A 53,639-nucleotide genomic window follows, 5' to 3' on the forward strand; every position below is an offset into this window, starting at 1 on the left:
AGCGCGCCATCGAGGGCGAGCTCGCGGCGACCATCGGGGCGATGTCGGGCGTCACCGCGGCCTCCGTGCAACTGGCCATTCCCGAGCAGAGCGTGTTCGTGGCCGACACGCAGCACCCCACGGCATCCGTCTTCGTCAAGACCCAGGGCGGGGCCAACCTCAGCGACGACCAGATCGCCGCGATCGTGCATCTGACCAGCGCTTCGATCCCCGGGATGACCCCCGAGGACGTCGCGGTGACCGATCAGTCGGGTCGGGTGCTCGCGGCCGTGGGGCAGGGGCTCACCGGTTCCGCGAGCACGCAAGCCTCGGAACACGAGGCGAAGGTCGCCGGGGCGGTGACGAAGATGCTCGAGACCATCGTGGGGCCGGGCAACTCCACCGTCAGCGTCAGCGCCGACGTGGCCAACTCGACCTCCGAGCGCATGGACGAGACCTACACCGCTCCCGAGGGCGGCGTGATGATGAACGAGCAGACCCGCACCCAGACCTCGAGCGGCGGTCAAGCGGGGGGGACGGGTGTGCTCGGACCCGACAACATCGCCGTGCCGAACACCGCAGGAGCGGGGTCGTTCGAGTCGGAGGAGTCCACGCGCAACAACGCCGTCAACAAGTCCACCGAGAAGACGACGACGCCGGCCGGAGAGGTCACCCGGCAGACCGTCAGCATCGCCCTCGATCGCGGGTCGGTGCAGGGTGTCACGGCCGAACAGGTGCAGGCGCTGGTGACCAACGCGGCGGGAATCGACGCGGCACGCGGCGATACCGTCACGGTGGAGTTCGTCGACTTCAGCCAGAGCGCCGCCGCCGCCGCCACTGCTGCGCTCGAGGCCGCGGAGGCCGAGAAGGCCGCGCTGGTGCAGTCGGAGCTCATGCGTGCGGCGATCATCGGCGGCTCGATCGTGCTCGCCGCCCTCATCCTCGTGATCGCCCTGCTGGTCCGGCGCCGCCTGAAACGCCGCACGCTCTACACCGACGACGGACCCATCGAGTACTTCGCGACGATGACCGAGACCGAGGAGCAGAAGCTCAAGACCCTCAAGGGCCTGGCCGAGCCCATCGCGCTGCCCGCGGTGCCGCCGACCAAGATCATCCCCACCCTGCTCGACATCGAAGAGGAGCCGGAGTCGCCGCAGGTGCTCGTCGAGCAGCGACGGCGCGAGGTGGACCAGCTCGCCAAGAGCGATCCGCAGAACGCGGCGAAGGCGCTCGCGCACATGATGGATGAGGCGACGGTATGAGCCTGCTGAACACCCGGGCGACGGACGCCGAGGAAGCCCCCGCCACCGCCGTGACCGAGGTGCTCGCCGTGCCGGCGGCTGTGACGTCGGGTCTGCGCAAGGCCGCGATCGTCATGCTCAACATGGACCGCGAGACCAGCGCCGAGGTGCTGCGTCATCTGGGCGAGGACCGGGCCGAGCTCCTGGCGGGCGAGCTCGCGCAACTCGGCAGCATCGACACCGCGGCCACCGCCGCGGCTCTCGCCGACTTCCGCCGCATCGCCTCGGGTCGATCGCTCATGAGCCGCGGGGGAGAGCAGTTCGCGACCGGGCTGCTCGAGACGGCGTTCGGGCGCGAGAAGGCCGTGGGCATGGTCGGGCGCGTGATGTCGCAGGGCGTGGTCTCGTTCGACTTCCTCAACGCCGCGGATCCCACCCAGCTGGCCACGATCCTCGACGGCGAGATGCCGACCACCGTCGCCGTCGTGCTCGCGAACCTCCGCGCGGACCGCGCCGCCGCGGTCCTCGCCGCGCTGCAGGACCCGCTGCGCACCGACGTCGCGCAGGCGATCGCCGAGCTCGGGGTCGCCTCGCAGGAGGCGATCACCGTGGTCGCGGAGTCGTTGCGTGCGCGGACGGGGGTCTTCGGCATCCGCGAGGCGCACGAGGCGATCGGCGGCGTGCAGCCGTTGGTCGACATCATCAATCGGTCCGACACCGCGCTCGAGAAGGCGCTGCTGGCCGGCCTCGAAGACCGCGATCAGGTTCTCGCCGAAGAGGTTCGCAGCCGCATGCTGACCTTCGCCGACATCTCGCGTCTCGAGGACCGCGACGCCCAGCGCGTGCTGCGGGGGATCGACCTGCGCATCCTCGCTCTCGCGCTGAAGGGCGCCGACGATCAGATCGGCGAGGTGATCCGCCGCAACATGACCGAGCGCAACCGCGAGAACCTCGACGAGGAGACGCGCGCTCTCGGCCCCGTGCGCATGCGGCAGGTGGACGACGCGCGCGCCGAGGTGGTGCGCGTCATCCGCGAGCTCGAAGCCGCCGAGGAGATCACGCTCGCGCGCGAGGACGACGACGAACTGATCGAGTGACCACGGTGCCGACCGCCCTCTCGGAGGCGGCCGGTTACGGCGGGGCGCACCCGTCGCGATAGTCCGGGAAGAGCACGGATCGCTCGTCGACTTGGCCACGGATCGGCTTCGCCACAACCGCAGGGTGACCACCGTGTCCGATTCCGTCTTCACGCCGCTGGTGGTGCCGCGCGTGGGAGATGCGCGACCGGACGCGCGGGAGGTCGTCGACAGAGCACGGGCGCGGGGATACGCCGACGGGTTCGCCGCGGGCCGCCGCGATGCCCGGGCCGAACTCGAGCGCGAGCGGATCGCGGTCGAGCGGCGGATCGCCGCGCGCGACGCCGCGGCCGACGCGGCCCACCGGGCAGCCCTCTCGGCTCTCGGCGAGGCGAAGGCCCGGCTCGATGCCGAGGTCGGCGCTCTCGTGGCATCCGATGTGCGACGCCTCGAGGAGCTCGCCGTCGAGATGGCCGCGGAGATCCTCCGAACGGAGATGTCGGATGCCGCCCGCTCGGCCGCGCACGCGATGCGGCGGGCCGCGGCCCAGACGCCCCGCGCGGCATGGGTGCGGGTGCACCTGAACGAACGCGACCTGCGCACACTCCGGGACGCGACCGCCGCGGAACTCGCCGAGGGCGTGGAGGTCGTGGCGGACGCCGACGTGGATCCCGGCGGCGCGATCGTCCGGATCGCGCACGGCAGCGTGGACACGCGGATCGGTGCGGCCTTCGAGCGGGCGCGCGCAGAACTCGCTCTGGACGACGACGGCGAGGCAGGCTCGTGAGCGTCGCCACCCGTCGCTGGGAGCGCGCACTGCGGGCGACCGGTCCGCGCCGCTCGGGGGTCGTGAAGGCCGTGGTGGGTCTCGGCGTCGAGGCGCTCGGCATCCCCGCCGCCGTCGGCGACCGCGTGCGCATCGAAGCGGCCGGCGCCGTCGAGATCGAGGCCGAGGTCGTCGCGGTCGACGGCGAGGCCGTGCGCTGCATGCCGATGGGCCCGATGACCGGTGTGCGCGTCGGTGCGGCGGTGCACCACTCCGGTGCGGCGCTGACGGTGCCGACCGGTCGCGGCCTGCTGGGGCGCGTCCTCGACGGTCTCGGTCGCCCGATCGATGGTCTCGGCCCGCTCACCGGCGCCCCCGTCGTCGCCCTGGGCAACACCGCGCCCAGCGTCATCGGACGCCAGCGGATCGACCGCCAACTGGGGCTGGGTGTGCGCGCGCTCGACACGATGACCCCCGTCGGCGTGGGCCAGCGACTCGGACTGTTCGCGGGCTCGGGGGTCGGAAAGTCGTCGCTGATGTCGATGATCGCGCGCGGCTCGACCGCCGACGTCACCGTGATCGCGCTGGTGGGCGAGCGCGGTCGCGAGGTGCGGGAGTTCCTCGAGGACGACCTCGGTCCCGAGGGCCTCGCGCGCGCGGTGGTCGTGGTCGCCACCTCGGATCAACCGGCGATGGCGCGCCTGCGGTCGGCCTTCGTCGCGACGCGCATCGCCGAGCAGTTCCGCGACGACGGCCTCGACGTGGTGCTGATGATGGACTCGCTCACGCGCGTGGCGATGGCCCAGCGCGAGATCGGACTGTCTGCGGGGGAACCGCCCGCGACCCGCGGCTACCCGCCCTCCACCTTCTCGGTGTTGGCGGGCCTGCTCGAGCGCGCGGGCACCGGGCCCACCGGGTCGATCACGGGGCTGTACACCGTGCTCGTCGACGGCGACGATCACAACGAGCCGGTCGCCGACGCCGCGCGCGGGATCCTCGACGGGCACGTGGTGCTGGACCGCGGTCTCGCCGTGCGCGGCCACTTTCCGGCGATCGACGTGCTCGGGTCGGTCTCGCGCGTGGTGTCGAAGGTGACCTCGCCCGACCAACGCGAGGCGGCGGTGACCCTGCGCCGCGTGCTCGCCGCCCGTCGGCAGGCGAACGACCTCATCGACATCGGCGCGTACAAGGCGGGGGCGAACCCGCTCGTGGATGCCGCGCTCGCCCATCAAGGCGCCATCGACGGGTTCCTCACCCAGCGCATGGACGATCTGACCCCGACCGACGACTCCTGGCGGCGGTTGGCCGCCCTGACGACCACCTTCGGAGGACTCTCATGACGTTCCCCCTCTCCGGGCTGCTGCGCGTGCGCGGCGTGCAGGAGCGCGCCGCGGCCGAGTCGCTGTCGCACGCTCGCGCCGAGGCCGTCGCCGCCGAGACGGCGGTCGAGCACGCGGTGTCGAGCCTGAGCGACATCGCCACCGAGATCGACGACCCCGCGACGCTGCTGGCGATGGCCGCGGCCCGATCCTCGGGGCAGGCGGCGCTGGCCGACCTGCGTGCTCTCGCGGAGCTCCGACAGGATGCCGCGGAGGCCGCGTCTGCCGCCCACGTCGAGGCTCGCCGCGAGCTCAAGGGACTCGAGCGGCTCGAGAGCGCCCATCGCGCGAGCGAGCTCGCGGAGGAACGGCGCGCCGAACAGAGCGCGCTCGACGAGATCGCCGTGGTGCGTGCGGCGCGCGACGCGGGGAGCGCCGCGTGAGCATGCTGCTGCCAACCGCGGGGTCGATGCCCGCTTCGCCCCGGGGTGCGCGCTCGACGGGCGAGGGGTCGGGGCCCGCGGCCACGCGCACGAGCTTCGCGGACGCGCTGGCCCACGCCGCGGTGAGCCGGGATGATGAGGCCGCTCCGGTTCTCGCGGCCGGGCCGGCGCCCGCCGCGCGAGACACCCTCGACGCCCCCGCGGACGGCCGCGATGATCGTCCCGCCGAACCGGGGCCGTCTTCGGGGTCGGATGCCGCGGTCGTCGGGCCCGAAGCCCTCACGGGTATCGCGATACCCGCGTCCGCGGCGGTCCGGGCGGACGCCGTTCCGATGGCCGGGAGCGCCGCGTCGCCCACCGCCGCGACCGAGTCGATCGCGGCAGCCGCAGCGGGGGAGTCGTTCGCGCGGACGCCTGCTCCGGCCGTCGGAGCGCCGGAGGCCGGACCCCTCGGGGGAGTGCCCCTCGCCGGGATCGCCACCGACGCCGCGAGACCCGCGGGCGACGCTCGCCTCGACACGGCGCCCGTCGTGCTCGCCGCGGGAAGCGGTACCGAGATCCCGTCCGATCCGACGACGCCCGCAGCGGTCACCGCCGGTACCCGCGCGGACGCCGCCCTGCCGACATCGGCGCGGCCCGGTGCCGCCGTCGCTTTCCCCCGCGAGGCCGCGGCGGCGGTACCGCCGGCGACCGCGACCGTTTCCGAGGAACCTCCCGGGCCCGAGGTTCCGCGGGCCGTGCCGGCATCCACCGGCGCGCCTGTCCGTGCCCTTCCCCCGGCCGCCGCCGCGGGGCCGGCGGGCACGCCCGAGCCGGCGCACCCCGGCGGCGTCGTCGTCACCGGGCTCGCCCTCGCCGCCGCGCCGGAGGACGCACCGACCCGACACGAGGCGGCACCGTCGGTGGCGGCGACCGCCGGGTCGACCGGCGTCGCGGCAACCGCGCCCCTGTCGGCATCCGTCCCTCTCGCACCCGCCCCGGAGCAGACCGCTGCGCCGACCGCGACCCCGCGCTCGATCGCCGCTCACGTCGCACCCGCGATCATGCACATCGCCCAGCGCCCGGCGGGCGCCCACCAGATCACGCTGACCGTCACCCCCGAAGAGATGGGACCGGTGACCGTGCGCGCCCACCTCGGCGCCGGGGGCGAGGTGCGCATCGACCTGGCGGGAGCCACCGAGGCGGGCCGTGAGGCGTTGCGCGTCATCGTCGCCGACCTCCGCCGCGATCTGGCCGCGGTCATGCCGCACGCCCACCTCAGCCTCGGGTCGTCCCTCACCGCCGACGCCGGAACGGGCGAGCGCGGCGCTCCCGGGGAGAACGGGGCCGACTCGTCCGACCCCGGTCGCGTTCAACGTTCCGACGACACCGCCCCGTCGGCATCCGCCCGTCCCCCCGCCCGTCTCCTGCCCGCGCTCTCGCCCGCCGTCACCGGTCGCGGGCTCGACATTCTCGTCTGAGAGGACTGCCATGCCCGTCACCGCCGTCACCGGCTCGCCCGACCCGATCCCCGCGAACACGACCACCGCGACGACGACCGCCGTCGCGGCGAAGAAGGGGCTCGACAGCGAGGTGTTCATGAGACTGCTCGTCACGCAGCTGACGAACCAGGATCCGTCCACCCCGATGGACACCAACCAGATGATCTCGCAGACCACGCAGCTGGCCATGATGGAGCAGCTGACGGCGATGAGCCGCACCTCCACCGAGGCGTTCGCCCTGGACATGCGCCAGGCCGCCTCGACGCTCATCGGGCAGCAGGCCGGCTACCTCGACGCGAAGGGTCTCGCCGTCACGGGGACCGTGACCAAGGTGAGCTTCGACGGTGCCATCCCGCAGGTCACCATCGGCGACGCGACGGTCCCGCTCGATGAGATCACCTCCCTCGCCACCGCCGCTTCCCGCGCGTCCGCCTGACCACCCACACGAAAGAGACCTCCATGCTCCGTTCCCTCTCGTCCGGCATCTCCGGACTCCGTGCGCACCAGACCATGCTCGACACCACCGGCAACAACATCGCCAACGTCAACACCGCAGGATTCAAGGGCTCCTCGGTGCTCTTCCAGGACACGCTGTCGCAGGCGGTCGGCGGTGCCGCGATCCCCGGCGCCGGCGCCGGCGGTCGCAACCCCGCTCAGGTCGGACTCGGCGTCCAGGTCGCGGGCATCCGCACGAACTTCAGCCAGGGCGCCGCGCAGACCACCGGCCGCGGCGGTGACCTGATGATCCAGGGTGACGGCTTCTTCGCGGTGCGTTCGGGCGGGGAGACCCTCTACACGCGCGCGGGAGGCTTCGGCTTCGACGGAGCCGGAAACATGGTCACCGCCGACGGAGCGTTCGTGCAGGGATGGATCGCCCAGAACGGTGTCCTGGGCACCGGCCAGGCGGTCGGGAACATCTCCCTGCCCCAGGGGGTGGTCTCGCCGGCGCGCGCGACCACGGCGGCGACCGTGACCGGCAACCTGCCTTCGTCCGCCGCCGTCGGTGACCAGCTCGTCCGCGACATCGACGTGCACGACGCCCAGGGCACGACCACCGCCCTCAGCCTGACCTTCACCCGGACCGCGACGGGGTGGGACGTCACCGAACCCGTCAGCGGCGCGACCGGCGCCCTCGCGTTCACCGACGGCCGCCAGAGCGCGGGACTCACCCTCGATGCCGGCGGCGTCGCGGTCGACCTCACCGCGGTCACCGGCTTCGCCGACCTGAGCACGGTCGCGATCACCTCGCAGGACGGGGCCGCGGCCGGCACCCTGCAGTCCTACTCGATCACCGGAGACGGCTCGATCGTGGGCACGTTCTCGAACGGCCGTACCGAGACCCTGGCGAAGGTCGCGATGGTCACCTTCGCCAACGCCGAAGGCCTCGAGAAGGTCGGCGGGACGGCCTATCGCGCCTCCGTCAACAGCGGCGGTGCGCAGGTCGGCGAGGCCGGTCAAGCCGGTTTCGGCAAGCTCGTCTCGGGTTCGCTCGAGATGAGCAACGTCGACCTCTCGCAGGAGTTCACCAACCTCATCGTCGCGCAGCGCGGCTTCCAGGCGAGCGCGCGCATCATCACCACGAGCGACGAGGTGCTGCAGGAGCTCACTAACCTCAAGCGCTGACCCGGCGCCCCTCGATGGCGCGGCCCACCCGAGTTACCCGCGGTGGGCCGCGTCGCGATAGTCGGGGGCGTCCCCTCACCCATCGACCGGAGATCTCCCGATGATCACGCTCACCCGTCTCGACCACACGCGATTCGCGGTGAACCCCGATCTGATCGAACGGGTGCACGAGTCTCCCGACACCACGCTGCACATGGTCGACGGCCGCGTCTACAACGTCGAAGAGAGCCTCGACGAGCTCATCGAGCGCATCATCGCTTACCGCGCGCGCGTGCTCGCCGCGGCATCCGCTCTCTCGGCCCCGTCGGAGCGCTGACATGGACATCGCCTTCGTCGTCGGCGTCGTCGTGGCCTTCGGGGCCCTGTACGCCATGATCACGATGGAGGGCGCCCACCTGAGCGCGCTCCTGCTGCCCGCCCCGATGATCCTCGTGCTCGGCTCGACCATCGGCGTCGGCATCGCCAGCCACACGCTGCGCGACGCGATCGCAGCCTTCGGCTCGCTGGGTCGGATGGCGCGCGGTCCGCGATCCACCCCGGCCGCCGTCATCCCGATCCTCGTCTCCTACGCCGAGAAGGCGCGGACCGAGGGCCTGCTGCGCCTCGAGGACGAGCTCGACTCCGCCCCCGACGACTACACCCGCCGCGCCGTGCAGGCGGTGGCCGACGGCGTCGACGCCGAAGAGCTGCGAACGCTGATGGACGACGAGATCGTCGCCGAGGCCGCGCGCAACCGCGTGGCCGCGCGGTTCTTCTCCGCCCTCGGCGGCTACGCACCCACGATCGGCATCGTCGGGACGGTCGTCTCGCTCACGCACGTGCTCGAGAACCTCGACAAGCCCGACGAGCTCGGCCACATGATCGCGGCCGCCTTCGTCGCCACCCTCTGGGGCCTGTTGTCGGCCAATTTCATCTGGAACCCCATCGCGGGGCGGCTGAATCGCATGGCCGCCGTCGAGCAGGAGCGCATGACGCTCGTGTGCGAGGGGATCCTCGCCATCCAGGCCGGCAGCGCGCCGCGCCTGGTCGAGGAGCGTCTGCTGGCGCTGACCACCTACAAACCGAAGAAGAAGAAAGAGCCCCGGCCGGACAAGGTCGCAGCGACCGGGGATGCCGAGTGAGCAGCAGGCGCCCCGCGCGCGGACGCGGCCACGACGAGGGCGAGCACGACGAGCCCGATGAGCGCTGGGCGGTGTCCTACTCCGACATGGTGACGGTTCTGATGTGCCTGTTCATCGTGCTGTACGCCGTGTCGATCGTCGACGAGACCAAGTACGAACAGCTCAAGAACGGTCTCGCCGAGGCGTTCGGGCAATCCCAGACGCCGGGCGGCGGCGACTTCACCGAGGGGCTCGTGATCCCGCCCGAGCTGCTGGCGGAGGAGGGCGTCGAGGACGTCGCGGTGCGCGCGGCTCGCGAGCGCGACAACCTCGAGCAGATGAAGCAGCAGATCACCTCCGCGCTGGCAGCGCAGGGCCTGGCCGAGACCGTGGACTTCGTCATCGACGAGCGCGGTCTGAAGGTGGGCCTGGTCGGCGCCGAGACGTTCTTCACCGACAACCGCACCGACCTCTCGGCGAAGGCGGATGCCGTCCTCGACGCGGTCGGCGACGTGCTGGCCGCCGCGGGCAACCCCCTCAGTATCGAGGGGCACGCCGACCATCGCGCGGCGGTCGCTCCCTACGAGAGCAACTGGGAGCTGAGCAGCGGACGCGCCACCAAGGTCGCACGGTTCCTCGTCGAGCACGAGGGCATCACCGGGTCCCGTGTGCAGGCGGTCGGTTACTCCGATCAACGCCCCCTCGTCGAGGGCGACACCGCGGAAGACCTGGCGGCGAACCGCCGCGTGGACATCGTCGTGCAATCCACCGAGGAGGAAAAGGTACGTGCTCTCATCCCCGGACTCGTCCAGACCGCTCCGCAGGGCTGACCCCTCGTGACCACCACTCTCAAGGAGACCGCCATGGCGACCACCGCCGTCCGCGACGACCCCCTGCGCCGCTATCCCGCCTATGACTTCAGCCGCCCCGTCCAGCTGGGTCGGGAGCACCGGCGCCGGTTGGAGGCGGCTTTCGAGGCATTCGCGCGACAGTGGGCGTCGCAACTGACCGGCAAGGTCCGCATGCGCACCCACCTGACGCTCGAGGGCGTGGAGTCGATGTCGTACCAGGAGTACGCCGACACCCTCCCGGCGACGACCGCGATGGTCACCGGTGCGACCGCGGGGCGCGACGAGCCAGGAGTGGTGCAGTTCGATCTCGGCGTGGCGCTGACGTGGGTCGTGCAGATGCTCGGCGGCAAGAGCAGCGCGCCGATCGAGCCGCGCACCCTGACCCCCATCGAGTCGGCGCTGATCCGGCAGCTGATGGACCGTACCTTCGAGCTGTTGACGACGAGCCTGGGCATGCTGCTCCCGGCCGAGCTCACCTACGCGGGCCTGCACGACAACCCGCAGTACCTGCAGGTCATCTCGCCCGGTGAGGCCGTCGTCGTCGCGCGGCTCGCGATGCGGATGGGGGAGTCGCATTCGACCGCGACGGTCATGCTGCCCACCGCCGTCGTCGTCGACCAACTCGCCGAGAGCGAGCGCGATGCCGCCTCCGCCCACCGTGCGGGCGCGACGGCCGACCAGGTGCTCGCCACCCCGTTGGAGGTGTCGCTGCGCGTCGCGCCCCGCGTCATCGGCGCCGGAGAGGTCCTCGACCTCGCCCCGGGCGACCTGTTGCGCTTCTCGCACCCCGAGACCAAGCCCTTCGAACTCGTCGTCGGCGACACCCCGGTCGCACGTGCCGTTCCCGGTGCCCAGGGGTCGCGGCTCGCGTGCACGATCACCACCATCCTCGAGGAGACCACCCGATGAGCACCTTCCACGCCGCCGCCATGGCCGCCGCGATCGCGGCGAAACTCCCCTTCGGCTTCCCCGTGCTGCCCACGCCCTCCACCGATCCCGGGGCGACCGGCAGCGCGGTCGTCGTCGCCTTCAGCGGCACCCCGGGCGCGAGGATCGCGATCCAGGTCGCGGATGCCGCGGCCCTCGACGACGGCTCGATCGATCAGCAGCTGTCCGACCGCCTGCACCCCGCCTTCGAGGCGGCCGTGGCCGTGCTCGGAGCCGGCACCCTCGGTGAGGGGGAGGAGATGGATGCCGCGAGCGTCTTCACCGAGGCCGGTGTCCAGGTGTTCGACCTCGTCCGCGAAGACGGCAGCACCGTCGCCCGCGCGGCGATCCGCATCGACGACGCCCGCGTGGCGACGTCAACGACGGGCCCGGCCCGTCTCAGCCGGATCGCCGGGGTCGAGATGGAGCTGGTGGTCGAGATCGGACGCACGCGGCTTCCCGTGCGCGACCTGCTGAGCCTTGAGCCCGGTCACGTCGTCGAATTGGACCGCGCCGCGGGATCCCCCGCCGACATCACCCTCAACGGTCGCCTCATCGGCCACGGCACCGTCGTCGTCGCCGACGGCGACTTCGCGGTGCGCGTCGAGCGCATCATCGACCAGACCGGGACCGACTGATCGTGGACGAACTGCTCCTCGCGGCGCGCACCGTCGTTTCGCTCGCGGCGGTGGTGGGGCTTCTGCTCTTCCTGGCCCAGCGCGTGCAGAAAGGACAGGCCGCGGGTGACGGGCCGTTCTCGGCGCTCGTTCCCCAGAGACTCGGCCGGCTGCGGAACCTCTCCGGCTTTTCCCCGCGGACGCGGACGGCGTCGCCCTCCCGGCCGCGGAGCGAGAAGATCACGGTCGTCGCCCGTACCGGTCTCGGTGGTCGCGCCCAGCTCGTCGTCGCGGAGTTTGGCGGCATCCGGTACGTGCTCGGCGTGAGCGAGAAGGGCATCGACGTCGTCGACACGCAGGAGTCGCCGATCGACGACGCCGAGCGGAGCGAGAACGTCGTGACGCTGACCGATACCGGCAGCCCGCGCGGCGCCGAGACCTCCGGGGCCCACGCGGCCTGAACGGTTACCGCGTGCGGGCGGCGTCGCGATAGTCGGTCGCGAGCACGGATCGCTCGACCCCTGGCTACGGATCGGCCTCGTCACCCACGCACGGAGTGCCGTCTTGCCCGTTCCCTCGCCGCGCATCGCGCCCCGCCGACGTCGGCGCTCCCGCGGGCGTCGGGGTGCCGGCATCCTGGTGCTGTTCGCTGTCGTGGCCGTGCTGTTCGTCGGCGACGTCGTCGCGGGCGGCGTGGCTCAGGCGGCCACCGGAGAGCCGGGCGGCGTCAGCATCAACGGCATCAACGCCACGCCCTCCGACAGCATCACGACACTGCTGGGCATCACCGTCCTCAGCGTCGCGCCGGCTCTGCTGCTGATGATGACGAGCTTCACGAAGATCTTCGTGGTGCTCGCGCTCACCCGTAACGCGCTCTCGCTGCCGTCGATCCCCCCGAACCAGGTGCTCGCGGGGCTCAGTCTCTTCCTGACGCTGTTCATCATGTGGCCGGTGCTGACCGAGATCAACCAGCTCGCCGTCGCGCCCTTCACCGCGGGACAGATCGACTTCGGGCAGGCCTTCGACGCAGCTCAAGCCCCTCTTCGCACGTGGATGCTGCAGTTCACGCGCCAAGAGGACATCGCGCTGATGCATCGCGCCGCGCAGATGGCCAACCCGGACAGCCCCGAGGTCATCCCGCTGTACACTCTCATCCCGGCGTTCATGCTCAGTGAGCTGCGCGCGGCCTTCGTGATCGGGTTCATCGTGTTCATCCCGTTCCTCGTGATCGATCTCGTCGTCTCGAGCGCGCTGATGTCGATGGGCATGATGATGCTGCCGCCGGTCATGATCTCGTTGCCCTTCAAGATCCTGCTGTTCCTGCTCGTCGACGGGTGGGGCCTGGTGATCACCTCGCTGGTGCAGTCCTATCGAGGCGGCGCATGAACCCCGAAGCGGTCATCGACGTCGGCGCGAGCGCCCTGATCCTCGCGGCCAAGCTCAGCGCGCCGCTGCTCATCACCGCCCTCGTGGTCGGTTTCGCCATCTCGCTCCTGCAGTCGATCACGCAGGTGCAGGAGATGACGATGTCGTTCGTGCCGAAGCTGCTGGCGGTCGGGATCGCGCTCATGGTCTGCGGCAACTGGATGATCGCCGAGAGCGTCGCCTTCACGCACGAGCTCTTCGGGCGCCTCCCGTCGCTCCTGAACGGCGGCGGATGAACATCCCCGTCGACTTCCGCTGGCTCGAGGCGACGGCCCTCGCGATCGTGCGCATCACGGCGTTCCTGGTGATCGCGCCGCCCTTCAGCCACGGCTCGATCCCCATGCGGGTGCGCGCGATGCTCGGGGTGGGACTCGGGCTGGCGGTGTCGCCCGTGGTCGTTCCGGGGTACCAGCGTCTGGACACCGCAGGGTTCCTGTTCGCGGCCGCGGGCCAGGTGCTCGTCGGGGCGTTGCTCGGTTTTCTCGTGCTGGTGCTCTTCAGCGCCGTTCAGGGCGCGGGCTTCCTGGTCGACACCTTCGGCGGTTTTCAACTCGCCCAGGCCTACGACCCGGGCATGAACGTCAACGGCGCCCAGTTCACGCGTCTGTTCCAGATGACCGCCATCCTGCTGCTGTTCGCGTCGGACGCGTACCAGCTCGTGCTGGGCGGCCTGTTCCGCTCGTTCGACGCGGTCTCGGTCGCGGGGGCGCTGGACCTGTCGCGCCCCGCCGAGGTGCTGACCTCCGCGGTGGGGCAGATGCTGCTCAGCGCGGTGCAGATCGCAGGTCCGCTTCTGATCGTGCTGTTCTTGGCCGACGTCGGGCTCGGTCTGGTCTCGCGCGTGGCCCCCGCCCTCAACGCCTTCGCGCTGGGCTTTCCCATCAAGATCGCACTCACCTTCCTGCTGGTGGGCTTCGTCTTCGCCGCCCTGCCCTCGATCGTCTCCGCGATCGCGGACGAGGCCGCCCGACTCGTGATCGGGGTCACCCGGTGAGCGGGACGGATGCCGGGGAGCGCACCGAGAAAGCGACTCCGGAGCGACTGAAGAAGGCGATCGCGAAGGGGCGCATCGGGCGCAGCCAGGACTTCACGGCGTGGGTGGGGATCGGTGCTGCCGGCGTGATGATGCCCGCGACGTTGTCCTCGGCCTCGGCGGTGCTCACGGAGCAGACGCTGCGGGTGGGGGCGGCGGCGAAAGACCCGTCGGTGGGCGCCGCCGTCGAGTCGCTGGGCGGCGCGATCGCCTCGGTCGGTCAGGTGCTCCTGCCGCTTCTGATCGTGGTGCTGGGGGCCACGACCCTCACGGCGATCGCGCAGGGCGGCATCCATCTGCGGGGCATTCCCGCGCGGGTCGAGCAGTTCGACGTGGTCGCGGGGCTCAGGCGGACCGTCGGCGTCGCGGCCCTCTGGGAGGGGATCAAGGCACTGCTGAAGACCGCGGCCATCGCAGCGGCGCTGTGGAGCGTGGTCGCCGGTCTTGTGCCGATCCTCATGGGCAGCGGTCGTCACCGCATCGCGTGGCTGCTCGAGGTGGCGGGTCAGGCCGTGGCGACGCTGCTGCAGGTGGCCGTGGTCGTGGGCCTGCTCCTGGCGGCGATCGACGTCTTCGTCGTGATCTCGCGCAACCGCAAGCACACCCGCATGACCAAGCAGGAAGCGCGCGACGAGCACAAGAAGAGCGAGGGCGACCCGCTCATCCGCTCGCAGCGTCGAGCGCGTCAGCTCGCGGTGAGTCGCAATCGCATGATCGCCGCGGTGGCCGACAGTGACGTGGTGCTCGTGAACCCGACGCACGTCGCCGTCGCCCTCCGCTACGAGCCGGGGACATCGGCTCCGCGCGTCGTCGCCAAGGGCGCCGGCGTGATCGCCCAGAAGATCCGCGAGCGCGCCCAGGAGGCCGCCGTGCCGCTCGTGCGCGACGTCCCGCTCGCGCGAGCTCTGCACGCGAGCGTGGAGATCGGTCGCGAGATCCCCGAAGAGCTGTACACCGCCGTGGCGCAGGTCCTCGCCTTCGTCCAACACCTGAAGACGAGGGGCTCGCGCAAGGGGACGTTCGAGATGCCCCCGGCCGCCCTGACCGGACGCGGCCTGTAGCCGCCCGAGAACCATGACACGAAGGAATGGCACCGCATGATCGGTCAACTGCTGTCGAAGGGCGCCGTCCCGGTCGGCGTGGTGGGAATCATCCTGCTGCTCATCGTCCCCATCCCGGTGGGGCTGCTCGACCTGCTCATCGTGACCAACATCGCCTTCGCGCTGCTGATCCTGCTCACGGCGATGTTCGTGAAGAAGCCGCTCGATTTCTCGGTCTTCCCGAGCCTCCTGCTGGTCGCGACGCTGTTCCGGCTCGGCCTGAACGTCGCCTCGACGCGCCTCGTGCTCAGCGAGGCGCACGCGGGACAGGTCATCCAGGCCTTCGGGCAGATCACGATCAGCGGTTCGCTGGTGATCGGCTTCGTCATCTTCCTGATCCTCGCCGTGATCCAGTTCGTCGTGGTCACCAAGGGCGCCGAGCGCGTCGCCGAGGTGGGCGCCCGCTTCACCCTGGATGCGATGCCGGGCAAGCAGATGGCCATCGACGCCGACCTCAACGCCGGACTCATCACCGACGAGCAGGCCCGAGCGCGCCGCGCCGAGGTGGCGGCGGAAGCCGACTTCTACGGGGCGATGGACGGCGCCAGCAAGTTCGTCAAGGGCGACGCCATCGCCGGCATCGTCATCCTCGTCATCAACTTCGTGGGCGGCATCATCATCGGGATGACCATGCACGGCATGGCCATCGACAAGGCCCTCGAGACCTACAGCCTCCTCACCATCGGAGACGGGTTGGTCACCCAGATCCCCGCCCTGCTCATGGCGGTGTCCACGGGCATGATCGTCACGCGCGAGAACGCCGAGGCCGAGCTCGGCCGCGCGGCCGGGCGCCAGCTCCTGCAGTCGCGCACCGCCCTTCTGATCACGGCGATGGCGGCCATCGGGATGGGCCTGATCCCGGGCATGCCCTTCCTCGCGTTCCTGGCGATCGGCGCCGTACTGCTGTTCGCGGCTTCGCGGGTCAAGGCGAACACCGACCGCGCGGCCGCCGACGTGGCCGACGCCGAGGCACGCGAACGGGCGGAGGCCGCCTCCGCCGAGGGCCCCGACGACCTCATGGACACCATGCGCGTTCACGCCCTGGAGATCTCCCTCTCCCCGGATATCGTCGACCTGGCCGCCGGCGGCGCGGGAGACCTGCTGTCCCGGGTGAAGTCGCTGCGGCGAAAGGTGGCCCTCGAGCTGGGAACGCTCATGCCGCCGGTGCGCACCCGCGACAACGTGGGGCTTCCCGCCGAGACGTACGCGATCCTGGTGGCCGGCATCGAGGTGGGCCGCGGCGTCGTTCCCCGCGGGCATGTGCTCGCAATCGGGGCGGGGCTGGAGCACCTGCCGGGCACCGCCGTGGTCGACCCGGTCTTCGGCCTCGACGGAAGATGGGTGCCGACCGAGATGTCGCACGCCGCCGACATGGCGGGGGCCACCGTCATCGACAGGGCCAGTGTCATCATCACGCACCTGTCCGACATCGTCCACGCGCATGCGCACCGCCTGCTCTCCCTGGAAGACGTCCGCCAGCTCACCGACCATCTCAAGCAGACCCAGCCGAGCGTCGTGGAGGAGCTGACCCCCGCGCTGCTCCCGCTGGCTCTCATCCAGCGCGTCCTGGCCAGCCTCCTCGCCGAGCGGGTCTCGATCAACGACCTCGGCCGCATCTACGAAGCGCTCGCCCTGCGCGCGAAGTCGACCACGGAGGTGCCCGCTCTCGTCGAGGCCGCGCGCAGCGCTCTCGGGCCCGCGATCTCCGCGCGCTTCGCCCAGGACGGGCGTCTGCGCGTGGTGATGTTCGACACGCTCCTCGAGCAGCAGATGCTCGAGGGGCTGCGGCACGTGGAGGGTCGTGCGCAGATCGTGCTCGACGCCGACCAGACGATGCAGCTGATCGAGGGCGTCCGCCGCGCGGTGGCCGCCGTCGAACCCGTGGGCGGCGAACCGGTGCTCGTGTGCGCCCCGTCACTGCGCCAGGGCGTGCGTTCGCTCGTGGCCGGACAGGTGGCGGGCATGCCGATCCTGTCCTACGACGAAGCGGCCGCGGGCGGTTTCGCCACCGACGTCGTGGGCGTCGTCCGCCCCGAGCAGATCGCCCTCCCAGCGTCGTAGGGGAGTCGAGAACGCTCGTAACCGAGAAGAAAAGGTAGTCTGGCGGGGGACGGCGCCGCGGGCGCCTCAGCCACGGAAGGCGGCCACACGCACATGCTCGTACTCACCCGACGCCCCGGTGAAAGCATCATGATCGGCGACGACGTGACGGTGACGGTGCTCGGGGTGACGGCGACCGGCGTGCGCATCGGCATCGACGCTCCCCGCGACACCCGCATCCACCGCAGCGAGATCGTCGTGGCGGTCTCGAACGAGAATCAGGATGCCATCTCGGCGTCGCGATCCGCGGACGCCGAGACCAACCTGCTCGACGCCCTGCGCGGGGGAGCGCGCGCCGGGGCATCGGACTGACGGGTTACTCGCGCGTCGCCGCGTCGCGATAGTCGGTCCCGTGGTGGGCGCACCCGCCCCGCCACTCGACCCGAACGAGGTGACTCACGTGTCCGCTACCGACCTGAGCATGCAGCTGCTGCGTCAGCGCGAGGTGCTCGAGCTCATGCTGTTCAAGCTCGAAGAACTCGAGTTGCTCCTGTCGACGGGGAGGACGCGCTGGATCCAGCACGCCACCGTCGAGGTCGACCGCGTGGCCAAGGCCCTCACAGCGGGCACCATCGAGCGTGACGCCCTCTTCGTCGATGTCGCCGCCGAATGGGGCGTCCCCGAGGCGACCTCGTTGCGCGAGCTCGTCGACGTCGCCCCCACCGATGCGTGGCGCGAGGTGCTCGGATCACACCACGACGCCCTGTCGGGTCTCGCCGCGGAGATCGCGGAGAAGAAGGGCTCGGTCAACCAGCACCTGCGCACGGCCCTGCGGGTCACGCAAGAGACCATCGCGGGCCTCGGCGAACCCACGGGCGAGTACGCGGCGAGCGGATCGCGCGTCGCGGGCGCCGGGTCCCGACTGCTCGACGTGCAGGTGTAGACGATGTCGACCTTCGCAGGACTCAACGTGGCCGCTTCCGCTCTCGCCGCCGCGCGAGCCGGGATGACCGTCACCGGTCAGAACATCGCCAACGAGACCACCCCGGGCTACACCCGTCAGCGCCTCGAGCAGTCGTCGGTGAGCGCTCCCGGCACGGCGGGGCTGTGGTCGACGGGACTCTCCGTCGGAGACGGTGTCTCCGTGCAGGGCATCGCCCGCCTCGGCGACGAGGTGCTCGACGCGCGCGTCCGCGATGCCCTCTCGGCATCCGGATTCTGGTCGGCGCGGTCCTCGGCGGCGCAGAAAGCCGAAGCCGCGATGGCGGAGCCGACGAAAGACGGCCTGGCCGCCAACCTGAACCGCTTCTGGTCCGGGTGGTCCGACCTCGCCAACACCCCCGAGCCGGCGGCCGCTCAGGTCGTCCTCACCAACGCCCGCGTGCTCGCCGGCCAGATCGCGGCCGGCTACGACGCCGCCGTCGGGCAGTGGTCCGACCTGCGCGCGCAGATGGATCGCGATGTCGCGGTCGTCAACGTCGCCGCGACCCAGGTCGCCACGCTGAACGGACAGATCCGTTCGGCCCTGCAGTCTGGACGCGGCGCGAACGAGCTCATCGACCAACGAAACGTCCTCGCCCAGCAGTTGTCCACGACCGTCGGGGCGACGGGTCGCGTCGAAGACGACGGCACTCTGACCCTGCGGGTCGATGGCAACGCCCTGGTCAGCGGCGACTCGAGTCGCACCCTGCAGATCGAGGGGCCGCGTGCTCTCGCCGATGCCGGGGGGCTCACTCTCTCCTGGTCGGATCGGCCGGGGGTGCCCGTCGCGGTCACCGGCGGATCCCTGGGAGGGGCGATCGGCGTCCTCGCACCGGCCTCCGACGGGGGCACCCTCGCGCGTGTGGCCGACGCCTACAACGCCACGGCCACCGCGCTCGCGCAGGCGGTCAACGAGATCCACCGGTCGGGGCAGACGTCGACGGGCGCCGCCGGGGGAGACTTCTTCGCGCTCGCGGCGGACGGGCCCGCAGCCCTCGGATTGTCCGTGGTGCCCACCTCGCTCGACCAGCTGGCCTTGGCCGCGCCCGGCGCGGGGGCTCTCGACACCTCCGTGGCCGACCGCATCTCGACCCTCGCCACAGCAGCGACGGGCCCCAGCAAGGGGTGGGCGAGCTTCGTGACCGGGTTCGGAGTCGCCGTCGCCGGCGATGTCCAGCGCGCCGACACGGCCGACCGCAGCGCGATCGCCGCCGTCTCGGGTCAGCAGTCCCACGCTTCGGTCGACGGAGACGAAGAGACCATCAGCCTCCTCACTTATCAGACGGCCTACCAGGCGGCGGCGCGCGTGCTCACCGCCGTCGACGAGGCCCTCGACATCCTCATCAACCGCGTCGGCCTGGTCGGCCGCTGATCCGGGAGTCATCGTGATCGGACGAATCACCAGCAGCACCGTCAATCAGCAGGCTCTGCGCACGCTCCAGGCGGGCCTGGCCGACCGTGCGCGTCTGCAGGACCAGGCGACCTCGCAACTCGCCATCCGCGCACCCAGCGACGACCCGACCGTCGCCGCCGCCATCCTCGGCGTGCACGGGGAGCAGTCGCGCGCGTCCCAGTACGCCCGCAACATCAGCGACGCGCTGACGTGGGTCACCACGGCCGACACGGCACTGGGCGCCAGCATCGACCTGCTCAACCGCGCGCGCGATCTCACCGCCCAGGGAGCCAACTCCGGGGCGCTCAGCCCTGCCGCGCGCGACTCGATCGCGGCCGAACTCGAGAGCGTGAGCCTCGAGCTCCTCTCTCACGCCAACACCACCGTGCTCGGTCGCACCGTGTTCGCCGGCACCGACGACAGCGGTCGCGCCTTCGATCCCGCGACCTTCGCCTTCACCGGCGTGCCGGGGGCGGCGGTCGATCGCCGCATCTCGGAGAACGAGAGGGTGCGCGTCGACCTCGATGGTGCGGACGCGTTCGGGGTGGGCGGGGCCAGCGTCTTCGCCACCCTCCAGAAGGTCGCCGCGGACCTGCGGGCGGGAACGGACGTGGGCTCGCGCCTCACCGAGGTGGACGCCCACCTGAAGCAGCTGGTCACCGCACGGGGAGTCGCGGGCGCGCGCCAGGCGCAGATCGAGCGCGCGCAGGCCACGAACGCGAGCGTCGGCGTGGACATCGAGGCGCGTCGCGCCGAGGTCGAGAACGTCGACACCCTGGAGGTCTACATCAAGCTGAAGTCCGCCGAGCTCGTGTATCAGTCCGCCCTGCAGGTCACCGCCAAGACCCTGCAGACCACTCTCTTGGAGTTCGTGAGATGACGACCGCCCTGCCCCTGTCGAGCGTGGACGTCGAGTTCGCGAAGTCGCTTCCCGGTCTCGCGCCGCGGACGTCCTTCCTCCTGGAACCGATCGAGGGAGCCGAGGGCCTGTACGCCCTTCGCTCCACGACCGACGACGTGCGTCTTTTCCTGCTCGACCCCGCAAGCGGCGGTCTGTCCTACGATCCTCCCCTCGCCGCGGCAGCGCTCGTCGACATCGGCGCGGCGGCCGACGAGGTGCGGATGTTCGTCGTCGCGAACCCCGGGGAGGACGGCGTCTTCGTCAACCTGCGGGCACCGATCCTCGTCAATGCACGGACGGGGGCGGCCGCGCAGGTCATCTTCGACGACACGGTGTATCCGATCCGTGCTCGTCTGACCGCGTGAATCGACGAGCAGGGAGCGAGCCGAGTAACACGACGCTCGCACGTCGACGAAGCGAGTAGGATCGACGCGAATACGAGCAGAAACGACGATTCGCCCCCGCGACCCGAAACGCGGTGGCGTCGCCCGTCCGGCGGCCGGAGCTTCACCGCACCCGTCTGCCCACCCCGGTTTCGTCTACCCGAACGACGATGCCGATGACGTGCGCGTCGCGACCGGCGAGGCAACCCCCTCTGCCCGCGACGTTGTCGACGCATACGTTCGTAACCGAGCACAAGAGCAGGGGATGGTGAGCAATGCCCGTCATGAGAACCGATGAGCCCAAGGTGAGCAAGCGAGAATTCATCCAGCGCGTGTCCCACCGCGCCGGATTGTCTCCGAAGGTCACGCAGTTGGCGTACGAAGCGATCTTCGGGGAGATTCTCGATCTGGTGAATGCCGGCAACCGCGTCACGTTGACGGGTTTCGGCAAGTTCTACGCGCAGTCGCACAAGGGACACAATGTCGTGCTGAACATTCGCGACAATCCCGAGAGCCGGGGCCGGGTCGAGGACTACAGCGTGTTGAAGTTCTCCGCGACCCGCGAGGTCAACAAGAGGGTCACGCAGCCCCGCGACCTCGACGACTGAGGGACTCAGCGCTCGAACGAGTAGCTGGCCTGCCCGACGAGGGTGAGGGTGATGCGCGTCGGGAGCTCCTCCGGGATCTCTTCGTCCTCGTCCAACGCCTCGATCTTGTGGATGGGGACGGTGATGTTGCCGTCGTCCTCGAAGACCACATCCCGGGGAGCGAACGAGAAGAAGAGCACCCGGTGGGTGCCGCGCAGCTCGACGGTGCGGCTCACGTCGCTGCGCTCGTGCAGGTTGAGGACCGATTCGTCCGCGAGGACCGAACCGTCGAGGTAGGTGGCCTCGACGCGGTAGGTGCTCGGCTCGACCGCCTTGATGTTGAGATCCTCGACGATGTCGGTGAACGTGGCGTCGGGGTGGTTCATCTCGAAGGCGATCGCGCGCAGGTGATCGTACGTGAGGTTGACGCGGCGCGAGAACAGCGCGGCGTTCTCGATCTCGCATGCGGCGGCGTGCGGCGCCTGGTCGCGGAGGTACTCGCGCACGTCGTCGGGGCTCGGGTAGTCGAACCGCATGTGGTAGTGGAATCGACCCGGTCGATTGACGATGTAATGACTGACGTCCTGCACGTCGTTCACGGTCAGGCAGTAGATCCGCTTGACCGAGGACGTCCCGTCGAACAGCGTCAGGAACTGGTTCTGACGGTTGGGGCCGTCGAGCGGGGTGCGGCCGGACGAGAACGTCTTCTCGAACTCGTCGAAGATGACGAGGCACTCGTCGAGGGTCTCGAGGAAGTCGACGATGCCCTCGGCATCCTCGCTGACGAGAACGACGGGAATGTCGCTCTCGATCGCGCGAGCGGCCAGCATGCGCAAGAACATCGACTTGCCCTGGCCCTTGTTGCCCGAGAGCATCACGCCGAGGTTGCGTTCGAAGCGGGCGTAGGTGCGGAAGATCTTGTCGACCTTGGCCTCGCGGCGGCCGTAGACCTTCTCCGAACCCACGCCGAGGTTCTCGGTGCGCAGGAGGCTGAAGCCCTCCTTGATGCTGTATCGCACGCGGTAGGTACCGAGGGGGAGGGAATCGTGAGCCTGGACGCCGGAGTCGTAGACCCGAACCTGTCCGCCGGTTTCGATGTAGGTACTGCTCACTGCGTCGGGCTCCTGAGGGGGAAAAGGCGTGCCGGTGGGCCGATCTCTGTCTGAGATTTACATTAGCGTCTTCTCATCTTTGTGTGAGGATTGCCCGAATTTCGGCGCAAGAATGCTGTTGGCGCCCGTTTTCGTGCGCTTTTCTGCCCACCGCCTACCGCATACCACCTTGCATTCCCAGCGCGGAAGATGAGAAGTCCGGGGCACCGTTTCGCTATGGTCGGGAAGAAGCCGAGTGCCTCCCGACACTCCGACAGGCCGTGGGGGCCATATGGCAGAACAGCCCGACCCGGATGCGACCGCGTTCCAGCTCACGCTTCGCACCACCGGCAACGACGTCGATCCCGAAATCTGGCACGCGACGACGGTTCGTACCGGGGGTGTCGCCCTCCTCGCAGGCGAGCCCGGCTCGGCCGAGGCGACCGTGTACCGCGTGCACTACGCGAACCCGCGCTGGGTCGAGCAGCTGCGGGATGCCGGGGCGGACCTCACATCGATCAGTTCCGCGTTCGTCGACCGAGAACTCATCTCCCTGGTCGACGAATCCTCCTTGTTCACCGACAACCTCTGCATCATCTCCTCGGTCCACGTCGAGGACCCTCTCCAGGGACCGTCGCTGAGTCACGAGCTCGTGCGCATCATCGCCCGGGTGTTCGACGGCGACACCATCGCGCTGCTCACCACATGTCGAACGGGGAGCGACGGATCGACCGGGTTCTGGGCCGACCGTGCGCACTGGGCGGCGATCGGGTTCGTCGACATCCCGGGGACGACCTCGATGATCCTCCCGGTTGGTTCGCGCTCGTAGACGGCCTTCCTCGCCGCGCCCCCTAGGGTGAATGCAGACGAGGAGAGGAATCCGCCGTGACGGACGAACGCGAACGCCTGAGCTGGGACGACTTCGGAAGGGCCACCCGCGACATCTCCCGGGCGATCGTGGCCGACGGCTTCCAGCCCGAGGTGGTCGTGGCGATCGCCCGCGGTGGACTGCTGCCGGGAGGGGCCATCGCGTACGGGCTCGGGGCGAAGAACTGCGGAGCCCTGAACGTCGAGTTCTACACGGGCGTGGGCACCGTGCTCGATGCCCCCGAGGTGCTGCCCCCGGCCCTCGACCTCTCGTACCTCACGGGACGACGGGTGCTCCTCGTCGACGACGTCGCCGACAGCGGCCGCACGCTCGATCTCGCCGTGAAACTCCTGAATCGGCAGGGCGCCGACGTGCGCTCCGCGGTGATCTACACGAAGCCCACGACGATCATCGCCCCCGACTACTCGTGGCGAGACACCTCCCTGTGGATCGAGTTCCCCTGGTCGCACCTCGGATCCGTGCAGGAGGAAGACGCCGCGTGAGCGCGATGACGCTCGCCGAACTCGCGGACGCGGGCCTCATCGACCCCTCATGGGTCGAGGCGCTCGAGCCGGTGGCCGCCGACATCGCCTCGGTCGGGAACCGCCTGCGAGCAGAGGACAAGCCGTACCTCCCCGCCGGTGACCTCGTGCTGCGCGCCTTTCGCACCCCGCTCGATGCGGTGCGCGTGCTCGTCGTCGGGCAGGACCCGTATCCGACCCCCGGCCACCCGATCGGCCTGTCGTTCGCGGTCGACCCGCACGTGCGGCCGCTGCCGCGGAGCCTGTCGAACATCTATCGCGAGCTCTCCGACGATCTGGGTGTCGCCCCCGCGCCGCACGGTGATCTCTCGGCGTGGGCCGCTCAGGGCGTGATGCTGCTCAACAGGGTGCTGACCGTGGCGCCGGGGGCTCCGGCATCCCACCGCGGATGGGGGTGGGAACGGGTGACCGAGCACGCCATCCGCTGTCTCGTCGCGCGGGATTCTGCGCTGGTGGCGGTGCTGTGGGGCAAGGACGCCCAGGGCCTGACGCCCCTGCTCGGCGACACGGCGATCGTTGCGTCGCCGCACCCGTCGCCCCTGTCGGCGAGTCGCGGCTTCTTCGGTTCCCGTCCGTTCTCGCGCGTGAACGCGCTGCTCGAAGAACAGGGCGCCGAGCCCGTGGACTGGCGCATCCCCGCCTGAGGTCCTCGACACGGGATGCCACGGGGCGGCGAACCCGCCCCGGGATCGTATCTGTCACACGCGCGAAACCACGACGCCCGTAGAGTTGCGGGGTGCTGGAAGAGGAGTACGAGAAGAGCCGGCGGCGGTTGCCGGCCCACCTGCGCCCGACGCCGAAGCCGGAGCAGCCCTTCTCCTTCGAGATCCGGCCCGCGACCGAGGCCGACATCCCCGACATCCGCGAGATCTACAACTACTACGTCCGCAACTCGGTGGTGACCTTCGACGAGAAGGCCTGGTCGCTCGCCAAGTGGCGCGACAAGTTCGCGACCCTCCACAAGCTCGGCCTGCCGTTCCTCGTCGCCCAGTCGCCCAGTGGACAGATCCTGGGCTACGCGCTCGTCCAGCCCTGGCAGTCGAAGTCCGCGTACCGGTACACCGTCGAGAACTCGATCTATCTCGGCCAGGCGGCCGCGGGCAAGGGCCTCGGTCGCGCGCTGCTCGAAGCCCTGATCGCGGCGTGCCAAGACCTCGGCATCCGCGAGATGGTCGCGGCCATCAGCGACAAGGGGGCCGACGCCTCGATCGCCCTGCACGAGAAGCTCGGCTTCACCGAGGTGGGGCGGATGGGCCGAGTGGGGTTCAAGTTCGGGCGGTGGCTCGGGGTCGTGTATCTGCAGAAGAGCATCCCGTCGAAGAAGAAGCGGCGGAAGCTGTTCGGCTGAGCCGGTTCGAGCGGGCGTGCCGAACTCCGGAGATTTCGCGTCAGGATGCCGTTCGCCGCGCTCGCGACGGGCGACGCGCGGCATTTCTCCGGAGTTCGGCCCGCCCGGCCGGGCTCAGTCCTGGCGGGCGGCGGCGAGGATGACCTCGGCGAGATCGCGCGGACGTGACCACATGGGCCAGTGGCCGGTCGGCAGGTCGATGCTCGCGACGTGCGTCAACATCGCCACCTCGGCGAACATCGGGTGACCCGCGTGCGCGAGCTCACGGACCTGTGCGCGGGGAAGGGAGCAGCACACGAGGGTGGTCGGCACGTCGTGCCGGGCGGGGTTCGTGAGCTGCACCGACTGGCGCAGCACCGGACCGGGCTCGGCGACGGCGTCGCGGCGGAACCGCTCGAGCGCGGCTGGGTTCAGGCCCTCCAGGCTCGCCTGCTGCCCGAGGGCGTCGAAGGGCGGCAGGGGGACAGCGCGAACCTCGGACGACAGGTCGGCGGCGAACGCGACTCCCGGTGCCGAGGGGCCGGAATCGACCCAGACGACCCGGCGGACGAGTTCCGGATGCCGGTCGAGCACCAGGCTCACCGGAGCGTTGGCGCCGCTGTGCGCGACGAGCATCGCGGGTTCGTCGAGGTGCGCGAGCACCTCGAGGACGGCGTCGACCTGCTCGTCGAGCGTGCGGTCGGCCCGGGCCGGATCGCGAGGGTCGAGACCCGGCAGGGTCAGAGCCGTCGCGCGGGCGGGGTGGAGATGGGGGAGGACGTCGTCCCACGCCCAGGCGCCGAGCCAGTGGCCGGGGATGAGGACGAGGGGCGGAAGGACTGCGGTGGTGTTCATCCGCCCAGCATGCAAGCGGCGAGGGGCAACGGTATGTCACCATTACTGGCATGAATTTTGGCATCGAGCGACGATGAAGCGGGCGGAGCGGCTGCACGCCTTGACCGAGATGCTGCGAAGGCGGGGCGTCCACGGCAGTTCGGCCGAGCGGTTGGCCCGTGAGTTCGCCGTCTCGGTGCGGACGATCAAGCGCGACCTGGCCGCACTCGAGCGCAGCGGTGCGCCCATCTGGTCGCGGCCGGGTCCCGGTGGCGGGTACGGTCTCGCGGTCGGTTCGTCGCTTCCGCCGGTGACGCTCTCTCCGGCGCAGGCGGTCGCCCTCATGGCGGCCGTCGCCGCGAATCCCGACGCCCCCTACAACGATCTGGCGCGCGCGGGTGTGGCGAAGATCCTCGACGTCGTCGACCCGCGGACGCGCGCACGGGCAGACGAGCTGGCCGCTCGTGTGTGGGTCGACGCCCCCGCCGCGCCGTCGCGGGCGGTGCGATCCGCGCTCGAGGAAGCGCTCACCGAGCAGCGGGTGGTGCGCGTCAGGTACACCGCGGAGACGGGGACGGTGACCACCCGCGACGTCGAGCCCGTCCTCTTCGCAGCGCGGGAGGGACGATGGTTCCTCGTGGGCTGGTGCCGCCTGCGCGAGGCGATGAGGTGGTTCGCCGTCGCGCGGATCGATCGGGCGACAGCGCTTTCGATCGCGTGCAGTGGTCACACCGTCGCCGAGGTGGGCCGGCCGCCCGCGACGTCACGCCCGGTCGGCGGCCAGGACGCGTGATCCGCGGTCGACTGTCCCGCTGCGTTCGACGCGGCCTCAGCGCCCGCGCGGCGGCGACGGAGCGGCCTGCCGCACCTCGTCGACCAGCGTGCGCCACGGCCCCTCGAGCTGCCCGTCGCCCAGCCGCGCCTGGTGGACGGCGGTGTCGCCCCGGTGCACCTCGATGCGCCACTGGTAGCGGTCGGCGCCGGGGGAGCCGGGGGAAGGGGCGTCCCAGGGGCAGCTCTCGACGAGCTGCCGCCACCGGGGGAGCCGGTCGCGATCGGGCTCGGCCCGCCACTGCTTCGAAAGCCCCGCGATACCTCCCGAGCGCACGACGAGTACGCTCCAGCGCTCTTCGTCGTCAGGCTCGGGCATCCTCCTCGACGCCGACCCCGGCCCACGCGGCACGGACGGCGGCGACCTCCTCCGACTTCTCACCGTACTCGCTGGCCGCGGCCGACAGGGTGGCGGCCGCGAACACCGAGAAATCGGCGGTGGGCGACAGCGTGCCCGCGGTGATCGTGCGGTACCAGATGAGACCGGCGCGCTCCCACGCGAACCCGCCGAGCGCGGTCGCGGCGAGGTAGAAGGCCCGGTTCGGGATGCCCGAGTTGATGTGCACCCCGCCGTTGTCGTCGGTCGTCTCGACGTAGTCGCGCATGTGCCCCGGCTGCGGGTCTTTGCCGAGCACGTCGTCGTCGTAGGCGGTGCCCGGTGCCTTCATCGAGCGCAGGGCCTCGCCCTGCACCGCGGCGGCGAAGATGCCCTCGCCGATGAGCCACGATGCCTGGTCGGCGCTCTGGCCGAGGTGATGCTGTTCGGCGAGGGCGCCGAACACGTCGGAGAGCGACTCGTTGAGCGCGCCCGACTGACCCTGGTACTCGAGCCCGCCGGAGGCCTCGGTGACGCCGTGCCCGAGCTCGTGAGCGATGACGCTGAGCGACCGCGTGAATCCGACGAACACATCGCCGTCGCCGTCGCCGAAGACCATGCGCTCGCCGTTCCAGAAGGCGTTGTCGTAGTCGTCGCCGAAGTGCACGGTGGCCAGCAGCGATCCACCGGCGGCGTCGATGCCGTCGCGGGCGAAGGCATCCCAGAAAAAGTCGTAGGTCTCGCCGAGACCGTCGTAGGCCTCGTCGACCGCGGCGTCGCCCGACGGGGCGTCGTCTTCGCTGCGCACGCGACGACCCGGGAGGTTCTCGGTGTTCGCCGCGTCGGAGACGACGCGATCGGGCACCGGCGCCGTCTCGGCCACAAGGGTGTCGCCCTCGATGGACAGCCGCAGGCGCGCTCGCGTCGGACGCGCCGGCCGCGGCACGGCGAGGGTCTTTCGCGCCGCTTCGGCGGCCCGTGCCATGCGCGGGTCGTCGGTGGAGGCGAGTCGGTCGAGCAGGAACGGGGGGACGATACCTGGGGTCATGCGCCGAGGGTAGCGCCGACCTCCGACATCGAGGGATCCCTTGATCCCTCCGAGCGCGATCCTCCCGCGACGCCGGATGCCGGCATCCGGTGCCTCGCCCCCGGCACCAGAACAGGGGATGCGACGAGAACAGGGGAAACGGGGGCGAATCGACCTGTTCCCGTGACGTTCCCCTGTTCTCGAGTCAGGGTCCGTCGTGTCTGAGACGGACCGTCAGGCCGGCAGCGTCGGAATGGATGCCAACAGCTGCCGCGTGTACGCCGCCTGCGGCTGCAGCAGCACCTTCTCGGTCGGCCCCTGCTCGACGACCCGGCCATCCTTCATCACGACCACCTGGTCGCAGACGTTCTGGACCACGCCGATGTCGTGCGAGACGAGCACGAGGGTGAGGTCCTCTTCGACCCGCAGGCGCGCGAGCAGGCGCAGGATCTGCGCGCGTACCGTGACGTCGAGGGCCGACAGCGGCTCGTCGCCGACGAGGATGCGCGGGCGGTGGACGATCGCGCGGGCCAGGGCGATGCGCTGACGCTGGCCGCCCGAGAACTCGTGCGGGAAGCGTGCGGCCATGTCGGCGTCGAGGCCGACCTGCTCGAGCACCTCGCGCACCCGCGCGCGGCGGTCGCCCTCGACCCCCAGCGCCCACAGCGGCTCGCCGACGATGCGTTCGACGCTCATGCGGGGATCGAGCGAGGCGTAGGGGTCCTGGAACACGATGCCGGTCGCTCGGCGCAGCCAGTGCAGTGATCGCGCCGAACCCCGCGCATCGACGGGGCGTCCGTCGACCTCGACCGTTCCCGCGCTGGGCACGTCGAGGCCCAGCAGCAGGCGCACGAGGGTGGACTTGCCCGACCCCGACTCGCCGATGATGCCGACGGCGCTCCCCGCGAGCACCGAGAGGTCGACGTCGGCGAGACCCACGGTCCGCTCGGCTCGGCCGACGCCCCGCGTCCGCGGGGTGGGGTAGGTGCGCGAGAGCCCTCGCGCCCGCATCAGCGTCTCGGTCACGGGGTCCCCTCGGCCTCTTCGGTCGCGATCTCGCGAGCGGGGAGCTCGGGATGCCACAGCGTCGCGGTCGCATCCCGCAACAGGGCCTGCGTGACGGGTGACGACGGTGCCTTCAGCAGATCGGCGACGGGGCCCTCCTCGACCGCACGTCCGTGTTCGAGGACCACGGCGTGGGTGGCGACCTGCGCGAGCACCGCGAGGTCGTGCGTGATGAAGACGAGGGACATCCCGGCATCCTGGACGAGAGATCGCAGCAGCGACAGGATCCCCGCCTGGATCGTGACGTCGAGGGCGGTGGTCGGCTCGTCGGCGATGAGCAGCCGCGGGCGGCAGGCCAGGGCCATGGCGATCGCGACGCGCTGCCGCTGGCCGCCGGAGAGCTGGTGCGGGTAGCGCGAGACGAGCCGCTCGGGGTCGGGGAGCGCGACGCGCTCCGCCTCGGCGACGGCGCGACGAAGCGCCTCGCGGCGCGAGACGCCCTCGTGGATGCGGACCGACTCGCCGATCTGTCGACCCACCGTGCGAATGGGGTTCAGGGCCGTGCGCGGCTCTTGGAAGACCATGCCGATGTCGTCACCGCGCAGGCGTGCGAGCTCGCGATCGGGGAGCCCCAGGATCTCGCGGCCGTTCCAGAGGATGCTGCCCGAGGCGTGCGCACCGTCAGGCAAGAGCCCCAGGATCGCCAGGGCGGTCAGCGATTTGCCCGATCCCGACTCGCCGATCAGCCCCACTCGCGCGCCCCCGGGGACCGAGAACGAGACGCCGTCGACGACGGCGCGACCGCCGATCTCGATCCGCAGGTCTGTCACGACGAGGCTCACGCGACCACCCCCGGCACGTGCGTACGCGCGGCGGGAGTGCGCTGGCCGAGGGTGGGGTCGGCAGCTTCGCGCAGCGCGTCGCCCAGCAGGTTCAGGCCGAGCACCGTCAGCGTGATCGCCAGACCCGGCCAGACCACGGTGAGCGGGTGCACGGCGATGTACGCCTGCAGGTCGCTGAGCAGCACACCCCACGAGGGCTGGGTCACGGGCGCTCCGAAGCCCAGGTACGACAGCCCCGCTTCGGCGAGCACGGCCACGGCCATGCCCCACGACAGCTGCACGATGAACACCGGGGCGACGTTGGGCAGGAGGTGCCTCGTGAGGTTCTGCGCGGTCGACAGGCCGCTCGCCCGTCCCGCGAGCACGAAATCGCTGTGCAGCACGCGCCGCAGCTCGGGCCGTGTCACGCGGGCGACGTTCACTCCGAACCCGATACCCACCGACCAGATGACCACGGCGAGGGAGCCGCCCCACACGGCCGAGATCATCATGGCGATGATCAGGACCGGGAAGGCGATGAGGATGTCGACGAGGACCGCGACGCTCTCGCGGATCCACCGCGCGGTGAGCGAGCCGAGGGCGGCCAGGGCGATGCCGAGCACCGAGGCCACCGCTCCCGCGCCGACGGCGACGACGACGGTCGTGCGCGCCCCGGCCATCAGCAGGCTGGCGATGTCACGGCCGCTGTTGTCGGTGCCGAGCACGTGCGGCCACGAGGGGTCGCTCCAGCGTGCGCGGGCGTCGACGGAGGCCGGGTCGAAGGGGGTCCACAAGAGCGAGACGACGGCCGTGACGACGACGAGAGCGACGATCAGGATGCCGAATCGCCCGGTGCCCAGACTCCAGAGGCGCCGGAGGGTGGTCATGAGGCCTCCCTCTGACGCGGATCGATGAGGCGGTGGGTGAGGTCGACGAGGAAGCCGACCACAAGGACGAAGCCCGTGAGGGCGAGCAGCTCGCCCTGCACCTTCGGCAGGTCGCGCGCGGCGACGTCGGTGACCAGCATGCGCCCGACACCGGGAAGGGTGAAGAGCTGCTCGATCACGACGGCGCCCACGATGATCCCGGCGATCTGAAGGCCGAGCACCGTGATGACCGAGAGTCCCACATTGGGCAGACCGTGGCTCAGCAGGGCGCGCGTGCGGGTGAGACCCTTCGCGGCGGCGGTGCGCACGTAGTCCTGGCCGAGTGCTTGGAGGGTGGCGCTCCGCACGAAGCGCAGCAGCATCGCGCCTTCGACCACGCCGATGGTGAGGGCGGGGAGGATGAGGGCCCGGAACGCCGCCGCGGGGTCGTTCCACCCCGCCCGGGGGAAGCCCTGGGGCGGAAGCCAGCCCAGCCACACCGCGAATACGACGACGAGCATCATTCCCGCCCACACCACGGGCACCGCTGCCAGGGCCTGCGCCCCGACGCTGAGCGCCGTCCCGCCGACGCGACGTCGTCCGAGAGCGGAGAGAACGCCGAAGGGGATGCCGACCATCAGCGCCACCGTGAGCGACATCGCCGCGAGCGGCACAGTGACGCGGGCCTTGTCTGCCAGCTCCGTGACGACGGACGTGCCCGTGATGAGCGAGGTGCCCAGGTCGCCGCGCAGCAGCCCGCCGATCCAGTCGAGGTACTGCGTCCAGAGCGGGGCCTCCAGGCCCAGGCTCGCGCGCAGCGCGGCCACCTGTTCCGGCGTCGCCTCGGTGCCGGCGATCAGCTGCGCGACGTCGCCGGGGAGCACCCGGAGCGAGACGAAGATCAGCACGCTGGCCACGGCCAGGCCCAGCACCAGCAGGCCCAGCCGTGTCAGCGTGTAGCGGATCACTCCGCCGCGACCGTCACGCCCGCAAGCGGCAGGCGCACGTTGAGGGAGTTCTTCGGGAAGTTCGCCACGTTCGTGCCGACCGCGGTCAACGGTGTCGACAGGAACAGCCAGTCCGCGGCATCTTCGTCGCTCACGATGCGGGCGGCCTCGGCGAGCAGGTCGGAGGACTGCTGCTGGTCGGTGGTCGCCAACGCCTGGGCGTACAGGCCCTGCACCTCGGCGTTGTCGTAGCCGAAGTAGTACGAGGGGTTCGCCCAGTTGCCGAAGTCACGGGCCTCGACGTGGCGCACGAAGCTCAGGTCGTAGTCGTGGTTCTTGTAGACGTTCTGGAGCCACGTGCTGAAATCGACCGAGTTGACCTTGAGGGTCACGCCCACGTCGGCGAACGACGACACGAGGAAGGTCGGGATCGTCGTGGGGTAGACGTTGGGGATGGTCAGCGTGAGGGTGAGGTTCTCGGCGCCCGCCTGCGCGAGAAGCTCGCGGGCGCGGTCGGGGTTGTACGAGATGCTTCCCGACAGGTCTTCGTAGCCGGGGTCGAGCGGGGCGATGGGGCCGTAGAGCTCGCTGCCGGAGCCGAGGGTGTCGATGAGCGCCTTGTGGTCGATCGCCAGACGCAGCGCCTCGCGCACGCGCTGGTCGTTGAGTGGCGCGCGCTGGTTGTTGAAGGCCAGCGTGCCCTTGTCGGTGGTCAGACCCGATTCGATCGAGAAGTTGTTCGTGCCCTCGATCTGGTCGCGCAGCTCGGGGTCGATCTCGAGGGCCACGTCGACGTCGCCGGCGACGGCCGCGTTGGTCGCGGCGCTCTGGTCGGGAATGTAGTCGAGCACGACCTCCGCGACGCCGGCCTTGTCCCCCCAGTATCCGTCGTAGCGCGAGAGGGTCAGGCTCTGCCCGGCGTTGCGGCTCTCGACCCGGAAGGGACCGGTGCCGTTGGCGGCGGTCTGGAAGTTGGTCGTGTCGCCGCTCTTGAAGATGAGGCCCGCGCGGCCCGTCATCGCGAAGAGGAAGTCGATGTTGGGCTTCGCGAGCGTCACGACCACCGTGGAGGCGTCGGGGGACGCGATCGAGGCCACGTTCGCCAGGTCGGAGCTGTTCTGGATGGTGGGGTCGTCCTTGGCCGTCTGCAGCGAGATGATGACGTCGTCGGCCGTGAGCGCGCTGCCGTCGTGGAAGGTCACCCCCTGACGGAGGGTGAAGGTGTAGGTGAGTCCGTCGGGAGACACCGTCCACGCCGTGGCGAGTGCCGGGGCGATCGCGTTGGAGTCGTCGCCGTTGCGGGTGACCAGGCCCTGGTAGACGTTGTCGATGAGAGCCTGCTCGAGCGAGGCGCCGCTGGTGCGGCGGATGTCGAGGTTCGACGGCTCCAGCGACAGACGCACCGTGAGGGTGGCGTTCGGGTCGGCTTCTCCGGTGGGGTTCGGCGTCGTATTCGAGCCGGTGCACGAGGTGAGCAGGAGGGCTCCGATCAGGAGCATGCTCGTGGCGAGAGCGGTGCGGCGCAGCATTGCGGGGTGTGTCCTTTCGCAGGCCGAGGCATCAGGGTGCTGTGGATGCCGAGCAGGGGTGGCAACAGCCTACTTTCACCCGTATTCCCTCGACGCCGTCTGTGACGGTGCGCGACGCGGGATGACCGGGTTCGGGTCGGCGGGTCAGGGGGTGGTCAGGAGCGATCGGATCAGACGCGCGAGGCTCTCGGGATCTTCCTCCTGCGCGTTGTGCCCGGTGGACAGAACCCGGACGTCGGCCCCGGGCACACGCCGCGCGAGCTCCTCGGCATCCGTCTTCGTGACGAAACCGCGCTCGCCGCGCACGAGCGTGACGGGTGCGGTGACCCCGCCCAGGTCGTCCCATCCTGTCGCCGACAGCACAGCCTTCACGGCATCCGGGGTCGTGGCATCGGCCCCGGCGTTCGCGGCGGCCGCGGCGAGGTGAGCGAAGTGATGCTTCCACTCGACCCGTCCGTCGGGGCGCAGACGCGAGTTGAGGAACACCCCGCGCGCCGCAGCCTCGGGGGATCCGCCCAGGCCGAACGAGAGGGCGCGTTCGACGAGTTCTTCCCGCGACGACCAGTCGGTGGGGCCGGCGAAGAACGCGCGGATCTGCGCGGGACCCGCGCTCGGGTCGACCCCCGGTGTGATGTCCACGATCGCGAGGCGAGAGACGAGATCGGGACGGGATGCCGCGGCCGCGGCCGCCGTGAGACCGCCCAGCGAGTGCCCCACGAGCACCTGCGGCGCTGTCGTCCACTGCTCGAGGGCCGAGACGACATCGGGGGCGATCACGCGCGCGACGTACGCCGCATCATCGCGCCACGACGAATCGCCGTGGCCGGGGAGGTCGAGAGCCAGAGCAGGCACCCCCAGGTGCAGCAGCGTCGTGTCCCAGGTGTGGGCGTTCAAACCGGCGCCGTGCAACAGCGTGACCACCGGGGGCGCCCCGCCCCAGCGCAGCCCGCTGAGCGTGCGGTCGTCGGCGAGGGTCAGCCGCACCCGTTCGACGGGAGGGAGTTCGCGGCCGACATCGGCCGCCTGGGCGGGGAGGAACGAGAACTCGTCGCGCTCGGGCATTGGAACAGCCTTCCACCGCGAACGGGATGCCGCTACCACCGCGCCACGGAGCGTCACCGTTTCCCTCCCCACCCGAGCGGAGCCGCCGTAGGCTGTGGCCATGGGCGAAGAACGGCGCGTGCACCTGTCGAAGTCGGCTCCCGAGGCGTACGCCGCTCTGCGCTCGTTCTCGAGCACCGTCGGCCGACTCGCCGCCGAGGCCGGCATCGACGCGCGGCTGCGCGAGATCGTCCAGATCCATGCCTCCCAGCTCAACGGGTGCGCCTACTGCGTGCGTATGCACGTGGATGCCGCGGTGAAAGCCGGGCTCGACGCCGATGTGATCGCCCAGATCGCGACGTGGCGGGAGTCGGGCGTCTTCGATGAGCGCGAAAGAGCCGCCCTCGAGCTGACCGAGTCGTTCACCTTCATCCACGAGGACGGCATCCCCGACGAGGTCTACGACCAAGCGGGCGGCATCCTGAGCGAGGCCGAGTACGTCGCGCTCAGCTGGGTGCTCGTGGCCATCAATTCCTTCAATCGCGTCGCCATCGCGGGTCGATACGCCGTGCCGCCCCGCGCTTCCTCTCCGGTGCCGATCGCCCCGGATGCCGCGCCTGCGGCGACGACGCGCCCGCGCGAGCCTCACGTGCACGCGGACGGCGCCGCATGACCGGCTCGCTCGTCTCGGGCGCGGTGAACTTCCGCGACGTCGGCGGACTTCCGGCGGGAGACCGTCGCACGCGCGCGGGCGTGCTCTACCGCTCCGGCAACCTCGTCGCCGTCGATGACGCGGGCGCTCGGACTCTCCGAGATCTCGGCATCCGCCGCGTGATCGATCTGCGCGACGAATCGGAGGTCGCCCACGCTCCCAGCCGCCTCGATACCGCGGTCGAGATCCAGCACGAGCCGCTGTTCCTCGGCTCGGTCGCCTCTTTCTTCGCGCGCGACCTGAGCCTCGACGACATGTACGCCGCCCTCGTCGACGATTCCGCAGAGCGGGTGGTGTCGGCGATCCGCGGCATCCTGGACGCGCAGCCCGCGCTCGTGCACTGCACCGTGGGGAAGGACCGCACCGGGGTGACCGTCGCGATCGCGCTCGCCGCGGCCGAGGTCGATCGAGAGGCGGTGATCGCCGACTACGCCCGCACCGAGGAGTTCCTCCCCGCCGAGCGCAATGCGCGGGTCCTCGCGGCGATCCGCGCCGTGCACCCCGACAACGTCCACGCCGAAGCTCTCGCGACCCGCTCGCCCGCTCCGGTCATGCGTGCGCTGCTGCAACGAGTCGACCGGGACTTCGGCTCGCCGGCGGGCTACCTCCGCGCGAACGGGATGTCCCAGGGCGAGATCGACCGATTGCGAGAGGTGCTGATCGACTGACCGGGCCGCCTCCGTGGCATCGTGTCGATGTCGAGATACTGGGCAGGGACACAGGTTAGGCAAACCTATGTCGCGGGTATAGTGGAGGCATCATGTCGATCCCCACCGAGCACAATGCGGCAGCGTGTCGCGCCTCGCGTCACACGCGCGTGCAGCACCTCGTGACGGCCGACGAGACCTCGCTCGCCGAGCTCGAAGCTCTGCTCGCGACGCTGCCGATCTGCTCGACCGGCCGCGTGTTCGTCGAAGTCCCCGACGCGTCGTGGATCGGGTCGATCACGGCCCCCGCCCGCATGACCCTGACCTGGCTCGACCGCTCGCGTCGCGGCGGTGCCCCCGGTACCGGTCGCGGCTGCGCGGCCGGTGAAGCCCTCGCCCGCGCCGTCTCGGGCTGGGCCGGTGAGATGCTGTGCTGCGACGACGACGCCACGCGCGTCATCCTGCTCGGCGCATACCTCGGCACCGCCGAGATCGTGGACGAGCTCGTCACGCGTCACGGCGTCGACGCGCAGGCCATTCACACTCCCGAGCGCTTCGGCCTCGCCACCGCGCGCTGAAGCGCCACCCCCGCTCCTCGACGGATGCCGGCTGCGCGATACGCGCCGCCTCGGTCGGCATCCGCCCCGTTCGCTGTGATCGTGCGCGGGGAGAATCCCTCGGGCCGGTAGCTCTCGTTCGGTGGGTCAATCCCCGCGGCGGACGTAGTTGCCCTCGACGAGTCCCGCCTCGATCTCGAACCGATTGCGCAGGGGATCGCGCCCGGCCAGGGCGTAGAGCAGCGGCATGAGGAAACCGTACCGACGCCATTGGCGTTTGTGGACCGCCTCGTGCCCGAGCACGATGTCGGTCGGCCGGTCGTCGCCGGTGAGGAAGCAGCCGCCCACGCATACGCCTCCGCGGGGGAACGCCCACGACGGGAGCCCGCGGAACACCCACAGACCGAGACGCTTCTCGATGCGGCCCGTGCTCCACACCGACCCCCAGATCCAGCCCACCGCGCAGCCGTACCAGTAGCCGACGCGGCTGAGGGGGGAGTCGAGCAGGACGCCGGGGAGGAACCGGTCGAAACGGCGGCCGCGCGCCACCGCCCGTTCGGCCCGCTCTCGCCAGCCCTCCGGGGGCGGGGGGAGGGGGCTCATGCCAGTGCTCCGATCAGACGCAGGATCGTCCCCAGGTCGTCGACGGCGGCCGCCGGGCTCGAGGGGGAGAACTCGGTCAGTGTCGCTCCCGCGAGCGGGAGCAGCTCGCGCAGGCGGCGAATGGATGCCACGACCTCGGCCGTGCGCGCGCCGAAGGGCACGGCCTGGGCGATGCCGCCGATGTCGGCGGGATCGAGGGCGTCGAGGCCGACGTGCACGTGCACACGTGTCGCTCCCGTGGCGGCGACGGCGTCGGCCAGGGCGTCGGGGGAGACGAGCTCCTCGGCGCGGACCACGGTAATCCCGTGGGCGGTGACGAAAGCCTCTTCTTCGGGATCCCACGCACGGGGGGCCACGAGCACGAGGCGCGAGGGTGCGATGCCGGGCTCGAGGCGCAGGAGCGCCTCGCCCTCCCCGGCGATAGCCCTCAGCACCATGCCGGTGAACGCTCCGCTGGGGGAGGATTCGGGGGTGTTCAGATCGGGGTGAGCGTCGATCCACACGACCGCGAGATCGTCTCCCGCGATCGCCGACACGGCCCCCAGGGTGATTCCGCAGTCGCCGCCCACGACCACGGCGGGTTCGTCGGAGCTACGGACGGCTTCCTCGATGCGCTCGCGCATGCGAACGATCGCGCTGTGGCGCTGCACACGGGTGCCCTGCGCGTCGCCGGCTTCGGTCGGGGGTTCGAGGACGATCGTCGAGGCGCGCGGCAGGTCGCCGGCGATGGCCTCGGCCCCGTCGATGAGCTGCATCGCGCGCGAGGAGGACGACCCCTGCCACTGCGGAGCGACGATGAATCGGGTCATGGTGGTTCCCCTCGGCGGGAGACGCGAGTGCACCGCCTGATCGATCGGGCGGTGCACTCGCGGTCGTGGATCAGACCTGGTCGGGGCTCGGTGCGTCGATGGCGGCACGCTGCGGACCGCCGACCTTGAGAGCCGCGAGACGGGCTTCGACCTCGGTGAGCTCTCCGACGTCTTCGAGAGCGTTGAACTGCGCGTCGATGCTCGAGGCGGCGAGCTCCTGCTTGCCGGCGGCGAGGGCCTCCTGGCGGCGGATCTTGTCTTCGAAGCGGCCGAGCTCGCTCGTCGGGTCGAGCACGTCGATCGACTTGACGGCGTCGTGCACCTTGTTCTGCGCCTCGGCGACCTTGGCGCGAGCGGTGAGCTCGTTGCGCTTGGCCTTGAGCTGCTCGAGCTTGGTCTTCATGCCGTTCAGGCCGTCTTTGAGCTTGTCGACGACCTCGGTCTGCGCGGCGATGGTGGGGGCGGCGGCCTTGGCCTCTCCCTCGGCGGTGATCTGACGCTGGAGGGCGATCTTGGCGAGGTTGTCGAACTTGTCGGCTTCGCTCAGGTTGCCGCCGGCGCGCAGTTCGTCGCCCTTGCGGCTGGCGGCGAGGGCCTTGTTGCCCCACTCGGCCGCCGCCTGGACGTCTTCCTGGTGGTCGCGCTCGAGCAGGCGCAGGTTGCCGATCGTCTCGGCGATGGCCGACTCGGCATCGGCGATCGAGTTCGAGTAGTCGCGGACGAGCTGGTCGAGCATCTTCTGCGGGTCCTCGGCCTGGTCGAGGAGCGCGTTGACGTTCGCGCGGACGAGGGTCTGGATGCGACCGAAGATGGACTGCTTGGCCATGCGGGGTGTTCCTTCCTGAGGGCGACGGTGTCGAGTCTGGTGGCGGATTCTACGAATTGTCTGTGATCGGACGGCGTGGCCGCGAGGGGTGGACTAGCGGCGTGATCCCCGCCCGCCGCCGGCGCGGCTGCGACCACCGCCCGAGAAGCCTCCGCCGCCGCCGCTTCGAGAGCGTCCGCCGCCGGAGAAGCCTCCGCTGCGCGAGCGCCCACTCCCGCCGGAGAACCCGCCGCCGAGGCCGCCGAGGCCGCCCAGGCCACCCAGTCCGCCACCGCCGAAGCCACCGCGCGAGCGCCCGCCGCCGAGAATGGCGTTCACGGCGATGCCGCCGAGGATCGCGCCCATCATGTCGCCTCCGCCGCCGGCGGCTGCGCCGCCGAAGGCGCCGACGTCGTTCTGTGCCGCGGAATCGGCGGCGGCGGCGAGCTGGGCCGCGCGCTGGGCCGCGGCGAGGGCTGCGACCGGGTCGGCGATGCGCAGTTGCTCGGCCTGCACGAGGGCGGCACCGGCCTCGGCGAGACGCGTGCGCGCTGTGGCCCCCACTGCCCCCCGACGCGTGGAGATGAAGTCCTCGGTCGCGGTCACCCGGGCGCGCGCCTGAGCGAGTGTCGTGTCGAGCTCGCTCTCGGCGCGGCGTCGACGCTCGGCCGCGTCACGGGCCTCGTCGAGCACCGCGTCGATGGTGGCGTTCGCCTGCTGCAGTGTCTCGATCGCTTGCGCGGGGTGGGGGCGCGAGACCGAGAGCGCACCGCGCGCGTCATCGAGCTGCGACCGCGCCGAGGCCGCCGCGGCGGCTACTCGTCCGTCGGGATCGGGCAGCCGGGCGGCCGCCGCGAGGTCGCCCTCGATCTCCGCGACGAGGGCCGAGGCGCGTCGGTTCGCGTCCGACAGGGATGCCTCGAGGGCGCCCACGGCGCGCTCGAGGGTGTCGGCCTGGGCCACGGCCGCTTGCGCTGCGCGGATGGCGACGGCCGCCTCTCCGGTGCGACCGGCGGCGAGAGCGGCGGCGGCTTCCGCTTCCTGGGAGCTTGCGAGCTCGAGCCGCGCTCGAGCCTGGGCCGGGTTGTCGGCGACGGGGGAGAGCGCGTCGTCGCTGAAGCGTTCGGTCAGGCGAGCGAGTCTCGCCTCCGCCTCGCTCAGGCCCGCGGCGACCGTCGCGTGCTGGCCGCGGATCGCGGTCAGGGCGCCGGGGGCGTCTGCCTCGAGAGCGCGCAGTTCGTCGAAGGCGGACGCCTTGGCATCCAGAGCCTCGTCGGCGGCCGTGCACAACCGCAGGATCTCGGTATAGCCGGCGCGCTGCTGCTCAGGGGTCTCGGGGGTGCTGTCGTCGAGCTGCTGCTGGATCGAGAACGCCCGGTCGAGGTCGGCCTTGGCCTGGTCGAGCACCTCGACGAAGGGGGCTGCGGCGGCGTCGCCGAACTGCGCGCGGGCGAAGCCGAGCTCCTGCTCGCTCGTCTTGACGGCGTCGTCGGTGGACACGAGGGCGGAACCGGCGCGACGGGAGAGGTCGTCGATGCTCTCGGTCGGGATGCCACCCGCACCGGGCGTCGTCGCTCGACGGCGTCGACGCCCGGCCAGCCAGACGAGGCCGGCGGCGATGGCGAGCAACAGCACGCCGACCAGGACGATCGGCACGATGGCCGGGCCGTTCTGCGTCGCCGGCGTCGGGGGAGGGTTCGGCATGTTGCCGCCCGCTTTCGCGTGCGCGGTGCGCAGGCCGTCGGCCGCGGCGACCGCCGCGCCTGCGTCGTCGCCCGCCTCGAGCGCCGGCTGCACCTGATCCTGCTCGATCGAGGTGAGCTGGGCCGCCGAGATCCCGCCCGCATCGACGTCGCCCGAGAGGTAGTACTGGAAGGTATCGCCCTCGATCGCCACGGCCAGCAGGTACTGGTTGGGCCCGAGCCGGTTGCGGTTGGCGGTCTCGTTCGCCCAGTCGTCGGCGCCGGTCGGATCTTGGAAGCCGTCGACGTAGACGACCCAGAGGTCGAGTCCGGTCTGCTCGGAGAGAGTGAGCAGACGTCGCTGGACGTCCGCCTCTTGCGCGTCGGTCAGCGCGTCCGCCTGGTCGAGCACATAGCTCGACCCGAGCGTCGGCGGGGGGATCGCCGCGGCGCTGAGGGGAGCGACCAGGACTCCGACGAACGCGAGCAGCAGCACCGTCATCGTGCGCAGCACGTTCGGCTTTCGCATGCAGTCCCCTTCGGTTGCCGGATGCGTCCACCCTATAAACGACCGCCGACACCGGGGTAGGAGCGGCGCGTCCGCTGTGAGCGCACGCGAGCGCCGCTTAGGCTCGGACGCTCGGAGGTACACCATGGACGACCGCTACGGAACCGACGTGCTCGCCCGCGGGTGGCGCGACGCCGGACGCATCAGGCCCGCCGAGGTCGCGGCATCCGCGGATCTCGTCGTGGAGATCGCGGGCGACGGCTTCGTCGGCGCGGTGACCCGCATCGACGGCTCGAACGTCGAGCTCGAAGACCGCTTCGGCAAGCGTCGGCTGTTCCCGCTCGGCGGAGGCTTCCTCGTCGACGGCAAGCCCGTGGTGCTGAAGGCCCCCGCCGCCGCGGCCAAGGGGCGCACGCGGACGGCATCCGGGTCCTTCGCCGTGGCCGACCAGCGCGCGCGCACCGCCCGCGCCAGCCGCATCTTCGTCGAGGGAAAGCACGACGCCGAGCTCGTCGAGAAGGTGTGGGGTGCGGACCTGCGCGCCGAGGGAGTCGTGGTCGAGTTCCTCGAGGGCGTCGACCTTCTCGAGCAGACCCTGGATGCCGAGCCGCCCACCGCCGAGCGACGCTACGGCGTGCTCGTGGACCACCTCGTGCCGAACTCCAAGGAGTCGCGCATCGCCGAGAAGATCGCGCGGGGCCGTCACGGCGCGCACGTGCGCATCGTCGGTCACCCCTTCGTCGACGTGTGGCAGTGCGTCACACCCCGGGCGCTCGGCATCGCCGCGTGGCCGGAGGTGCCGCGCGGGATCGAGTGGAAGGTCGGCGTCTGCCGGGCGCTCGGCTGGCCCGCCGAGGAGCAGGCCGACACGGCTCGCGCGTGGCAGCACATCCTGTCGAAGGTCACCACCTTCCGCGACCTCGAGCCGGCCCTGCTCGGCCGTGTCGAGGAACTCATCGATTTCGTGACCGTCCCGTGAGCGGCCGCAAGGTGCCCGTGCGGCACACTCCCGATACGCAGACGCCTAGCCTGGATGCTATGGACGCCCCAGTCTTCCGCGACAAGCCGGTGTCGTTCGTGCGCCGCAGCGGCCGCATGTCCGAGGCGCAGGACCGGGCGTGGGCCGAGCTCTCACCGTTCTATCTGCTCCCTGTCGAGCGCGCCGCAGCCACGACCAGCGTGAAGGCGGGCACGGCCATCGACCCGGCCGAGGTCTACGGACGCGCGGCCCGCCTCGTGGTCGAGATCGGCTCCGGTCAGGGCCACCAGATCGTCTCCGCCGCAGCAGCCGACTCCGACAGCGACTTCCTCGCCGTCGAGGTGTTCACCGCCGGTCTCGCCCGCACCATGCTCGACGCCGACCGCGAGGGCGTGAAGAACCTGCGCCTGGTCGAGGCCAACGCCCCCGAGGCTCTCGAGCACCTGCTCCCGCCGGCATCCGTCGACGAGCTCTGGGTCTTCTTCCCCGATCCCTGGCACAAGAACAAGCACACCAAGCGTCGCCTCGTCGCCCCCGACTTCGCGCGTATCGCCGCCCAGGCCCTGCGCCCCGGGGGCACCCTGCGCCTCGCGACGGACTGGCAGGACTACGCCGATCAGATGCGCGACGTTCTCGACGCAGCGCCCGGCTTCGAGCGCGCGTTCGCGGGGGAGTGGGCAGAGCGCTTCGACGGCCGCGTGCTCACCGCCTTCGAGCGCAAGGGGCTGCGCGTCGGCCGCGACATCCGCGACCTGAGCTACACGCGGGTCTCGCCGTGACCGCGCACACCGCGGTGCCGGTCCGCGAGCGTTCCACCTGGACGCCCAAGCTCGTCCCGGCGCTGTTGGTGTGCCTCGCTGCGCCGGCGCTGTTCGTCGTCCAGGTCGTATGGCTGGGCTGGATCCTGCTCGCGCTCGCGGTGGCATCCGGGATCCTGGTGGACCGCCGGGGCGGCGTCGCGCTGGCTCGCGGCGAGGAGCCGAGCATCGCCCGCGACGTCTCGCTCGTCGCGATCGGCCAGTTCATCGTGAGCCTCATCCCGCTGCACGCCGAACTCGACAACGCCGCGTTCGTGCGTTTCACCCTCGCCCTGGGCGGGGCCGTCGTCGTGCCCTACGTCATCTCGCGCTTCGTCTACCGCGACAACGCGATCCGCTTCCCGTGGCGCGGCGGCGGACGATGGACCTGGTGGCAGTGGGCCTGGCTCGGCGGTGTCATCGTGCTCGGCTACCTGATCCTGCCGTTCTACTTCATCACCTCGGGCGTCTACCGCAACTGGCCCGAGGTCGTCACCCCCGAGCTCATCGCTCGCCTGTTCGTGGGCGTCGGCGCGGTCGGTATCTGGGACGAGCTCTTCTTCATCTGCACCGTCTTCGCGCTGCTGCGTCGACACTTCCCCGACCTCACCGCAAACCTGCTGCAGGCGATCGTGTTCGTGTCGTTCCTGTGGGAGCTGGGCTACCAGGCGTGGGGGCCGCTGCTGACGATCCCCTTCGCGATCGTGCAGGGGTTCCTCTTCCTCAAGACCCGCTCGCTCTGGTACGTCGTGACGGTGCACCTGCTCTTCGACGCCGTGGTCTTCGGCGTCCTCGTCCACGCGCACAACCCCGGGTCGGCATCCATCTTCCTGATCTGACCCCGGATGCCGGCACCCCGCCGCCCGGCCCCGCCCAACGCCCCGCCCAATCCCCGCGCATAAACGCGATGTGCGCGCAGAAACGCGAGCAGAGCGTGTTTCCGCGCGCGCAGAGCGTTTATGCGTGGCTCGAGGGGGGCGGATGCCGCGGTGCCCGGGTTCTGCCCAGGTCGGCGCGCTACCTTCGGGACTGGACGCCCCCCGCGTCCCCGGACGAGGGATCAGTACCCGGACTGCGACAAGACTGGCCAAGGAGCACAGCCATGTCGTGGATCGTCCTCATCCTGTCCGGAATACTCGAGGCCGTCTGGGCCACCGCCCTCGGCCGTACCGAGGGCTTCACCAAGCTCTGGCCGAGCGTGATCTTCGGCGTCGCGCTCGTGGCATCCATGGGCGGCCTCGCCTTCGCGATGCGCGAGATCCCCACCGGCACCGCCTACGCGGTGTGGGTCGGGATCGGCGCGGCGCTGACGATCGTGGTCGCGATGGTCAGCGGGACCGAGACGGTCTCGGTGGTCAAGGTGCTGCTCGTGCTGGGGCTGGTGGGATGCGTGGTCGGTCTGAAGCTCGTGGGCGACAGCCACTGACCAGGTCATTTCTCGAAAGTCAACCGGATGGAACGCACGGTTTCATCCGGTACCATCCTCTCCAACTGCACTTGTCCGGGCCAGACACCGTCGTCACTCGCCCACATCTTCCCCCTGTGAAAGGTTCCGAGTGAGCGCACCGCCGAGCGAGCTTGTCTCCCCGACGCGTCCGTCGCGCGTCATCGCACGACCGAGTCGTCTCGACCGTCTGCGCGATTCGCGCCTCGGTCGCTCCCTGCGCCAGTACGGTCACGACGTCCTCCGCAAGCCCGAGGGCATCGTTCCGATCGAGCGCGGCGCGTTCACCAAGGTCCTGATCCTGTGGGCCATCGCCCGCGTGGTCAACTTCGCGATGCTGTGGGGCTTCTACTCGATCGCCAAGGCCGCGCGCTGGGGATTCGGTCCCGACAGCGAGCGACTCGGCACCTTCTTCGACTACCTCACGGGGTGGGATGCCGACCGCTATGGTCAGATCGCCGCCCAGGGCTATCCCATGTCGTTGCCGATGAACGTCTCGGGCGACATCCTGCCCAACAACTGGGCGTTCCTTCCGGTCTTCCCGACGATGGTCCGCGTGCTCTCGGGTGCCACGGGTCTTGGCTGGCAGCCCATCGCTGTTCTCCTGAGCCTGGGGGCGAGCCTCGGCGCCACCTGGCTGCTCTTCGTGCTGATGCGCACGGTCACCAAGCCGCAGCCCGCCTGGTGGGCCGTCGTCTTCTTCTCCTTCGCCCCGATGTCGTTCCTCTTCGTGATCGGCTACAGCGAGGGCCTGTTCATGCTGCTGATGTTCGCGGGCATGCTGCTCGCGATCAAACGGCGCTACCTGTGGATCCTGCCGATCGGCCTCATCACGGCCTACACCCGTCCGGGCGTGCTGGCTCTGGGCCTGGCTCTCGGCATCGTGTTCCTCGTGCGTTTCTTCCGCCGCAAGGTCGATCCGTTCCCGATGCGGGAGTGGCTCTCGCTCATGGCATCCGGTCTCGTCATCGCCGCGGCGGGTCTGTCGTGGAACCACATCGCGCAGTACGTCACGGGCACGCACAATGCCTACATCCGCACCGAGCTCGGCTGGTGGCTGGACTACGTGGGCAACGATGAGTTCACGCCGTTCACCCCGTGGTTCCGCCAGGCGGGTACGCACCTGGGCATCGTCGGCATCGTCCTGGTCATCGCGCTGATCGTCGCTTTCGCGGCGCTGATGTGGTCGCGCCCCGTCCGCAAGCTCGGCCTCATGGTCGTCGCCTACGGCTTCAGCTACGGCGTGTACATCTTCGCGGTGTTCCTGCCGCAGCAGAGCACGTTCCGCCTGCTCATGCCGATGGCGCCCCTGCTCGGCGACGAGCGGTGGTCGTCGACCCCGCGTCGTCGCACGGCGATCCTGGTCGGATGCCTCGTGCTCCAGGCGGTCGCGATCCTGCTGCTGTGGACGCGCGGCAACCCGTGATCCGACACTGACCTGACAAGAGGGGCGGCGCCGATTTCGGCGCCGCCCCTCTTGTCATGCCCGGGGGTCAGTCGGGCTGTCCGCCGGGGTCGACGGCGTCGATGACGTCCTGTTCCGCGGCGTTGTCGGCATCCATCTCCGCCGACCCCGTCGCGTCTTCGTCCGTCCGTGCGAACGCTCCGGCGGAGGAGTCCGACGCGCCGGCGGGTGCGGGCTCCGTCTCGGGCGGGAGGGGGATGGTCGGCTCCGCGGGCGTCGGAACCGTCGGCTCGGAGGGGTTCGGGGCGGTGGGCTCCGAGGGGGTGGGCTGCGAGGGGTCGGACGGGGTCTGGGGGAAGGTCGGAGTACTCATTGCTCGACTCTCCGCGGTGTGGGAAGAGTTCGCGAGCCCCTTTCCCATCGGGCGGCCGCGGTGTATCCCGGTGCGGATAGGCTTTCGGGCGGGGCTTTCGGGCGGGGCTCTCAGGGACGAGGGGACCACATGTCCACGGCACATGACGTGACGAGGCGCGATGCCATCGCGCAGTACCGCTTGGTCGGCGAGCCCACCGAGCCCGACCTCCAGGGGCTCGTCGAGCTCGCCGCGACCGTGTGCAACGTGCCCACCGCGGTGATCAACATCATCGACGACCGCATGCAGCACCAGGTCGCGGCGGTCGGCATCCAGGTCGCGTCGTGCGCCCGCGAGGACTCGATGTGCGCCGCCGTCATCAGCACTCCCGGTCGCGTCGTCGTCCCCGACGCCCGTCTCGATCCGCGTTTCGCGCAGAACGCCTTCGTCACCGGCGAGATCGCCCACACGCGCTTCTACGCGTCGAGCCCCCTCATCACCCCGGCCGGTGTCGCCATCGGCACGCTCTGCGTCTTCGACACCGAGGTGGGAGAACTCTCGGATGCCAGCAGCCGCGCCCTCGATCTGCTCGCGCACCAGGTGATCGACGTTCTCGAACTGCGCCGGGTCCAGCGCGATCTGATCGAGTCCAACGCCCAGCTCGAGAGCTTCGCCATGCAGGTCAGTCATGATCTGCGCAACCCCCTGACCGCGTTGACGGGCTTTCTCGAATTGGCGGCCGACAGCCCCGAGATGGTCGACGCCCCGCGCGCCGCTCAGTCGCTGGCCCGCGCGGAGGCCGCGGCCGGGCGCATGACGTCGATGGTCACCGATCTGCTCGACTTCGCTCGAATGGGCGGCGCCCGCCCGTACATGACCCAGGTCGATGTGTCCGACACGGTCGATGCCGTCCTCGAGGACCTCGACGGCGCACTCGCGAACACGGGTGCCGAGGTGATGGTCGAGAGCACGTCGTTCGTGCGCGCCGATGACACGCTGCTGCGGGTCCTTCTGCAGAACCTCATCGCCAACGCGGTGAAGTTCACGGTCGCGGCCGAGAGGGCACCGCGCATCGCGGTGAGCGTCGAGGTCCTCTCCGACGGGTGGCGCATCACCGTCGACGACAACGGCGATGCGCTCGACCCCGAGTTGCGCGAGCGCGTCTTCGAGCCGATGCAGCGCGGCCATGGTGCCGAGGTGCAGGGGATCGGCATCGGTCTTGCGACCTGCCGGCGCATCGTCGAGGCGCACCGCGGCACGATCGGTCTCGACGTTTCTCCCGCGGGCGGCACGCGCGCGTGGTTCGTGCTCCCGTCCGCCGCCTGACCGCTATCGGGCGATGCGCCCGGGCGCAACCTCCGAGACGGTTGTCCGAGAGGGGCCGTAGCGTGGGCGGTGTCGGCAAGGCCATCGGGTCTTCGCCGTCGATCCGGATGCCGAGGAGGAACGCCCCATGGCACGAAACGTGCGTCTGATGCACTGCACGCCCGACGACGTTTTCCGGGTCCTCGCGAACGGATGGCTGTATCCCCTCTGGGTGGTGGGCACCTCGCGCATACGCGATGTCTCCGAGTCGTGGCCCGCCGAGGGTGCGACGCTGCACCACTCTTTCGGCTCGTGGCCGCTCGTGGTCAACGACAACACGGTCATGCGCGAGTGGGATCCGCCGCGTCGCGCGGTGCTCGAGCCCCATGGCGGACTCATCGGCGTCGCGCGCGTGGCGATCGATGTGAAGGCCCGCGGTGATCGCTGCGTCGTACGTATCCAAGAGGAGCCCGTCACGGGCCCGACGACGCTTCTGCCCGACACGGTGTTCGATGCGATCACGCGCTACCGCAACGCCGAGACCCTGCACCGCCTGGCCTATCTGGCCGAGGGCGGCGCCCCCGGATCGACGGGCGGTGCGGCGGCGCTCGGCCACGAGTCCACCGCCGAGAAGGAGCCGATCGACCGATGAGCGAGAGCTACGACGCGATCATCGTCGGCTCCGGCCCGAACGGGCTCGCCGCCGCCGTCACGCTGGCTCGGTCGGGGCTTTCGGTCGCCGTGTACGAGAGGAGCGACACCTTCGGCGGTGCCGCCTCGACCGCGGAACTCACCCTCCCCGGTTTCCGGCACGACGTGGGCTCAGCCGTGCATCCACTCGCGCTCGAGTCGTGGTTCTTCCGCGAGTTCGGTCTCGACCGACGTGTTCCTCTCGTCGTCCCCGAGGTCTCGTACGCCCATCCGCTCGACGGCGGCCGCGCGGGGCTGGCGTACCGCGACCTGTCGCGAGCAGCCGAGGGACTCGGTGTCGACGGTCCGGCCTACGAGCGCCTCATGCGCCCCCTCGTCGATCACCTGCGCGGGGTCGCCGACTTCACCGGGAATGCCCTTCTCCGCGTCCCGGGTGATCCCCTCGCGGCATTCTTCTTCGGCATCCGGGCTCTCGAGCAGGGCGGGCCGTGGTGGAACGCGCGTTTCCGGGAAGAGGTGGTACCGAGCCTCATCACCGGCGTCTCGGCTCACACGATCCTGCACCAGCCGAGCCTCGCCGCCGGGGGAGCGGGCCTCGTGCTCGCCACCTACGGTCACGGCCGCGGGTGGCCGATTCCCGTCGGCGGCAGTCAGGCGATCGCCGACGCGATGATCGCCGACATCCGCGCTCACGGGGGAGTGCTGCGCGCCGGTGTCGAGGTGACCTCCCTCGACGAGCTGCCTCCGGCCCGCGCCGTGCTCCTGGACACGACCCCGCGCTCGCTGATCCGGCTCTGCGGTGACCGGATGCCGGCGGCCTACCGTCATGTGCTCGAGAGGTTCCGCTACGGCGGCGGCGTCGCCAAGGTCGACTTCGCCCTGTCGGATCCCGTGCCGTGGGCCCACGCCGATGTCGCCCGCGCCGGCACGGTGCACATCGGCGGCACGCGCGCCGAGATCGCCGAGGCCGAGAACGCGGTGGCCCGGGGAGACCTCCCCGACGCCCCCTACGTCCTGGCCGCCCAACCGACGCTGTTCGACTCCACCCGCGCGCCCGAGGGCAAACACGTCCTGTGGGCGTACACCCACGTGCCGTCGGGGAGCCCCGCCGACCGTGAAGAGGCGGTCGTGCGTCAGATCGAGCGCTTCGCCCCGGGATTTCGCGATACCGTGCTGGCCTCGTCGTCTCGGACGGCCGTCGATATCGCGGCGTGGAACCCGAACTTCCCCGGCGGCGACATCTCGGCCGGCGCCCCCACGCTCACGCAGCTCCTGGGACGCCCGGTCTACAGCCCCGACCCCTGGCGCACGCCGATGAAGGGCGTATACCTGTGCTCGTCGTCGACGAGCCCCGGCCCGGGCGTGCACGGCCTGGCGGGATGGCAGGCCGCGCTCAGCGCACTCCGGCACGAGTTCGGCACGCGCCTGCGCCCCGACCTCGCTCCCCGCGACGATCAGCTGCACGCAGCCGCACGGTAGCCGTGCCCGAGGGCGACAGCGTCTATCGGCTCCGGCAACGACTCGAGGCCGCGACCCTCGGTGCGCGCGTGCACGACGGGGAGCTGCGGTCGGGCAACGCCGCCGGGCGCTCGCTCGGGGGTCTTCGCATCGAGGGATACGACACCTTCGGCAAGCACCTGCTCACCCGTTTCGACAACGGGTCCACCCTGCACACCCACCTGCGCATGCAGGGGAGCTGGACCATCACGCGGGCAGGGCGTTCCCTGCCGTCCGCGGTGCGCGAGACGGCGCGGGTGCGCCTGCGACTCGACGACGGGCGAGAGGTATGGGGTCTCGATCTCCCCGTCGTGGAGCTCGTCCCCACCGCGAGCGAGAGCGATGTGATCGGATACCTCGGTCCCGACCCGCTGCGGGACGACTGGGATGCCGCCGAGGCGGTGCGCCGACTCTCGTCACGCCCCGACCGGCCCTTCGTCGCGGCGCTTCTGGATCAGACCGCCGTCGCGGGTCTCGGCAACCTCTGGGTCAACGAGCTCGCCTTCCTCCGCGGCATCCACCCCTTCGCCCCCATCGGGATGACCGACCTCGACGCGCTCACGGCGCTCGCCGCACGGTGCCTGCGGATCTCGGCGACCGTGCCCGGCATGTATCAGGTCACGACCGGTGACCGCCGGAAGGGGGCGTCGCATTGGGTGGCGGGGCGCGCGGGGCGGCCCTGCCTGCGTTGCGGAACCCGCGTGCGGGTGCGCGACGAGGTGCAGAACGACCCCGAGCAACGGCGGACGTGGTGGTGCCCGCGCTGCCAGCCGATGCCCGGCGCCACCGATGTCGGAACCCCCGAGTAGACAAGGACCATGGCTGTCGAGCGCAAGGATCTGCTGCGCGTCACCCGCATCTACGCGGAGGACGCCGCTCTCGAGCTCGAGCGCGGCCGGGAAATCGTCGCGCGCTGGCCCGAGGCCGACATCGTGCCCATCGCCTCGCACTGGCAGATCCCCGAGGTGCACGGCGACGAGACCAACGTCGCGCGCTGGGTGCGCATCAAGACCGAGGCTCTGGTGCTGGGGGTGAAGAAGAGCGTGACGACGCGGGTGAACGGGCGATCCGCCGACTTCATCGCCCCGTCGCTCTCGAACGGCTGCGCGATGGCGTGCAGTTACTGCTACGTGCCGAGGCGCAAGGGGTACAGCAACCCCATCACGGTCTTCGCGAACGTCGACCAGATCAGCCGGCATCTCGCGCGGCATGTGGCGGCGCGCGGGCCGAAGGCCGAGCCGAATCAATGCGATCCCGATTCCTGGGTCTACGACATCGGCGAGAACGGCGACTGCTCCGTCGACGCGATGATCAGCGACAACGTACGCGACGTCTGTGAGCTCTTCCGCATGACGCCCACCGCGAAGGCGTCTTTCGCGACGAAGTTCGTCAACCGCGACATGCTGGATTGGGACCCGGCGGGGCGGACGCGCATCCGCTTCTCGCTCATGCCCGCGGCCACCGCGAAGGTCACCGACCTGCGCACCTCGCCCATGGCCGCACGGATCGCGGCCATCAACGATTTCGTCGACGCCGGGTACGAGGTGCACGTCAACTTCTCACCCGTCATCCTCACCCCGACGTGGCTGGCCGACTGGGCGGAGCTGTTCGACCAGCTCGACGCCGCCCTCCATGCCCGGGCGAAGGCACAACTCGCATGCGAGGTGATCTTCCTCACTCACAACGAAGGGCTCCACGAGGTCAACCTCGGGTGGCATCCGAAGGGGGAAGAACTCTTGTGGACTCCCGCCGTCCAAGAAGAGAAGACGTCGCAGAACGGGGCGGTGAACGTGCGCTACCGCCATCCGCTCAAGGCGCAAGCGGTGGCCGCTCTGGGCGACCTCATCGCGCTCAAGCTCCCGTATTGCCGGGTGCGGTACGCGTTCTGACGATCAGTCGATGCGGCCGGTGGGCGACCCCTCGGTGGTGGCCGCCTCGTCGGCATCCTGCTGGGCTGCGGCGCCCTCTTCGGGAGACTCGCTTCCCGCCCCGGAGGAGTCGTGGTCGGGAGCGTCGTTCGCGCGTCCGTCGTGATGCGTCATGGTCATCCTCTTCGTCGTCGGTGTGGAGCGACGGTGTCACGGACCACCGTCCGTGTCCAGGGGGTGGACGCTCTCACAGGGGACGAACGCCGAAGCGCTCGGTGAAGTCCGCGCTCGCGGCATCCTCGAAATCGTCTGCTTCGTCGCGAAGCTCGATGTCGCCCACGACGATCACAGGTACGGCGCCAAGGCGCCGGCCGTCAACGCGAGGGCGAGGGTCGTACCGCCCACGCCGGTAGCGGTGAGCACGGTCGCGCGCTCGAACCGGCGACGGCGCGAGACGTTCGCCGGGTGAGTGGTGGAACGCAGCGACGCCTTGGCCGTGTCGAGGGTGTCGTAACGGCCGACCGGTACGCCGTGCGCATCGCGGGAGACGAACCCACCGGCGACCTGGTCGACGCAGCCGAAATACTCGCCGCCGCGGTGAGCGACCCAGAAACCGGTGTCGACCTTCGCCCACAGGACGCGGGCCGCCGTCAGGGGAGCAGGGGACGTGGACGTCGGGGTCGTCATGTCAGGCCGCCGCGGAAAGGGTACGGCGGGCAGGGGCGCTGGCGCGGACCGTCTGCGGACGCTGTGCACTGTCGCTCGCGGGAATCTCGACCTCGAGGTCGACGACGAGACCGGCCGAGGAGTTGGCCATGTCGGCCATGTTCTTCAGCGCGGTGGAATTGAGGCTCTCGGGCTCAGCGGAGTCGAAGACGAAGCGCAGGGGGATGGCGGGCTGCAGCCACAGGGTGGAGCGGCCGGGGGCGCCGTCTACGTGCGTCCAGCTGAGCGTGAAGCTTTCGCTGCGTCGAAGCTTGGTGGTCGTGACGACCTTGATGTGGGAGAGCAGGCGATCCGGGATCTGGATCGAGTCGGTCGAGGTGCCGTAGAACAGGTGGCCCATGGGGTACTCCCTTCGAAAGCGATTAACTGCACTTAGAACATACTCGGCTAGTAACTAGTTTGTCTAACTATTATTTCCGAGGTATAGTCGCGGGAAGAGCGGGGAGGAGTGTTTCATGACGGACATCGAAACCACGTCCCTTCGTCCCGCGCCCGCGGACGCAGCCGAAGAGGTCACGTACTGGTACGGCGACGAGCCGTCCGATCGGCGCCACCGTAGTAAGGCCGTTCTCGAAGCCCTCCGCATCTATCGCGCGGCCGAGGTCGCGATGCGCCGTCGTACGCGCGACTCGATGTCGATGGGGGAGAACGAACTCCTCGTCCTGCGATATCTGCTGCGCGACGTCAACCGTCAGGTGCGACCCGGGGAGCTCACCCGCTATCTCGGTCTTTCGACCGCCTCCACCACGGCGATCCTCGACCGGCTCGAACGCTCGGGGCACGTTACCCGGGCGGCGAATCCCGACGACCGGCGCAGCATCTTCATCCAGGCCACCCCCCGCGCGCACGCCGAGGTGCGGCAGACGCTCGGCAACATGCACGATCGCATGCTCGCAGCCGTCATCGACATGACGCCCGACGAGTCTGCCGCGGTGGTCGCGTTCCTCCGACGCATGAGTGACGCGGTGGACGGCGTCGCGGTAGAGCACCCGGCGGTCGATTCCCCGTGATCTACGTGCTCGTCGGCGGCCCGCGCGACGGACAGCACGTAGACGACCTTCCTCGCGGCTATCGCCTGTCCCTCAGCGATCCCCAACCCGAACCCTTCGGAGATTTCGACACCGTCCGCGCGGTGTGGTTCGAGTTGGACGAGACCATGTTCCGCTCGCCCCAGCGTCGCGGCTGAGGGTCTATCTCACGCTCGCTCGACGAGCAAGCCACCCTGCGTCGGTCCTCACGACCCGCACAGTAGGCGTATGCGATGCGTGACCTATGCCGGCGAGACCGTGATCACCACTGACGACGTCGCCGCGTCGTTGATCGAGTTGACCGCGGCGGTGGCGAAGGAGGGGCAGTCCGAGGCCGTGAGCATCCCCATCGTCACGGAGGACAAGAAGGTCGCTCAGGCGGAGCTCGTGATCGGGGTCGGAAACGATGTGCTCTCCGCCCCGCTGGACTGGCATGAAGAAGAGCCGGACTTCTCGCACGCGGCCGCCGAGCTCGAGAAGCACCGGCTCTTCCCGCGTCCGCACCTTCGAGCTGTCGAGCCTGTTTCCGACTCCGATGACGAGCTTCTCGATTACGACTTCGATCGGCCGACCGAGGCTTGAGTCGACGGGGTGAGGTTCGCCCCCTCCGCCCACGACCGCCGGGAGCCTTGTCATCGGCTCTCGGCATCCGCTATGGTCTCAAATCCGTGCCACTCGGCACGGTGAGCCGAGGAAAGACGAGACCATGACCGCGATGCGCGATCTCCGTCCGGAGCAGCAGGGCAATTACCTGCCGTTCCTGCTCTCGTCGTACCCTCCGGCGCCGGTCGTCTAGACATCTGTCTCGTTTCGCCCCGCCCCGTCAGGTCGGGGCGTTTCTCTTTCCACCGTGTGGGGGAGTGCCTCGTCCGCAGGCTCGACTCCCCGCGCTTCGGCGCACCACACGAAGGAAGGATCCATGCACAAGCTCACCGAACGGCTGGTGTCGTGGG

At 70.4% G+C, this 53,639-nt stretch carries 65 protein-coding genes and 1 riboswitch (2 of these 66 only partly in view); of the genes, 47 read left to right on the forward strand and 18 right to left on the reverse strand.

Features of this window, described 5'->3' with window-relative positions; genetic code table 11:
• The 25 genes from fliF to AB6V29_RS10640 form a co-directional block, all read left to right on the forward strand.
• Positions 1–1,241, forward strand: partial view of a flagellar basal-body MS-ring/collar protein FliF gene (gene fliF, locus AB6V29_RS10520; RefSeq protein ID WP_369358516.1) — the 3' portion only. 394 nt of this gene lie to the left of the window's left edge; only the last 1,241 of its 1,635 coding nucleotides appear in the window; the start codon falls outside the window, past its left edge; its stop codon occupies positions 1,239–1,241.
• A complete protein-coding gene (fliG, locus tag AB6V29_RS10525; protein ID WP_369358517.1) occupies positions 1,238–2,317 on the forward strand; it encodes a flagellar motor switch protein FliG in 1,080 nt (359 codons plus the stop codon). Before fliF ends, fliG begins: the two co-directional genes overlap by 4 nt.
• 133 nt (positions 2,318–2,450) lie before the next feature.
• Positions 2,451–3,083: a FliH/SctL family protein gene (locus AB6V29_RS10530; RefSeq protein WP_369358520.1), complete on the forward strand. Its 633-nt coding sequence runs from the start codon at positions 2,451–2,453 to the stop codon at positions 3,081–3,083.
• On the forward strand, positions 3,080–4,402 hold the full coding sequence (locus AB6V29_RS10535; RefSeq protein WP_369358522.1) for a FliI/YscN family ATPase: 1,323 nt from the start codon (positions 3,080–3,082) through the stop codon (positions 4,400–4,402). The genes AB6V29_RS10530 and AB6V29_RS10535 overlap by 4 nt, the downstream gene beginning before the upstream one ends.
• On the forward strand, positions 4,399–4,824 hold the full coding sequence (locus tag AB6V29_RS10540; RefSeq protein ID WP_369358524.1) for a flagellar FliJ family protein: 426 nt from the start codon (positions 4,399–4,401) through the stop codon (positions 4,822–4,824). Before AB6V29_RS10535 ends, AB6V29_RS10540 begins: the two co-directional genes overlap by 4 nt.
• Positions 4,821–6,284, forward strand: coding sequence for a hypothetical protein (locus AB6V29_RS10545; protein ID WP_369358527.1), 1,464 nt, complete (start codon positions 4,821–4,823; stop codon positions 6,282–6,284). Before AB6V29_RS10540 ends, AB6V29_RS10545 begins: the two co-directional genes overlap by 4 nt.
• 10 nt (positions 6,285–6,294) lie before the next feature.
• Positions 6,295–6,741, forward strand: a complete 447-nt coding sequence (locus AB6V29_RS10550; protein WP_267786453.1) for a flagellar hook capping FlgD N-terminal domain-containing protein — start codon at positions 6,295–6,297, stop codon at positions 6,739–6,741.
• Between the two features lie 23 nt (positions 6,742–6,764).
• The gene (locus tag AB6V29_RS10555; protein WP_210072039.1) at positions 6,765–7,928 is read left to right on the forward strand and encodes a flagellar hook protein FlgE; all 1,164 of its coding nucleotides are present in this window, start codon (positions 6,765–6,767) and stop codon (positions 7,926–7,928) included.
• A 100-nt stretch (positions 7,929–8,028) separates the two neighbouring features.
• Entirely contained in the window at positions 8,029–8,244 is a 216-nt protein-coding gene (locus AB6V29_RS10560) for a flagellar FlbD family protein (RefSeq protein ID WP_267786454.1), read from the forward strand.
• A 1-nt stretch (position 8,245) separates the two neighbouring features.
• Positions 8,246–9,049, forward strand: a complete 804-nt coding sequence (locus tag AB6V29_RS10565) for a motility protein A (RefSeq protein ID WP_307315666.1) — start codon at positions 8,246–8,248, stop codon at positions 9,047–9,049.
• Positions 9,046–9,858 (forward strand): flagellar motor protein MotB, encoded by an 813-nt coding sequence (locus tag AB6V29_RS10570; RefSeq protein WP_210072036.1) that lies wholly within the window; start codon positions 9,046–9,048, stop codon positions 9,856–9,858. Before AB6V29_RS10565 ends, AB6V29_RS10570 begins: the two co-directional genes overlap by 4 nt.
• Before the next feature lie 33 nt (positions 9,859–9,891).
• Positions 9,892–10,788, forward strand: a complete 897-nt coding sequence (locus AB6V29_RS10575) for a flagellar motor switch protein FliM (RefSeq protein ID WP_369358531.1) — start codon at positions 9,892–9,894, stop codon at positions 10,786–10,788.
• Positions 10,785–11,444 (forward strand): FliM/FliN family flagellar motor switch protein, encoded by a 660-nt coding sequence (locus AB6V29_RS10580; protein WP_307459307.1) that lies wholly within the window; start codon positions 10,785–10,787, stop codon positions 11,442–11,444. Before AB6V29_RS10575 ends, AB6V29_RS10580 begins: the two co-directional genes overlap by 4 nt.
• Positions 11,445–11,446: 2 nt before the next feature.
• A complete protein-coding gene (locus tag AB6V29_RS10585) occupies positions 11,447–11,884 on the forward strand; it encodes a flagellar biosynthetic protein FliO (protein ID WP_369358534.1) in 438 nt (145 codons plus the stop codon).
• A gap of 124 nt (positions 11,885–12,008) precedes the next feature.
• A complete protein-coding gene (gene fliP / locus AB6V29_RS10590; RefSeq protein ID WP_369358587.1) occupies positions 12,009–12,809 on the forward strand; it encodes a flagellar type III secretion system pore protein FliP in 801 nt (266 codons plus the stop codon).
• A complete protein-coding gene (fliQ, locus tag AB6V29_RS10595; protein WP_267786462.1) occupies positions 12,806–13,084 on the forward strand; it encodes a flagellar biosynthesis protein FliQ in 279 nt (92 codons plus the stop codon). The genes fliP and fliQ overlap by 4 nt, the downstream gene beginning before the upstream one ends.
• Positions 13,081–13,842: a flagellar biosynthetic protein FliR gene (locus tag AB6V29_RS10600; RefSeq protein WP_210072031.1), complete on the forward strand. Its 762-nt coding sequence runs from the start codon at positions 13,081–13,083 to the stop codon at positions 13,840–13,842. The genes fliQ and AB6V29_RS10600 overlap by 4 nt, the downstream gene beginning before the upstream one ends.
• Positions 13,839–14,942 (forward strand): flagellar biosynthesis protein FlhB, encoded by a 1,104-nt coding sequence (locus AB6V29_RS10605; RefSeq protein ID WP_369358536.1) that lies wholly within the window; start codon positions 13,839–13,841, stop codon positions 14,940–14,942. Before AB6V29_RS10600 ends, AB6V29_RS10605 begins: the two co-directional genes overlap by 4 nt.
• Positions 14,943–14,978: 36 nt before the next feature.
• A complete protein-coding gene (locus AB6V29_RS10610; protein ID WP_307315681.1) occupies positions 14,979–17,042 on the forward strand; it encodes a flagellar biosynthesis protein FlhA in 2,064 nt (687 codons plus the stop codon).
• Positions 17,043–17,135: 93 nt separating this feature from the next.
• Entirely contained in the window at positions 17,136–17,393 is a 258-nt protein-coding gene (csrA, locus tag AB6V29_RS10615; RefSeq protein WP_210072028.1) for a carbon storage regulator CsrA, read from the forward strand.
• Between the two features lie 88 nt (positions 17,394–17,481).
• Positions 17,482–17,964 (forward strand): flagellar export chaperone FlgN, encoded by a 483-nt coding sequence (gene flgN / locus AB6V29_RS10620; RefSeq protein WP_267786465.1) that lies wholly within the window; start codon positions 17,482–17,484, stop codon positions 17,962–17,964.
• A 3-nt stretch (positions 17,965–17,967) separates the two neighbouring features.
• Entirely contained in the window at positions 17,968–19,374 is a 1,407-nt protein-coding gene (gene flgK / locus AB6V29_RS10625; protein WP_267786467.1) for a flagellar hook-associated protein FlgK, read from the forward strand.
• A 13-nt stretch (positions 19,375–19,387) separates the two neighbouring features.
• The gene (locus AB6V29_RS10630) at positions 19,388–20,275 is read left to right on the forward strand and encodes a flagellar hook-associated protein 3 (protein ID WP_267786468.1); all 888 of its coding nucleotides are present in this window, start codon (positions 19,388–19,390) and stop codon (positions 20,273–20,275) included.
• Positions 20,272–20,661 (forward strand): flagellar assembly protein FliW, encoded by a 390-nt coding sequence (gene fliW, locus AB6V29_RS10635; protein ID WP_267786469.1) that lies wholly within the window; start codon positions 20,272–20,274, stop codon positions 20,659–20,661. The genes AB6V29_RS10630 and fliW overlap by 4 nt, the downstream gene beginning before the upstream one ends.
• Positions 20,662–20,984: 323 nt before the next feature.
• A complete protein-coding gene (locus tag AB6V29_RS10640) occupies positions 20,985–21,287 on the forward strand; it encodes an HU family DNA-binding protein (RefSeq protein ID WP_210072024.1) in 303 nt (100 codons plus the stop codon).
• A gap of 5 nt (positions 21,288–21,292) precedes the next feature.
• On the opposite strand, the gene AB6V29_RS10645 is transcribed toward AB6V29_RS10640, so the two are convergent.
• Positions 21,293–22,378 (reverse strand): AAA family ATPase, encoded by a 1,086-nt coding sequence (locus AB6V29_RS10645; protein ID WP_267786473.1) that lies wholly within the window; start codon positions 22,376–22,378, stop codon positions 21,293–21,295.
• A 271-nt stretch (positions 22,379–22,649) separates the two neighbouring features.
• On the opposite strand from AB6V29_RS10645, the gene AB6V29_RS10650 reads away from it, so the two are divergent.
• The 4 genes from AB6V29_RS10650 to AB6V29_RS10665 all read left to right on the forward strand — a co-directional run bounded on the left by AB6V29_RS10650 (position 22,650) and on the right by AB6V29_RS10665 (position 25,115).
• Positions 22,650–23,186: a hypothetical protein gene (locus AB6V29_RS10650; protein ID WP_369358539.1), complete on the forward strand. Its 537-nt coding sequence runs from the start codon at positions 22,650–22,652 to the stop codon at positions 23,184–23,186.
• Between the two features lie 56 nt (positions 23,187–23,242).
• On the forward strand, positions 23,243–23,728 hold the full coding sequence (locus AB6V29_RS10655) for a phosphoribosyltransferase (protein ID WP_210072021.1): 486 nt from the start codon (positions 23,243–23,245) through the stop codon (positions 23,726–23,728).
• A 5-nt stretch (positions 23,729–23,733) separates the two neighbouring features.
• The gene (locus AB6V29_RS10660; protein ID WP_267789381.1) at positions 23,734–24,411 is read left to right on the forward strand and encodes a uracil-DNA glycosylase; all 678 of its coding nucleotides are present in this window, start codon (positions 23,734–23,736) and stop codon (positions 24,409–24,411) included.
• Between the two features lie 92 nt (positions 24,412–24,503).
• Entirely contained in the window at positions 24,504–25,115 is a 612-nt protein-coding gene (locus AB6V29_RS10665; RefSeq protein ID WP_369358541.1) for an N-acetyltransferase family protein, read from the forward strand.
• A 114-nt stretch (positions 25,116–25,229) separates the two neighbouring features.
• Here AB6V29_RS10665 and AB6V29_RS10670 read toward each other — a convergent pair whose 3' ends face one another.
• Entirely contained in the window at positions 25,230–25,949 is a 720-nt protein-coding gene (locus tag AB6V29_RS10670; RefSeq protein ID WP_267786476.1) for an alpha/beta fold hydrolase, read from the reverse strand.
• Positions 25,950–26,022: 73 nt separating this feature from the next.
• Here AB6V29_RS10670 and AB6V29_RS10675 point away from each other — a divergent pair, with 73 nt between their 5' ends.
• Positions 26,023–26,721 (forward strand): helix-turn-helix transcriptional regulator, encoded by a 699-nt coding sequence (locus tag AB6V29_RS10675; protein WP_369358544.1) that lies wholly within the window; start codon positions 26,023–26,025, stop codon positions 26,719–26,721.
• 36 nt (positions 26,722–26,757) lie between these two features.
• On the opposite strand, the gene AB6V29_RS10680 is transcribed toward AB6V29_RS10675, so the two are convergent.
• The 8 genes from AB6V29_RS10680 to AB6V29_RS10715 all read right to left on the reverse strand — a co-directional run bounded on the left by AB6V29_RS10680 (position 26,758) and on the right by AB6V29_RS10715 (position 34,332).
• A complete protein-coding gene (locus AB6V29_RS10680; RefSeq protein ID WP_267786478.1) occupies positions 26,758–27,078 on the reverse strand; it encodes a protealysin inhibitor emfourin in 321 nt (106 codons plus the stop codon).
• Positions 27,065–28,123: a M4 family metallopeptidase gene (locus AB6V29_RS10685; RefSeq protein ID WP_369358547.1), complete on the reverse strand. Its 1,059-nt coding sequence runs from the start codon at positions 28,121–28,123 to the stop codon at positions 27,065–27,067. The genes AB6V29_RS10680 and AB6V29_RS10685 overlap by 14 nt, the downstream gene beginning before the upstream one ends.
• 213 nt (positions 28,124–28,336) lie before the next feature.
• Positions 28,337–29,128, reverse strand: coding sequence for an ABC transporter ATP-binding protein (locus tag AB6V29_RS10690; protein ID WP_267786481.1), 792 nt, complete (start codon positions 29,126–29,128; stop codon positions 28,337–28,339).
• Positions 29,125–29,949, reverse strand: coding sequence for an ATP-binding cassette domain-containing protein (locus tag AB6V29_RS10695; RefSeq protein WP_369358549.1), 825 nt, complete (start codon positions 29,947–29,949; stop codon positions 29,125–29,127). The genes AB6V29_RS10690 and AB6V29_RS10695 overlap by 4 nt, the downstream gene beginning before the upstream one ends.
• Positions 29,946–30,815, reverse strand: a complete 870-nt coding sequence (locus tag AB6V29_RS10700) for an ABC transporter permease (protein WP_369358551.1) — start codon at positions 30,813–30,815, stop codon at positions 29,946–29,948. The genes AB6V29_RS10695 and AB6V29_RS10700 overlap by 4 nt, the downstream gene beginning before the upstream one ends.
• Positions 30,812–31,762 (reverse strand): ABC transporter permease, encoded by a 951-nt coding sequence (locus tag AB6V29_RS10705; protein WP_307315714.1) that lies wholly within the window; start codon positions 31,760–31,762, stop codon positions 30,812–30,814. The genes AB6V29_RS10700 and AB6V29_RS10705 overlap by 4 nt, the downstream gene beginning before the upstream one ends.
• A complete protein-coding gene (locus tag AB6V29_RS10710; protein WP_369358553.1) occupies positions 31,759–33,270 on the reverse strand; it encodes an ABC transporter substrate-binding protein in 1,512 nt (503 codons plus the stop codon). Before AB6V29_RS10710 ends, AB6V29_RS10705 begins: the two co-directional genes overlap by 4 nt.
• A gap of 144 nt (positions 33,271–33,414) precedes the next feature.
• A complete protein-coding gene (locus AB6V29_RS10715; RefSeq protein WP_369358555.1) occupies positions 33,415–34,332 on the reverse strand; it encodes an alpha/beta fold hydrolase in 918 nt (305 codons plus the stop codon).
• Between the two features lie 100 nt (positions 34,333–34,432).
• Between AB6V29_RS10715 and AB6V29_RS10720 the strand changes: the two genes are divergently transcribed.
• From AB6V29_RS10720 to AB6V29_RS10730, 3 genes are all read left to right on the forward strand, one after another.
• Positions 34,433–34,984: a carboxymuconolactone decarboxylase family protein gene (locus AB6V29_RS10720; protein WP_369358557.1), complete on the forward strand. Its 552-nt coding sequence runs from the start codon at positions 34,433–34,435 to the stop codon at positions 34,982–34,984.
• Entirely contained in the window at positions 34,981–35,691 is a 711-nt protein-coding gene (locus AB6V29_RS10725; protein ID WP_369358559.1) for a tyrosine-protein phosphatase, read from the forward strand. The genes AB6V29_RS10720 and AB6V29_RS10725 overlap by 4 nt, the downstream gene beginning before the upstream one ends.
• A gap of 92 nt (positions 35,692–35,783) precedes the next feature.
• The gene (locus AB6V29_RS10730; RefSeq protein WP_210072010.1) at positions 35,784–36,248 is read left to right on the forward strand and encodes an SIP domain-containing protein; all 465 of its coding nucleotides are present in this window, start codon (positions 35,784–35,786) and stop codon (positions 36,246–36,248) included.
• A gap of 126 nt (positions 36,249–36,374) precedes the next feature.
• On the opposite strand, the gene AB6V29_RS10735 is transcribed toward AB6V29_RS10730, so the two are convergent.
• From AB6V29_RS10735 to AB6V29_RS10750, 4 genes are all read right to left on the reverse strand, one after another.
• Positions 36,375–36,830, reverse strand: a complete 456-nt coding sequence (locus AB6V29_RS10735) for a Fe-S oxidoreductase (RefSeq protein ID WP_369358561.1) — start codon at positions 36,828–36,830, stop codon at positions 36,375–36,377.
• Entirely contained in the window at positions 36,827–37,639 is an 813-nt protein-coding gene (locus AB6V29_RS10740) for an arginase family protein (RefSeq protein WP_369358562.1), read from the reverse strand. Before AB6V29_RS10740 ends, AB6V29_RS10735 begins: the two co-directional genes overlap by 4 nt.
• A gap of 70 nt (positions 37,640–37,709) precedes the next feature.
• Positions 37,710–38,465, reverse strand: a complete 756-nt coding sequence (locus tag AB6V29_RS10745; protein ID WP_074694165.1) for a PspA/IM30 family protein — start codon at positions 38,463–38,465, stop codon at positions 37,710–37,712.
• Between the two features lie 93 nt (positions 38,466–38,558).
• Positions 38,559–40,655 carry a YgcG family protein gene (locus AB6V29_RS10750; RefSeq protein WP_369358565.1) on the reverse strand — a complete coding sequence of 699 codons (2,097 nt, stop codon included), beginning with the start codon at positions 40,653–40,655 and terminating at the stop codon, positions 38,559–38,561.
• A 124-nt stretch (positions 40,656–40,779) separates the two neighbouring features.
• Between AB6V29_RS10750 and AB6V29_RS10755 the strand changes: the two genes are divergently transcribed.
• The 5 genes from AB6V29_RS10755 to AB6V29_RS10775 all read left to right on the forward strand — a co-directional run bounded on the left by AB6V29_RS10755 (position 40,780) and on the right by AB6V29_RS10775 (position 45,280).
• Positions 40,780–41,613 carry a DUF3097 domain-containing protein gene (locus tag AB6V29_RS10755; protein ID WP_210072007.1) on the forward strand — a complete coding sequence of 278 codons (834 nt, stop codon included), beginning with the start codon at positions 40,780–40,782 and terminating at the stop codon, positions 41,611–41,613.
• A 59-nt stretch (positions 41,614–41,672) separates the two neighbouring features.
• A complete protein-coding gene (trmB, locus tag AB6V29_RS10760) occupies positions 41,673–42,392 on the forward strand; it encodes a tRNA (guanosine(46)-N7)-methyltransferase TrmB (protein ID WP_307315742.1) in 720 nt (239 codons plus the stop codon).
• Positions 42,389–43,249 (forward strand): CPBP family intramembrane glutamic endopeptidase, encoded by an 861-nt coding sequence (locus AB6V29_RS10765; RefSeq protein WP_307315744.1) that lies wholly within the window; start codon positions 42,389–42,391, stop codon positions 43,247–43,249. Before trmB ends, AB6V29_RS10765 begins: the two co-directional genes overlap by 4 nt.
• A gap of 188 nt (positions 43,250–43,437) precedes the next feature.
• Positions 43,438–43,502: riboswitch (guanidine-III (ykkC-III) riboswitch) on the forward strand.
• 10 nt (positions 43,503–43,512) lie between these two features.
• A complete protein-coding gene (locus AB6V29_RS10770; protein ID WP_103210182.1) occupies positions 43,513–43,836 on the forward strand; it encodes a multidrug efflux SMR transporter in 324 nt (107 codons plus the stop codon).
• 130 nt (positions 43,837–43,966) lie between these two features.
• Positions 43,967–45,280 carry a hypothetical protein gene (locus tag AB6V29_RS10775; RefSeq protein WP_369358568.1) on the forward strand — a complete coding sequence of 438 codons (1,314 nt, stop codon included), beginning with the start codon at positions 43,967–43,969 and terminating at the stop codon, positions 45,278–45,280.
• Positions 45,281–45,347: 67 nt separating this feature from the next.
• Here the strand turns inward: AB6V29_RS10775 and AB6V29_RS10780 are convergent, their stop codons facing one another.
• A complete protein-coding gene (locus AB6V29_RS10780; protein ID WP_267786498.1) occupies positions 45,348–45,632 on the reverse strand; it encodes a hypothetical protein in 285 nt (94 codons plus the stop codon).
• A 129-nt stretch (positions 45,633–45,761) separates the two neighbouring features.
• On the opposite strand from AB6V29_RS10780, the gene AB6V29_RS10785 reads away from it, so the two are divergent.
• The 5 genes from AB6V29_RS10785 (at position 45,762) to AB6V29_RS10805 (ending at position 50,953) form a co-directional block, all read left to right on the forward strand.
• Positions 45,762–46,937, forward strand: coding sequence for an ATP-binding protein (locus tag AB6V29_RS10785; protein WP_267786499.1), 1,176 nt, complete (start codon positions 45,762–45,764; stop codon positions 46,935–46,937).
• 127 nt (positions 46,938–47,064) lie between these two features.
• Positions 47,065–47,568, forward strand: a complete 504-nt coding sequence (locus AB6V29_RS10790) for an SRPBCC family protein (protein WP_210072001.1) — start codon at positions 47,065–47,067, stop codon at positions 47,566–47,568.
• Positions 47,565–49,046, forward strand: a complete 1,482-nt coding sequence (locus AB6V29_RS10795) for an NAD(P)/FAD-dependent oxidoreductase (RefSeq protein ID WP_267786500.1) — start codon at positions 47,565–47,567, stop codon at positions 49,044–49,046. Before AB6V29_RS10790 ends, AB6V29_RS10795 begins: the two co-directional genes overlap by 4 nt.
• Before the next feature lie 2 nt (positions 49,047–49,048).
• A complete protein-coding gene (locus tag AB6V29_RS10800; protein WP_267786501.1) occupies positions 49,049–49,873 on the forward strand; it encodes a DNA-formamidopyrimidine glycosylase family protein in 825 nt (274 codons plus the stop codon).
• A gap of 9 nt (positions 49,874–49,882) precedes the next feature.
• Positions 49,883–50,953 (forward strand): spore photoproduct lyase family protein, encoded by a 1,071-nt coding sequence (locus tag AB6V29_RS10805; protein WP_369358571.1) that lies wholly within the window; start codon positions 49,883–49,885, stop codon positions 50,951–50,953.
• A 3-nt stretch (positions 50,954–50,956) separates the two neighbouring features.
• Here the strand turns inward: AB6V29_RS10805 and AB6V29_RS10810 are convergent, their stop codons facing one another.
• The 3 genes from AB6V29_RS10810 to AB6V29_RS10820 form a co-directional block, all read right to left on the reverse strand.
• On the reverse strand, positions 50,957–51,106 hold the full coding sequence (locus tag AB6V29_RS10810) for a hypothetical protein (protein ID WP_210071997.1): 150 nt from the start codon (positions 51,104–51,106) through the stop codon (positions 50,957–50,959).
• 171 nt (positions 51,107–51,277) lie between these two features.
• A complete protein-coding gene (locus AB6V29_RS10815) occupies positions 51,278–51,619 on the reverse strand; it encodes a hypothetical protein (protein WP_210071996.1) in 342 nt (113 codons plus the stop codon).
• Position 51,620: 1 nt separating this feature from the next.
• Positions 51,621–51,998, reverse strand: a complete 378-nt coding sequence (locus AB6V29_RS10820) for a hypothetical protein (protein WP_369358573.1) — start codon at positions 51,996–51,998, stop codon at positions 51,621–51,623.
• A 115-nt stretch (positions 51,999–52,113) separates the two neighbouring features.
• On the opposite strand from AB6V29_RS10820, the gene AB6V29_RS10825 reads away from it, so the two are divergent.
• The 4 genes from AB6V29_RS10825 to AB6V29_RS10840 all read left to right on the forward strand — a co-directional run.
• Complete coding sequence (locus tag AB6V29_RS10825) at positions 52,114–52,668, forward strand: MarR family winged helix-turn-helix transcriptional regulator (protein WP_267786506.1); 555 nt, start codon at positions 52,114–52,116, stop codon at positions 52,666–52,668.
• Entirely contained in the window at positions 52,665–52,844 is a 180-nt protein-coding gene (locus tag AB6V29_RS10830; protein ID WP_307315780.1) for a hypothetical protein, read from the forward strand. The genes AB6V29_RS10825 and AB6V29_RS10830 overlap by 4 nt, the downstream gene beginning before the upstream one ends.
• 70 nt (positions 52,845–52,914) lie before the next feature.
• Entirely contained in the window at positions 52,915–53,268 is a 354-nt protein-coding gene (locus AB6V29_RS10835; protein ID WP_369358576.1) for a hypothetical protein, read from the forward strand.
• A gap of 337 nt (positions 53,269–53,605) precedes the next feature.
• Positions 53,606–53,639 carry the start of an RtcB family protein gene (locus tag AB6V29_RS10840; protein WP_369358578.1) on the forward strand. 1,136 nt of this gene lie beyond the right edge of the window, so only the first 34 of its 1,170 coding nucleotides appear in the window; its start codon is at positions 53,606–53,608; its stop codon lies beyond the right edge, outside the window.

Origin of the sequence: Microbacterium sp. 20-116, from assembly GCF_041079415.1 — a bacterium.
Taxonomy (GTDB): Bacteria; Actinomycetota; Actinomycetes; order Actinomycetales; family Microbacteriaceae; genus Microbacterium.

Coding starts and splice junctions, on each gene's coding strand:
- AB6V29_RS10610 (WP_307315681.1), top strand. CDS start 14,979: ATGATCGGTCAACTGCTGTCGAAGGGCGCCGTCCCGGTCGGCGTGGTG.
- AB6V29_RS10755 (WP_210072007.1), top strand. CDS start 40,780: ATGGACGACCGCTACGGAACCGACGTGCTCGCCCGCGGGTGGCGCGAC.
- fliG (WP_369358517.1), top strand. CDS start 1,238: ATGAGCCTGCTGAACACCCGGGCGACGGACGCCGAGGAAGCCCCCGCC.
- AB6V29_RS10740 (WP_369358562.1), bottom strand. CDS start 37,639: ATGACCCGATTCATCGTCGCTCCGCAGTGGCAGGGGTCGTCCTCCTCG.
- flgK (WP_267786467.1), top strand. CDS start 17,968: ATGTCGACCTTCGCAGGACTCAACGTGGCCGCTTCCGCTCTCGCCGCC.
- AB6V29_RS10560 (WP_267786454.1), top strand. CDS start 8,029: ATGATCACGCTCACCCGTCTCGACCACACGCGATTCGCGGTGAACCCC.
- AB6V29_RS10675 (WP_369358544.1), top strand. CDS start 26,023: ATGAAGCGGGCGGAGCGGCTGCACGCCTTGACCGAGATGCTGCGAAGG.
- AB6V29_RS10770 (WP_103210182.1), top strand. CDS start 43,513: ATGTCGTGGATCGTCCTCATCCTGTCCGGAATACTCGAGGCCGTCTGG.
- AB6V29_RS10565 (WP_307315666.1), top strand. CDS start 8,246: ATGGACATCGCCTTCGTCGTCGGCGTCGTCGTGGCCTTCGGGGCCCTG.
- AB6V29_RS10750 (WP_369358565.1), bottom strand. CDS start 40,655: ATGCGAAAGCCGAACGTGCTGCGCACGATGACGGTGCTGCTGCTCGCG.
- AB6V29_RS10660 (WP_267789381.1), top strand. CDS start 23,734: ATGACGCTCGCCGAACTCGCGGACGCGGGCCTCATCGACCCCTCATGG.
- AB6V29_RS10810 (WP_210071997.1), bottom strand. CDS start 51,106: ATGACGCATCACGACGGACGCGCGAACGACGCTCCCGACCACGACTCC.
- AB6V29_RS10670 (WP_267786476.1), bottom strand. CDS start 25,949: ATGAACACCACCGCAGTCCTTCCGCCCCTCGTCCTCATCCCCGGCCAC.
- AB6V29_RS10820 (WP_369358573.1), bottom strand. CDS start 51,998: ATGGGCCACCTGTTCTACGGCACCTCGACCGACTCGATCCAGATCCCG.
- AB6V29_RS10540 (WP_369358524.1), top strand. CDS start 4,399: ATGACGTTCCCCCTCTCCGGGCTGCTGCGCGTGCGCGGCGTGCAGGAG.
- AB6V29_RS10600 (WP_210072031.1), top strand. CDS start 13,081: ATGAACATCCCCGTCGACTTCCGCTGGCTCGAGGCGACGGCCCTCGCG.
- AB6V29_RS10650 (WP_369358539.1), top strand. CDS start 22,650: ATGGCAGAACAGCCCGACCCGGATGCGACCGCGTTCCAGCTCACGCTT.
- AB6V29_RS10805 (WP_369358571.1), top strand. CDS start 49,883: ATGGCTGTCGAGCGCAAGGATCTGCTGCGCGTCACCCGCATCTACGCG.
- AB6V29_RS10790 (WP_210072001.1), top strand. CDS start 47,065: ATGGCACGAAACGTGCGTCTGATGCACTGCACGCCCGACGACGTTTTC.
- AB6V29_RS10745 (WP_074694165.1), bottom strand. CDS start 38,465: ATGGCCAAGCAGTCCATCTTCGGTCGCATCCAGACCCTCGTCCGCGCG.
- AB6V29_RS10795 (WP_267786500.1), top strand. CDS start 47,565: ATGAGCGAGAGCTACGACGCGATCATCGTCGGCTCCGGCCCGAACGGG.
- csrA (WP_210072028.1), top strand. CDS start 17,136: ATGCTCGTACTCACCCGACGCCCCGGTGAAAGCATCATGATCGGCGAC.
- AB6V29_RS10815 (WP_210071996.1), bottom strand. CDS start 51,619: ATGACGACCCCGACGTCCACGTCCCCTGCTCCCCTGACGGCGGCCCGC.
- AB6V29_RS10580 (WP_307459307.1), top strand. CDS start 10,785: ATGAGCACCTTCCACGCCGCCGCCATGGCCGCCGCGATCGCGGCGAAA.
- AB6V29_RS10700 (WP_369358551.1), bottom strand. CDS start 30,815: ATGACCACCCTCCGGCGCCTCTGGAGTCTGGGCACCGGGCGATTCGGC.
- trmB (WP_307315742.1), top strand. CDS start 41,673: ATGGACGCCCCAGTCTTCCGCGACAAGCCGGTGTCGTTCGTGCGCCGC.
- AB6V29_RS10720 (WP_369358557.1), top strand. CDS start 34,433: ATGGGCGAAGAACGGCGCGTGCACCTGTCGAAGTCGGCTCCCGAGGCG.
- AB6V29_RS10555 (WP_210072039.1), top strand. CDS start 6,765: ATGCTCCGTTCCCTCTCGTCCGGCATCTCCGGACTCCGTGCGCACCAG.
- AB6V29_RS10550 (WP_267786453.1), top strand. CDS start 6,295: ATGCCCGTCACCGCCGTCACCGGCTCGCCCGACCCGATCCCCGCGAAC.
- AB6V29_RS10680 (WP_267786478.1), bottom strand. CDS start 27,078: ATGCCCGAGCCTGACGACGAAGAGCGCTGGAGCGTACTCGTCGTGCGC.
- AB6V29_RS10715 (WP_369358555.1), bottom strand. CDS start 34,332: ATGCCCGAGCGCGACGAGTTCTCGTTCCTCCCCGCCCAGGCGGCCGAT.
- fliW (WP_267786469.1), top strand. CDS start 20,272: ATGACGACCGCCCTGCCCCTGTCGAGCGTGGACGTCGAGTTCGCGAAG.
- AB6V29_RS10685 (WP_369358547.1), bottom strand. CDS start 28,123: ATGACCCCAGGTATCGTCCCCCCGTTCCTGCTCGACCGACTCGCCTCC.
- AB6V29_RS10575 (WP_369358531.1), top strand. CDS start 9,892: ATGGCGACCACCGCCGTCCGCGACGACCCCCTGCGCCGCTATCCCGCC.
- AB6V29_RS10785 (WP_267786499.1), top strand. CDS start 45,762: ATGTCCACGGCACATGACGTGACGAGGCGCGATGCCATCGCGCAGTAC.
- AB6V29_RS10710 (WP_369358553.1), bottom strand. CDS start 33,270: ATGCTGCGCCGCACCGCTCTCGCCACGAGCATGCTCCTGATCGGAGCC.
- AB6V29_RS10735 (WP_369358561.1), bottom strand. CDS start 36,830: ATGAGCCCCCTCCCCCCGCCCCCGGAGGGCTGGCGAGAGCGGGCCGAA.
- AB6V29_RS10725 (WP_369358559.1), top strand. CDS start 34,981: ATGACCGGCTCGCTCGTCTCGGGCGCGGTGAACTTCCGCGACGTCGGC.
- AB6V29_RS10825 (WP_267786506.1), top strand. CDS start 52,114: ATGACGGACATCGAAACCACGTCCCTTCGTCCCGCGCCCGCGGACGCA.
- fliQ (WP_267786462.1), top strand. CDS start 12,806: ATGAACCCCGAAGCGGTCATCGACGTCGGCGCGAGCGCCCTGATCCTC.
- AB6V29_RS10835 (WP_369358576.1), top strand. CDS start 52,915: ATGCGATGCGTGACCTATGCCGGCGAGACCGTGATCACCACTGACGAC.
- AB6V29_RS10780 (WP_267786498.1), bottom strand. CDS start 45,632: ATGAGTACTCCGACCTTCCCCCAGACCCCGTCCGACCCCTCGCAGCCC.
- AB6V29_RS10730 (WP_210072010.1), top strand. CDS start 35,784: ATGTCGATCCCCACCGAGCACAATGCGGCAGCGTGTCGCGCCTCGCGT.